Here is a 56,878-nt window from a genome sequence, read left to right as displayed (position 1 = left end):
ACATCCCGCTGACATCATTCGGAGTCAAGTCATGACGCTGCCCAACCTCAACAAGACCTTTGCTCGTGTATCGCCCAACGTGGTCGCCCAGGCCGCAAAGTTCCAGCCGGCCATCCTTGCCGATGTGGCAGGTCGTCGCGGTGCGCTGCATGGCCGTATCAAGGCACTGCGCCCCAGCATGAAGCTGGCTGGCCCGGCCTTCACCGTGGAAGTCCGCCCCGGCGACAACCTGATGATCCATGCCGCACTGGCACTGGCGCAACCCGGCGACGTGCTCGTCATCGACGGCAAGGGTGACCAGACCTCCGCGCTGATGGGAACGATCATGATGAGTGCAGCGCGCCAGCGCGGGCTTGCCGGTGTCGTCATCGACGGCGCCGTGCGCGACAGCCTCGAATTGGAAGAGATGAAGTTCCCTGTCTTCTCCGTCGGCACCAATCCGAATGGACCCACCAAGGAAGTGGCCGGCCGCATCGGCCATCCGGTCTGCGTCGGCGGCGTGACGGTCTACCCCGGCGACTACGTCTGCGGTGATGCCGATGGCGTCGTCGTGGTGGAACGCGAGAAGATCGAATCGCTGCTTGCTGCCGCCGAACACAAGGAAGCCGCCGAAGCCAAACGCATCGCACAGATCAAGGAAGGCAACACCGCTGCCCCGTGGCTGCTGGCCTCGCTGGTCACCGCTGGCGTGCTGAAGCAGGGAGAAACGCTGTGACGACGCGCCCTGCCATCATCGTGACCGGTGCGGACCTCGCGCCAGAAGCCCTCGCGGTCCTCGCTGATTTCTCCATCGTATTCGCGGGAAAGACCCCGCAAACCGCAGACCTCGTGTCGCTCGCCAGACAACACGACCCGGTCGGCATCATCGTCCGCTATGGCAGCGTAGGCGCCGAAGTCATGGATGCCGCGCCATCGCTGCGCGTCATCGCCAAGCATGGCAGTGGCACCGACACCATCGACAAGACCGCCGCGGCGGCGCGAGGCATCGAAGTACTGGCCGCAGTGGGCGCCAATGCCGCAGCCGTTGCCGAGCACGCGTTGGCACTGATGCTGGCCTGCGCAAAATCCATCGTGCCGCTCGATGCGCGCATGCACGCCGGCCACTGGGACAAGGCCACGCACAAGAGCATCGAACTGAGCGGCCGTACCGTGGGGCTGGTGGGCCTCGGCACGATTGGCCTGCGCCTCGCCCGCATGTGCCACGCCATGGACATGCGCGTGATCGGCTTCGATCCCTACGCCCGCAACCTGCCCGACTACGTGCAAGCCGTGCCGCTGGAAACGATCTGGTCCGAGGCCGATGTGATCTCGCTGCATTGCCCGCTCACCGACGACAACCGCAACATGCTCGATGCCGATGTGCTGGCACGCTGCAAACCGGGCGTCATCCTCGTCAACACGGCGCGCGGCGGCCTGATCGACGAACCCGCGCTGTTGAACGCGATCCGCTCCGGACACGTTGCCGGTGCGGGCCTCGACAGCTTTGCCGTCGAACCGATGGCTGTGCCCCATATCTTTCACGGCCAGCCCGGGATTATCCTGAGTCCGCATATTGGCGGCGTGACCAGCGCGGCCTACGTGAACATGGGCGTTGCCGCAGCGCGCAATGTACTCGGCGTCGTGAGCCGCGAACCCGCACTCACGAAAGACTGAGCGATACGAGATCAGGCAACACGGCGTCCGGAAAAAGAAAGAGCCGGACCCGACAAGAAGCAATAAGTTGGAGACAGACATGCGCGCAACAAAACACAGCGCCTCGTGGCTTCCGCGATTCGCATTGGGGGCCCTGGCCGCCCTCTCGTTCCTCTCGATCGGCGTTCACGCGGAGACCTGGCCCGCCCGTCCCGTCAAGATCGTGGTGCCCTATCCGCCGGGCGGCGCCGTCGATGCGGTCACACGCAAGATGGCGCAGCGCCTGACCGAGCAGACCGGCCAGAGTTTCTTCGTCGAGAACAAGCCCGGTGCAACGGGCACCATCGGCGCCGTACAGGTTGCCCGCTCGGCGCCAGATGGCTACACGCTGCTGGCCAACGACACCACCTACGCGTTGCTGCCGCATATCTTCCGCAAACTGCCGTTCGACTATGCGCAGGATTTGCAGCCGGTTTGCGCGTATGTGTTCGCGCCGATGGGACTGGTCGTCAAGGCCGACGGCAAGTACAAGACGCTGGCCGAACTGCTCACCGCCGCCAAGGCCGGAGACAACAAGGTCTCGTATGGCTCGGGCGGTCCGGGATCGACACCCCACTTCGCCAGCGAAGCGCTGGGGATGGCGGCCGGTGCGCACTTCATGCATGTGCCCTTCAAGGGCGCGGGCGAGGCAACCGTCGCGCTGCTCGGCGGCACCGTGGATTTCCAGATGGCGTCCATCTCGGGCGTGATCGGCCAGGTGCAAGGCAACAAGCTGCGCGTGCTGGCCGTGAGTGGCGACAAGCGCCTGCCCGCGTTGCCGGGCGTACCGACTTTTGCAGAAGCGGGCGTGCGCGGTTTCGGCGTCACGAACTTCACCGGTCTCTGGGCACCCAAGGGCACGCCGCCGGACGTGCTCGCCCGACTCCAGAAGGAAGTCGCCGCCGCCATGGCCACGCCCGATATGCGCACCTACGCGCAGGGTATCGGCGCCGATGCCGGCTACTGGGACACCAACGCATTCCGCAAGGAAATGGGCGAGCGCACGGCATTCTGGGGTAAGGTCGCCAGTGGCACTGGCTTTGAAAAGCAGTAATTCGTAGCCAACCCCTATCTGTCACGCTCCGTCAGGACACCACATGTTTCTCTTGAATCCGCCAGTCGTCCGCGAAGCCACGCTGTTCAGCAGCCTGCCGGAGCGCTATCGCCAACAGCGCCACACCGCATGGTCCGATGCCAATCAGGGCGGACGCGCCATCGACTCCTTCCTCGAAGGCCCGGCCGTGGACGATGCAGGCAACCTCTATGTGACGGATATCCCTAACGGTCGCATCTTCCGGATCGATACCCATGGGGCTTGGGAGACAATCGCCGAATGGGACGGCGAGCCCAACGGCATGAAGTTCTTCACTGCCGATGAACTGCTGGTCACGGACTATCGCAACGGACTGGTTCTCGTCGATATCAAGACAGGCAAGGTGCGTCCGCACCTGGGCCGGCGCAACACCGAGAGCTTCAAGGGCGTGAACGACCTGACGCTCGATGCGCGCGGCAATGTGTATTTCACGGATCAGGGCCAGACTGGCCTGCACGATCCGACGGGGCGCGTGTATCGACTCTCGCCGGAGGGCCGGCTCGACCTGCTGCTATCGAATGTGCCGAGTCCCAACGGCGTCGTGCTCTCGCCGGACGAACGCTTCCTGTTCGTGGCCGTCACGCGGGGCAATTGCGTATGGCGGATGCCATTGCAGGCCGATGGCAGCGTCTCCAAGACGGGGCAATTCTTCACGTCCTACGGGCCCAGCGGTCCCGATGGATTGGCGATGGATCAGACCGGCCGCCTGCTCGTCGCCAACCCCGGGCTGGCCTACGTCTGGGTGCTCAACCATCGCGCCGAACCCGTGGAGGTGATTCGCGGCACGCCGGGGCACTCGCTGACCAACCTCGCTTTCGGCGGCTCCGATCGCAAGACGCTCTACATCACCAACTCCACGACAGGTGAGATTCTGACTGTGCAGATGGATGAGCCCGGTGCCACCCCGAGCGGGAAGCACGACGCCCGCCGCTGAAAGTGCACGCCGTGCCGCACGGACGGTCCGGCGTGTACCCGCGTGTACCCAATACTTTGCTTGACCGATCCCGCACTCCCACCGAAGCTTGGAAGGCTGCACGCTGCCATCCATCGCAAGCATCGTCGAAGAAGAACAAGGGAGAGGTCATATGCCGTCGTCACGCAAGGGAATGCCGCTGCACGCGCATCTGTGGATGCTGTTCGGCGCGATCATCCTGCTCGTTGGCCTGCTGGCGAGCGGCCTCAACTACTGGGTGACCCGCGCCGCGCTGCAGGCCGCCACTGCGGATGCCAGCCAGCAAATGGCCGGCACGATGCGCGACGAGGTGGAGGACCTGCTGGCACCGGCACAGACGGCCATCACGCTGATTCGATACAGCGCCATCGCCAACGATGGCACGCCGCACCAGCGCGATGCGTGGCTATCGCTGGCGCGCGAAGCGCTGGAGAGCGCGCCAGTGCTGCAGGCGGTCTACATCGGCTACGCAGACGGAACCTTCCTCTATCTCAGGCCGCTGAGGTCCGATGCGGACCGCGCGATCTTCAAGGCGCCCGACACGGCGTACTTCGTGCTGCGCAGTGTCCTCGGCACGGCGCCCGCGCTGATCGGACAAGTCGATTTCCTCGATCGCGACCTGCGCACGGTGGCCACCCTCCGGGATCAGGAATACGCGGAACGCTTCGATCCGCGCAAACGGGTCTGGTATCAGGCCGCAATTGGCTCCGATGCGCCCGTGCGCACGGACCCCTATCTGTTTTTCTCCGACCAGGAAGTCGGCACCACGTTTGCATTCCGCACACCGCATCGCAATGCCGTGGTAGGCGGCGACTTCCGTCTCGACTGGCTGGGCACGATGCTCGCGAAGAAGAAGGCGACGCCCGGCACCATGCTGGCGCTGCTCGACAGCAACGGCAAGGTGCTTGGCATCGACAGCCGCCTGCCCGAATCGTCCGCCGCGCCAGACGCTATCCAGGCGGACTTGCTCGCCGCGCCCGCCGACTACAACATTCCGGTGCTCACGGCCATGGCCACCGCATTCCAGGGCGGCGCCCGGCAGACGGGGCGCAAGTCGATAACGGTAGACGGCATGACGTGGTACACCACCACCGACGTGATTCCTGCCACCACCGGCAAGCCGCTCTACCTGCTGATGGCCGTGCCTCAATACGAACTGTTGGCGAACGCCAAACAACAGGCATGGACGGGCATCCTGTTCACGCTCGCCATCGTGCTGCTGTCCATTCCGCTGACATGGCTGGTGGCCCATCGCCTCGCCAAGCCGCTCAGCCAGTTGGCCGATGGCATGCAAGCCATCCGCAGCTTCGATTTCGACAAGGCACTGCCCGTGCAATCGACCATCCGCGAAGTGGGCGCGCTCGGCGCCGCCGCCGAACAGATGCGCCAGACCATACGGCGTTTTCTTGCCATCGTGCAGGCGGTTGCCGCCGAAGATCGTCTGGAGCGCTTGTTGCCAGTGCTGCTGGAGAAAACACTTGCCGAAGCTGGCGGCACAGCCGGCATTTTCTTCCTGGTCGACGAGAACGACATCCGCGCCGCGGCAATCCAGGACCGTCATGGCAACGATGCCGCAGCGACGAAGCCGTCCTATGCGCTCGATGAAGCGCCATCACTGGTGCGCGACGCCGTCCGGCAACATCGTTCGCAAAGCGCTGGCCTGGACCGCACGGCTCTCGCCGCGATCACAGCGGGCGATATGACGCATGGCGGTGCCACGTGCGCGGTAGCCATCCCGGTGGTGAATCGAAAGTCGGAGGCACGTGGCGTGATCCTTGTGATCCGCGACACGCCGATGAACGCGGCACAGCTCGCCTATGTGGAAACGCTATCCGCGCTGTATGCCGGCTCCATTGAAGTCCGCGAGTTGGCCGACGCCCAGCGCAAGCTGTTCGACGCATTCATCCGTCTGCTGGCCGATGCAATCGACGCCAAGAGTCCGCACACCGGCGGCCATTGCTCTCGCGTGCCGGCGCTGGCCAAGCTGCTGGCACAAGCCGCGTGCGATGCCACCGATGGCCCCTTCCGGTCATTCCAGATGACAGGCACCGAGTGGGAAACGCTACATGTGGCCGCATGGCTGCACGACTGCGGCAAGATCACCACGCCTGAATACATCATCGACAAGGCGACCAAGCTCGAAACTCTCCACGATCGCCTGCACGAGGTTCGCATGCGATTCGAGGTCATGAAGCGCGAGGCCGAGATCGGCTGCCTCGAAGGCATCGCTGCGGGCGACGATCCTGCTGACGCGCGGACGCGGCTCCAGCAGACTTTGCGAGAACTGGACGACGATTTCGCATTCGTCGCCGCATGCAACCAGGGGACCGAAGCCATGGACGCGCACCGCAAGGCACGGCTGCTGCAGATTGCTTCGCGCACGTGGACCCGGACGCTCGACGACCGCATCGGCCTGTCCCGCGAAGCCACGGCGCATCTGTCCGCAAGCCCCGCCCCGTCATTGCCCGTGCGCGAGCCGTTGCTCGCGGACAAGCCGGAACACCGGGTGCCGCGTGGCCCGCATGACACCATCGCCTCCGACAATCCGTGGGGCTTCCGGCGCGACGCCCCGCCGTATCTCCATGATCGCGGCGAACTGCACAACCTGCTGATTGGCCGGGGCACACTGACCGCGGAAGAGCGCTACAAGATCGAAGATCACATCGTGCAGACGCAAATCATGCTCTCGCGGCTACCGTTCCCCCGTCATCTTCGGCAAGTGCCCGAAGTGGCTGGCAACCATCACGAGAAGATGGACGGCACAGGCTATCCGCGACGCCTGCGGCGCGAGGACATGAGCACACTCTCCCGGATGATGGCGGTTGCCGATATCTTCGAGGCGCTGACTGCGGCGGACCGCCCCTACAAGAACGCCAAGACCCTGTCCGAATCCATCGACATCATGTACCGGGCCGCTACGGATGGGCATATCGACCCCGAGATCTTCGAACTGTTCCTGACATCGGGCGCCTACCTGGCCTATGCCCAGCAATATATGCAGCCCGCCCAGATCGACAAGATAGACGTGGAGCGATACCGAAAGCAAATGCGCGCAGGCAGTGCCGTGGCATAGCGGCATTTGCGATTCCCGAACCCCGCCTTTGGCCCCGCCGAAGCCGTAGCAATCCGGTTTCCCCGAACGCGCAAGCCGTGTAACAATCGTCTCCACAAAACATTCCAACCAGGAGACATCGGCCCATGCAGCCCAGCCCGCACGGTCCGAACGGAACGCCGATTCCCGGCGTTTCGGAGGACATGCCGACGATCATTGCGTCCAAGCTTGTGCCGCCGGCCTGTGCCGCGTCGCATCTGGCACGGTCGCATCTGGTCGCGGCCATGCTGGCGGCGCACAGCGCACGGCTGCTGCTGATACGCGCGCCAGCCGGATTCGGCAAGACCACGCTGATGCAGCAGTACGCAGCGGCGTGTCAGGCAAAAGGCGACGCCATCGCGTGGGTGCGGCTCGATGCGGCCGATAACGACTTGCCGCGTTTCCTGGGCCACCTCGCCGCAGGATTGCAGGTATTGCACCCCTCGCGGCAAACGCTGCCCGCCTCCGCAGAGCGCATGGGCGCGGGCGTCATCGCTACCGTTGCGGCCGTCAGCCAGCCGTTCGCCATCCTGCTCGACGATTTCGAAGTCATCCAGAGCGAGGCGGTGCTGAACTTCGTGCAGTTGCTGCTGGAATCTCTCCCCCCCAACGGTACGCTCGTGGTGGCATCGCGCACCACGCCATCGCTCGGGCTGGGCCGCGTCAGGGCACGTGGTCATCTGCTGGAACTCCAGCCTGGCGCCTTGCGGTTCACGCTGCCTGAAGCCGCCGCGTTTATTCGCGAGAAGTGCGGGATAACCCTGTCCGATGTGGATGTCGCCCGGCTCCATCGCTGCACCGAAGGCTGGGCCACGGCCATCTACCTGGCCACGCTCTCACTGCGGCAGCATCCCGACCATAGCCGCTTTGTCGCATCGTTTTCGGGCACCAATACGGATCTGGCCGAGTATCTCGCGCAGGACATCCTCGGGCGGCAGTCCGAGCCCGTGCGCCGCTTCCTGCTCGAAACCAGTGTACTGAGCCATCTTTCCGCACCGCTTTGCGATGCCATCCTCGATCGCAACGACAGTCACGCGATGCTGGCCGCGCTGGAGCATGACAATCTCTTTCTCTTTCCGCTCAATGGCGAACAGGACGAGTATCGCTACCACAGCCTGTTCGCCAGTTTCCTGCAGCATCGGCTGCGCAGCCTGAATCCCGAACGGGAGACCGCGTTGCACGCTGCCGCCGCACGCTGGTATCTGCAGGCCCGGCGACCGATTCCTGCCATCGACCATCTGCTGCGCGCCGGCCTGCTTGAAGCCGCCACCGCCGAGATGGCGCTTCACGCCGACACGCTGCTCAACAACGGCCGCGTCAGGCTGCTGTCGCGCTGGTTCGATCTCGTGCGCGACCGCCTTTCCGAAGCCGATCCACGGGTGCGCATTACTGCGGCATGGGTGCTGCTGCTCAATCGCCGCTTTGCGGAAGCGTTGCAGGCCGTGCAATGCATCGTTGACGATACCCGCACTAGCGCCGCACACGAATCCGTGCAACGTCAGGCCGAGACGTTGCGCTGCGTGTTGTTCGCGATGACCGACCGCACCGAAGCCTGCCGCGAGATCGGCCTGCCGCTGCTCCAGCATGTGCCGCCGGACGATTCCTTCCAGTACTGGCTGCTTGCGAATTCCGTGGCATATGGGCTGGTTTCCGTGCGACGCCACGACGAGGCGCGGCAAGTGCTGGCCAATGCCTGCGCAGGCGGACGGCACCAGCAGATGCCGTTACTGCGCAGCGTGGCGGATTGCCTGGAGAGCATCATCGATCTGTTCCACGGCAGGCTGGGGCGTTCGATGGCGCGCCTGCGCGGTGCCCAGCAAACGTGGCATGACCGCACCGATGAAGTCACGGGAGGCCGCGCCGCAGCCGGCGTGATCCTCGCCCTGCTCTGCTATGAAGCGGACCAGATCGACGAAGCCGCGCGGCTCGTCAATGACACCCTGCCGTTCGCCAAGATGACTGGCCCGGTAGATTCGATGATCACTTGCCATATCCTGAGTGCGCGCATCGCGTTGGCGCGCGGCGACCGTGACCTGTGGCAGCGCAGGCTGCTGGAACTGGAAGAACTCGGTGGCCGCGTGCCGTCGGAGCGCGCAATCTGCTCCACGTGGCTGGAGCGCACACGCGTGGCCACACTCGACGGTGCACTCGATGCCGCCGCGCAGGCCTTGCATGCCGCGGGACAACACGGCGCGTGGGAGACACTCGATGACGCAGGGTATGCCAATGAAGTCGATGTGCCCGCCGTAGCGCGTTGGCGCCTGCAGATTGCGCGCGGGGCGGATGCGTCGCTATGCGATGCGCTGGCTCACGCCGTTGCCACGGCCGCCGCACAGCAGCGCCACTGGCGACTCCTGAAGCTCCGCCTGCTGCACGCGATGGCACTGGAAAGCGCAGGAGAACACGAACATGCGTTCGATGCGCTGACCGAAGCGCTGCGGATAGCCAGCCATGAAGGCTTGCGCCGCAGCTTTATCGATGAAGGCGCGCCACTGGTGGCATTGCTGCAGCGCTGGAACGCTGCTCATCGTATGCAAGGCACGATGCCTGGCGTAGCCGCTGGGTTCGTGCCTGATTTGCTCGCGCGCATGGGCGTATCCGATGCGGAACCTGCCGAAGCTACCGCTGCGCCAGACATCTCGACACCCACGCGCGACATGGGCCTCGATGCCCTGACCACGCGAGAACTCGATGTGCTGCACATGCTCTCGCACGGCCACCGCAATCGCGCCATCGCGGAGAAGCTGTTTGTCTCCGAGCTGACCGTGAAATCCCATCTGCGCCGCATCAGCGCCAAGCTCGGCGCGCAGAGCCGCACGGAGGTGGTGGCCATCGCAAGACAGCGGGGCCTGCTCGACTGAGAAGGCCCCGCTGTCCTCGTTCTCCTACAGCGTGCGCGCGATCAGTTCCTTCATGATCTCGTTCGATCCGCCGTAGATCTTGCCAACCCGTGCGTTGACGTACAGCCGCGCAATCGGATACTCGGCCATATAGCCGTAGCCGCCGTGCAATTGCAGGCATTCGTCGATGATCTCGCAGCTCTTCTGCGTGCACCACCATTTGGCCATCGCTGCCGTCTCGCCGTCCAGTTCGCCACGCAGCACCTTTGCCATGCAATCGTCCACAAAGGCGCGGGCGATGGTGACGTTGGTCTTGCACTCGGCCAGCTTGAAGCGCGTGTTCTGCAGTTCCAGCAGCGACGTGCCGAAGACCTGCCGGTCACGCACGTAGGCAACGGTTTCCGCCATCGCGCGCTCCATCGATCCAAGGGCGCCCACCGCAATCGTCATACGCTCCTGCGGCAACTGCTGCATCAACTGGTAGAAGCCGCGCCCTTCCTCGTCGCCCAGCAGATTGCTGCACGGCACGCGCACGTTGTCGAAGAACAGTTCGGCCGTGTCCTGCCCCTTCTGGCCGATCTTCTCCAGCACGCGGCCCCGGCGGAAGCCCTCCAGGCCCGCCGTTTCCACGACGACAATCGAGACACCCTTCACGCCCTTGTCCGGGTCCGTCTTGACCACTACGCAGATCAGATCGGCCAGCAGTCCATTCGAGATGAACGTCTTGGAGCCGTTGATCACGTAGTGGTCACCGTCACGCACCGCACGCGTCTTCACGCTCTTGAGATCGGAGCCTGCGCCCGGCTCCGACATCGCGATAGCTGCGACCATTTCGCCGGATGCCATCTTCGGCAGCCAGTGCCGCTTCTGTGCCTCGGTGCCGTAGCGCAGGATGTAGTGCGCCACGATGGCACTGTGAACGCCGGTGCCGAGGCTCGTCGCCATCGCACGCGCCTGCTCGTAGGCGATGATCGCTTCATGCGCGAAGCTGCCACCGCCGCCGCCGTACGCTTCGGGGATGCTCGCGCAGAGCATACCCATCTCGCCGGCCTTGCGCCACGTTTCGCGATCCACATGCTGCTGCTTCCACCACCGCTCCTCGTTCGGCACGAGCTCGCGCTCGATGAACTTGCGGATGGCGTCCTGGAAGATCGAAAGATCCTCGGTAATCCATGGGCTCTGGTTCGACATGGCTGTCCTGTGAAGTGGTCAATCAGGGACGGCCGCCGCCTACCACCAGCACTTGCCCGCTGATGTAGTTCGACTCTGGAATGCACATTAGGTACACCGCGCCAGCCGCTTCTGTCGGCGTACCACCACGACCCACCGGAATCATGGCTTCCACGTTCTTCATCAACTGCGCGTTGACCCCCACCTTGATCTCGCGGCCCGCGATGTCGATGGTGGCACTGTCCCCAGCTACGGCTTCGGTCAGGCGCGTCTTGATCAGCCCGAATGCCACGCTGTTGACGTTGACCTTGTAGCGACCCCACTCCTTGGCCAGCGCACGCGTCAGGCCGTTGATCGCCGCCTTGGCGGCCGAGTAGTTGGCTTGGCCCGCATTGCCCATCACACCCGATACCGACGAGATATTGACCACCTTGCGGAAAATTTCCTGTCCCGCAGCGGCATCTGCCTTGGCGGTTTCACGGAAATGATCGGCAGCGGCACGCAGGATGCGGAACGGCGCGGTCACGTGCACGTCCATGATCGTCGACCATTGTTCATCGGACATCTTCTGGATCACGTTGTCCCAGGTGTAGCCCGCGTTGTTGATGATGATGTCGAGTCCGCCGAACTCCTGCAGCGCGGTCTGCACAAAGCGCTGGCCGAAATCGGCATCGGTCACGCTACCCGTGCAGGCTACGGCACGGCCACCTGCTGCCTGGATCTCCTTCACTACGGCATTCGCCGGTTCCGCGTCGAGGTCGTTGACCACCACGGCGGCGCCCTCGCTCGCCAGCTTCAGTGCGATTTCACGGCCGATACCGCGGCCCGATCCCGATACGATCGCTACCTTGCCATTCAGCTTGCTCATTGCGTGTCTCCCTCTGTCTTGTTCGAGTGTGTGGTTCAGGCGGCGGGCGCAATCAGCGCCTCGCCAGCCAGTTTGATTTCGCCCTGCTGATTGCACGTGGACAGTGCAATGCGCACCGTCCCCGCCGCTGCATCTTTCTCCGTCACCACGCCGCTGCACGACACCACATCGCCCACATGCGTGATGGCTGCAAAGCGCACCGAGAACTCGCGAATCGCTTCCTGCGGCACCCAGTTGGTCAGCAAGCGCCCCAGGTAGGCCATCGACAACATGCCGTGCGCGAACACGTCGGGCATGCCCGCACGTTTCGCAAAGTCCAGATCGACGTGAATCGGATTGTGGTCACCCGAGGCACCCGCATAGAGCGCCAGCGTGAGCCGGCTCAACGGCTCGGCATCGAAGGCGGGCAGCTTGCTGCCAACTTCCAATTGATCGAATCGAACTGCGCTCATTTGCCCTCCCTGGCCTTGCCACGTACCACGATTACGCTGCGCAGATCGGCTACTGCACCGCCATCGCCATCGGTCACCTTGGTCTCGCGCACCACAAAGCCCAGCGCGCCGCCCTTCTTCTCGTAGATGTCCGCAATGCGCACCTCGAAATGCAGACGCTCCCCAGCGAACGCCATGCGGTGATATTGAAAGCTCTGCTCGCCGTGCAGGATGCTGCCGATATCGATGCCCAGGAGGTCGATCGTGGCGCGCGGGTTCGGCGCCTCCATCTCCAGGCAGAACAGGAAAGTCGGTGGCACGGGCAGCGCGGGATATCCCGCAGCCGTGGCGGCAGCCTTGTCGGTATAGCGCGCATCGGTCTGTCCCGTGGCCTTGGCGAAGAAGCGCAGGCGGCCTGCCTCCACTTCCGCGCTATGCCGGGACAGCACCGTGCCGATGTGTCGGGTATCGAGCATGGGCACCTCCGCTTACTGGCGCTCGTACAGCGTCACCACGCAGGCGCCGCCGAGTCCGAGGTTGTGTTGCAGCGCCATGCGCACGCCCGGCACCTGACGGTCCTGGGCCTGCCCGCGCAGTTGCCACACCAGCTCCGCACATTGCGCGAGCCCGGTGGCACCCAACGGATGGCCCTTCGACAGCAGGCCGCCAGACGGATTCGTCACCACGCGTCCGCCGTAGGTGTTGTCGCCGTCGATGATGAACTTCTCGGCAGTGCCTTCCGGCGTGAGACCCAATGCTTCGTACGTAATCAACTCGTTGGCGGTGAAGCAGTCGTGCAGCTCCACCACGCCGATATCCTCCGGTCCCACGCCAGCGGCCTCGTACACGGCCTGCGCGGCGGCATGCGTCATGTCGTAGCCCACCACCTTGCGCATATCGCCTTCATCGAAGGTGCTGTTGCGATCCGTAGTCATGGATTGCGCACGGATGGCAACGCGCGTATCGAGTCCATATTTCTTCGCGAACGCTTCGGAGCACAGTATCGCAGCCGCCGCACCGCAGGTGGGCGGGCAGCACTGCAAGCGCGTCAGCGGATCGAACACCGTGGGCGATGCCATGACTTCCTCCAGCGACACCGTATTGCGGAACACCGCAAACGGATTGCGCGCCGCGTGTTGTCGTGCCTTGACCGAGATGCGGCCAAACGTATCCGGACGGATGTCGTATTCCTTCAGATAATCGCGTGCGGCGCCGCCGAAGAATTGCGCGGCACGCGGCGCGGCTTCGTCGATGCCCTGGATGTCGCGCATCACGTCGACAAAACGCGCCATCGGTGCAGGGCGATCCGTGTACGCACCTTTCAGCGCGCCGGGCACCATCTGTTCGAAGCCCACTGCAATGGCACACTCCACCGCGCCGCTGGCTACCGCCTGCCGTGCCAGGAACAACGCCGTCGATCCCGTGGCGCAGTTGTTGTTGACGTTGATGACGGGAATGCCGGTCAGGCCCACGCCATAGATGGCCGCTTGCCCTGCCGTGGAGTCGCCGTAGACGTAACCCACATACGCCTGCTCCACCAGCGCGTAGTCCACACCGGCGTCGGCCAGTGCAGCCCGCGCGGCGTTGGCGCCCATGACCGGATAATCCTCGCTGGCTCCCGCCTTGGTGAACGGAATCATGCCGACACCGGCAACCAATACGCTTCTGCTCATGTTCGTGTCCTCGATCAATGGAAGGGAATCAGCTCACCTGGCGCGCCTGGCCCTGCCAGTGTTGGTCGCGCAGGTCGCGTTTCAGGATCTTGCCCGCCGCCGACAGCGGCATTTCCGTGCGGAATTCAAAGCTCTTGGGGCACTTGTAGTTGGCGAGTGCCGCACGGCAGTGCTCGCGCAGCGAAGTCTCGGATGGCGTCTTGCCTGCATGCGGCACCACCACGGCATGCACCGCCTCGCCCCAGTTCGTATCGGGGATACCGATGACCGCGCACGTCGCCACCTCGGGATGCAGCGACAGCACGCTCTCGACTTCGGCCGAGTAGACGTTCTCGCCTCCCGTGACAATCATGTCCTTGAGCCGGTCGACGATGAACAGATAGCCGTCGTCGTCCATGTAACCACCATCGCCGGTATGCAGCCAGCCGTTGCGCAAGGCTTCGGCGGTTTCCTTGGGCCGGTTCCAGTAGCCGCTGGTGATATTGGCGCCTAGCACCACGATCTCGCCCACAGTGTTGCGCGGCACTTCATTGCCATCCGGATCGACGATGCGCATGGTCACGCCCAGGCTCGCGCGGCCTGCCGAGCGGTACAGACCGCTGGCACGTGCCTCGTGGCTGTGATTCGCCGGCGGATTGACCGTGATGAGCGGCGAGGCTTCCGTCATGCCATACGCATGGAAGAAATCGATGTCGGGCAGCGCTGCCAGCGCGCGATCCAGCAGGCCCGCGGAAATGGGTGACGCGCCGTAGTAGATGCGCTGCAGGCTCGACAGGTCATGCTGGCCAAACGTGGGGTCCGCCAGCAGTGCCTGCAGCATCGTCGGCACCAGCAGCAGTTCTTCGATCTGCTCGCGCGCCACGGTCTTGAGCACATCGGCGGGCACGAAGCCCGGTTCGATCACCTGCGTGTCGCCTGCCACGATATGGCCGACGGCGCGCGCCATCGCAGCGGTATGGAATAGCGGCGCCACATGCAGCGATACGAACGTGCGCTGTCCTTCGCGATACTCGGCCATGCGCGAGACCGCCGATGCCCACAGGTTCAGATGCGTCTGCATCACGCCCTTGGGCTTGCCCGTGGTGCCACCCGTGTACATGATCGATGCCAGATCCTGACCGCCACGGAACATGTCCGCCACTGGCGTGGCCGCATCGATCATGGCCTCGTAATCGAGCATGCCATCGGGTGCACGCCCTTCACCCGCATAAATCACATGCGGCGACCGCTTTGCGGCCGCAAGGATGCCGGGCACCATCGGCAGGAACTGATCGTCCACGATCAGGATGCCGGTGTCGCAGTCGTCGAGCGAATAGACGATTTCGGGCACGCTCCAGCGAATGTTCACCGGATTCAGCACGCCGCCGCCCCACCAGACCCCTAGCATGTATTCGATATAGCGATCCGAATTCAGCGCCAGCATGCTGACCCGGTCGCCCGGCGCCATACCGATTGCCTGCAGCGCGCCAGCGAGTCGCGCCACGCGTCCATGCAGTTCCCGGAACGTGCGGGTCCGGCCGCGAAACACGGTGGCGCGGCTGTCCGGCGTCTGCTGCATGCAACGATGCAGCCCTTGCGTCAGATACATTCCTCGTCTCCTTCATGTGATGCAAGCGTCAGCCCTTGCATATGGGGGCCGCCATGTTGGGCCGCCTTCTGGAACCAGACTCTACGGAGCCGCGCGCGCCGTGTCGTGCGCCAAAGGAACCAATTTGCATGTTGCAGTGCGATTGGTCCGAACGGACCACGACAGTGCCCGGACGCGATGGAAGAATCGGCGGCATCCCCACTCTTTCCCCTACGAGCATGAGCGGACCGCTGGCTGGACTGAAGATCCTCGACTTTTCCACGTTGCTGCCAGGGCCCTTCGCCACCCTGGCGCTGGCCGACCTGGGCGCGGACGTAATTCGCATCGAAGCGCCGAACCGGCCAGATCCGGTCAGGCGCCTGTCACCGCAACGCCATGGGGTCTCGGCGGCGCATGCGTGGATCAACCGCAACAAGCGGTCGCTGGCGCTGGACCTCAAGCAACCCGAATCGATCGACATCGTCAGGAAGCTGATTGCGACGCACGACATCGTGGTGGAGCAGTTCCGCCCCGGTGTCATGGCACGGCTCGGCCTTGGATACGAACAACTCCGCGAGCTCAACCCCGCACTGATCTATTGCTCGATCACCGGCTATGGCCAGGACGGCCCGTATCGCGACCGTGCCGGCCACGACAACAACTATCTGTCGATCGCCGGCATCGCCAGCTACAACGGACGCGGGGCGCCGGCACCGCTCGGCATCCAGGTCGCGGATATCGCGGGTGGCAGCCTGCATGCCGCGCTGGCCATTCTTGCTGCCGTCGCACATCGCTATCGCACTGGCGCTGGCCAAGCCATCGACGTCAGCATGACCGATGCCGCGTTCAGCCTGAATGCGCTGTCCGGTGCCGCCTATCTTGCTGGTGCGCGCGCGCCACGTCCGGAATCGGAGCGGCTCAACGGTGGCAGCTTCTATGACTACTACGCGACATCCGACGGCAGGCACTTTTCGGTCGGCAGCCTGGAGCCGCAGTTCCTGCAAGCGTTCTGCAGCGCGATGGGCCATCCCGAGTGGGTAACGCTGGCCGTCACGGATATGACCGCACTGAAGCAGCAGATCAGCGCGGCCTTTGTGACGCGCACATTCGCGGAGTGGTGCGAAGTCTTCGCCAAGGTGGACTGCTGCGTGGAACCCGTGCTGACGCTGGAAGAAGCGGCCACGCATCCGCACATGCGCGCGCGCGGACTGGTGGTTGATGTGCCGGTGGCTGGCATGGCGGGCTCGTTGCCGCAGATCGCCCATCCGGTGCGCTATTCCGCCACACCGCCCCAGTACCGGCACACAGGGGAAGCACTCGGCCAGCAGAGCCGCGACATCCTCGCTTCGCTTGGCTACGACGACACGCAGGTGCAGAAACTTGCCGACGCAGGCGTCACAACGCTGACGGAAGCCTGACACCTATCACAAGGAGACAGACATGGATCATGAACGGAGACGCTGGCTCGGCCAGGCAGCAGCCATCGGCGGCGGCATGGCGTTCGCAAGTTGGCATGCAAGCGCCGACACTGCCTATCCGAACAAGCCACTGCGGCTCGTCGTGCCCTATCCGGCAGGCGGCGGCGCAGACACCATCGCGCGGTTGATCGGCCAGCAGTTGTCGCAGGCGTGGCAGCAACCGGTCGTAGTGGACAACAAGCCCGGCGCCAGTGGCATTCTCGGCAACGACATCGTGGCGAAGGCCACGCCCGATGGGTACACGATGCTGCTGGCCATCACCGCCATGATCCAGTCGCCCAGCCTCTACCGAAAGATGCCGTACAACGTGGAACGCGACTTCATGCCGGTCTCGCTGGTCGCGCGGTCGTCGGATCTTTTCGTCGTGCCGAATCGTGTGCCGGCGCGCACGCTCGCGGAATTCATCGCACTGGCCAAGGCCAGCCCCGGCAAGTTGAGCTACGGCTCGTATGGCAATGGCACCTCGTCGCACCTGCATGGCGAGCAGTTCAAGATTCGCGCGGGGATCGATCTCGTCCATGTGCCGTACAAGGGCGCCGCGCCACTGGTCAGCGATGTATTGGGCGGACAGGTCGATTCCGCATTTGTCGACGTCACCTCGGCCAATGCGTACCTCCAAAGCGGAAAGTTCCGCGTGCTCGGGATCACGGGTACGCAGCGCCATACCGCGTTGCCAGCCGTGCCGACCTTTGCGGAAGCCGGATTGACTGGTTTCGAGCCCAACGGCTGGTTCGGGTTTTTCCTGCCCGCTGGCACGCCGCGCGACGTTGCGGACCGCCTGGCCGCCGAAGTGGCACGCATTGCCAAACGTCCGGAAATCTCGCAGCGCCTGAGCGCCATGGGACTGCAGCCTGTGGCATCGACGCCAACCGAACTGGCCAGCGTGGTCAGCAACGACACGCCGAAATGGGCGGAAATCGTCCGCACGGCGCGTATTCAACTGGACTGAGCAGATGGATTGAAGGGGGGGAGGATGCAGCAGGTATTGCATCCTCGAAGCCCACCTTAAACAAATGCAAATTGCCTGACTGGCGGACGTGACGCACAGTGGTCTCCGACAAAAACCTGACAAGAACAGGAGGAGACAATCATGGTGCGAATCATGCTCGCCGGCGTGCTGCTGGCGCTGGCTCACGGTGCAGCCGTAGCCGAAACCTATCCCTCGCGGCCCATCCGGCTGCTGGTGGGCTACGCGCCGGGCGGCCCGGTGGACACCGCCGCGCGCATCTACGCCGCCGAAATGGGCCGCGTGCTGAAGCAGCCGGTGGTTGTGGACAACCGCGCGGGCGCTAGCGGTGCGATTGCCGCAGGCATGACGGTCGGCGCCAAGCCTGACGGATACACGCTCTACTTCGTGGCCAGCCCCACGATGACGATGACGCCGCTGATCCAGAAATCGGTCAGCTTCAAGCCCGAGAAGGACTTCACCTACGTCGGGCTCATCACGGACTACACCAACGTCCTGCTGATCAACAAGGATTTCCCCGCAAAGAACGTCGAGGAACTGGTGTCGTACGCGCGCAAGCATCCCGGCGACGTGAGCTTCGGCTCGGCTGGCGTGGGGGCATCGAACCATTTGTCCGCCGAACTGCTCGCGCAGATGACCGGCGTGAAGATGCTGCATGTGCCATACAAGGGCAATTCGCCGGCCATGGCCGATGTCATGAGCGGCAAGGTGACGTTCATGTTCGACATCACTGGCACGGCCATCGGCCATATCCAGGGCGGCAAGGTCCGCGCACTGGCGGTCACGTCGAAGACACGCAACCCCGCCTTGCCCAGCGTGCCCACGCTTGTGGAATCCGGCCTCAAGCAATACGACCTGACCGGCTGGTATGGCCTGGTCGGGCCGCCGGGAATGCCTGCCGATATCACCAACCAGCTCGTCAAGGCGCAGCAGACCGTGGGCGAAGACCCCGCCTTCCGCAGCCGCATGACCGAGGTGGGCTACGACCTGAACGTGACCGGCCCGGCGCCGCTACAGAACCGCATCAAGAAGGAACTGGCGCTCTGGGGCAACGTGGTCAAGACGGCCAATATCGAAGTGGAATAAGCGATAAACGAGCGGCTGGCGTTGCCTGGCAGTTCGGCGGCGGTGAAGGCGTGCTTTCCCGATGACGAATTGCCGCACCCCAGCACCGCCTCTACACTGCGGACGTGCCGGATAGTGTCCGGCCCCCTTTTCCATAGAGGAATTCAGCGACATGCCGCAGGAACCCGCCGCCGACATCAACACCCGGATCAGCGACATTCCCCGTCACTGGGCCAGCCGCGCGCCGGACGCCATTGCCGTGCAGGAGGGCGAGCGCACCGTCACGTTCGGACAGCTCTGGGAAAGCATTGGCCTGGCTCGCGAATACCTGGCTGCACAAGGCGTGGGCACGGGCGACCGCGTGATGATCATCGGCGAAAACTGCCTCGCGCTGATCACGCTGGTCTTTGCACTATCCGAACTCGGCGCCTGGCCCGTGGTCACCAATGCACGCCTGACGCCGCGCGAGATCGAGGAAATCCGCACACATTGCCGGCCCCGGCTGATGCTGTTCACACTGGCCGCATCACCTGACGCGCTGCGGCACGGCTTGCTGTACCGTGCCCGCGAGATCACGCCGCCCGGCCTGGGTCCGTTGATGGGGGCCGATGTGGACCAGCATAGTGAACCGGAGCCGGAAGCCCTCGCGCGCGACGTGGCCGCGCTGATCTATACCTCCGGCACCACCGGACAGCCCAAGGGCGTGATGGTCACGCATCGCGGCCTGCTGCACTACGCCCGTGTGACGGTCGAAAGCCGTGGCATCGGGCCCGGCGACTGCGCCTATGCCGTGATGCCGATGTCCCATATCTTCGGCCTCGCCACGCTGCTGCTCGCCACGTTGCAAGGCGGCGGCAGTCTGTATCTGGTTGCACGCTTCAACGTCAACGATGCCTGTGCCGCACTGCAGCGCGGTGCCATCTCGATCCTGCAGGGCGTGCCGGCGATGTTCAGCCGCATCCTGGCACATCTCGCCAGACAAGGGACGCCAACGCTGCGTGCGCCGCGCCTGCGTTACCTGTACACGGGGGGCGGTCCCCTGGAACCTGCGTTGAAGCGCAACGTGGAAGCCGTGTTCGGGCAACCGCTGCATCATGGCTATGGCATGACCGAATACGCGGGATCGCTGTTCATCACACGCCCCGACCGTCCGCGCGATGACTGTGCAGCAGGCGAGATTGTCGAAGGCGCCGCACTGCGCGTGGTGACATCCGACGGCAATCCCGTTCCTCCCGGCACGCCCGGCGAGCTATGGGTAAAGGGCCCCGGCGTGATGCGCGGTTACTACCGCGCGCCGGAGCAGACTGCCGAGGCATTGCGTCCCGATGGCTGGCTCAATACCGGCGATATCGGACGGCTCGGCCCCGACGGTGCGCTGTTCATCGTGGGTCGTACGCGCGACCTGATCATCCGCTCGGGTTTCAGCGTGTATCCGATCGAAGTCGAATCCGTGATCAATACCCATCCGACGGTGAGGATTTCCGCCGTGGTGGGGCATCCCGCAGAGGACGGCAACGAGGAAATCGTGGCGTTCGTGGAGATTCGCGAAGGCGAGACATTCGATGCGGACACACTGCACAGCTACCTGGCCGAGCGTCTTTCTCCCTACAAGCGGCCGGCGCGCATCGTGCGCGTGGCGGCGATACCGACTACGGCCAGCGGCAAGCTGCACAAGCACCAGTTGCGCGGGATGATGGCGGAACTGGTCTGATTCAAGTACCCGTGTTGCCGTCTTCCACAAGCAGATCTACCAGCTTGCGCGCGAAGACGGGCAACGCCTCGCGATCCGCCACGCAGATCTGCAGCTTGCGCTCGGCCCAGTCATCTTCGATCTGCACGATGTTGAGCGCCATGGTCTTGGCGTGACGCCGGGCTGTGCTCTCGGGCAGCACGCCGATCCCCACATTCGCCTCGATCATCCGCCCTGCCGTCTCGAAGTTGCTGACCTGGATACGCCAGTGCAGCGTGCGCTGCAGATCGGCGGCGGCGCGCTTCAGGAAATTGTGGATCGCGCTTTCCTCGGGCAGGCCGATGAAGTCGTAGTCGAGCGTCTCCACAAAGCGCACCCGCTTGCGCTGCGCCAGCGGATGGCTCAGAGCCGTGGCCAGCACCAGGCGGTCCAGCCGGTAGGGCATCACCTCCAGCCCATCCATGTTCACGCCGCTGGCCGCAATGCCGATATCCACCATGCCTTCCTGCACGGCCCGGACGATATCGGGACTCAACCGTTCGCGGATATCGACCGTCACATCGGGATGGTTGACAAGGTAAGTGCGCAGCACGCCGGGCAGGAACTCGCTCATCGCCGTGGTATTGGCGAACACACGCACGTGCCCCTTGATGCCTGAAGCGTATTCCTGAAGATCGCCACTCAACTGCTCGATCTGGCGAAGTACCCGGCGCGCATGCGCCAGAAGCGTTTCCCCCGCCGGCGTCACCTTGACGCCTTGGCTGCTGCGGCTCAGCAACTTCACGCCCACCTGTTCTTCCAGGTTCTTGATGCGCGTGCTGGCAGCGGGTAGCGACAGATGGCAACGTTCTGCACCGCGGGTCAGGCTGCTGGCTTCCGCGATATGCGTGAAGAGGTTCAGATCGACCAGATCGAAGCGCATTGTCGTTGTCTCCAGAATAGTCGGCGATTATCCCCCGATTGCACGCATTCTTGCCATCCTCGCAATCACCGAGGACCTTCATGGCGGGCGAATACCGGCTTTCAGACACGCGAATAGGCGAACCGCCGTGCATGCGCCAAGCTGTGCCATTCCCATAACTCCGGAGACCCGACATGGCAGAGCAGGAGACGTTGCGCGTGGACATTGCGGACGGCGTGGCAACGCTGACGCTGAACCGTCCCGAACAGAAGAACGCCTTGAACACATCGATGCGCGACGGACTGCGCGAAGCCGTGCAGAGCATCCGCGCCGACCGTTCGATTCGTGCGGTGGTACTGCGCGGCGCCGGCACCGACTTCTGCTCGGGCGGCGATATCCGCGCCATGAACGTCACCGACGCCGACGCAGGCCGCGACCGCATGGACGACCTGCACGGCTGGATCGCCATGCTTTCCGACCTGGATCGCCCCGTGGTGGCCGCTGTGGATGGCGTGGCCTATGGTGCGGGCTTCAGCCTGGCGCTGCTGGCGGATTTCATCGTGGCCTCGCCGCGTGCGCGCTTTTGCATGCCGTTCATGAAGGTGGGACTGGTGCCGGATTGCGGCGCGTTGTATACGCTGCCGCGCGTGGTGGGCATGGCGCGTGCGCGAGAGCTGGTCTTCAGCGCCCGCGAAATTCGCGCGGAAGAAGCCAAACAGATGGGCGTGGTATTCGAGATCGTGGAACAGGAGCGGTTATTTGCTCGTGCAGATCAGATGGCGCGCAGCCTGGCGAGTGCTTCGCCTGCGGCGTATGCGCTGACCAAACGCGCATTGAACCAGTCGTTCGACAGCGACCTCCGCGCGATGCTGGAGCTGGAATCACTGGGACAAGGGGTGGCGTTTACCACCGCGTATCACAAGGAAGCGGTGAGGCGGTTCAAGGAGAAGGAAGCGCCGTTGTTTCAGTGGGCGACGGAGTAATCTCTCCGATTATGTTGCTCCCCTCTCCCGCGAGCGGGAGAGGGGTTGGGGGAGAGGGCTGGAGGTTCTGCTTGCCGATAGTGGAAATTTGAACCGCCCGCCCTCTCCCCCGCCCCTCTCCCGCGAAGCGGGAGAGGGGAGAAAACAGTCAGGAGATTGTCGAGGCATCACCCCGCCGTGATCCCCGCCGTCTTGATCACCTTCCCCCACTTCTCGATCTCCGCATGGAGCCGCTTGCGCATCTGCTCCTGCGTCCCCGCATCAGCCTCAGCCCCCGCCTGCAGCAGTTTCTGCTTCACACTCGGGTCATTCATCGCCACGTTGAAATCCGCATTGATCTTGTCGAGCACGGCTTTGGGCGTCTGGGCCGGGGCGAACAACGCTGCCCACGAATACGCTTCGTAACCCGGCAATCCCGATTCGGCCACGGTCGGCACATCGGGCAGCATGCCCGAACGCTTGCGGCTGGCCACGCCCAATACCTTGATACGTCCCGTCTTGATGTGTTGCAGCGCAGTCGGCGCATCGCTGAACATCAACTGTACCTGTCCACCGAGCAGGTCATTCATCGCCGGGCCACTGCCCTTGTAGGGCACGTGCTGCAACTTCGTGCCCGCTTCCATGTTGAACAGTTCGCCCGCCAGATGCGTGCCACCACCGTTGCCCGACGAGCCATATGAGAGCGTGCGGCCGGGCTGCTTCGCGTACGCAATCAGTTCCTTGATGTTGTTGGCAGGCACGGACGGATGCGCGACCACGAACACCGGGAACATCGCCGCGAAGCTCACCGGCGCGAAGTCCTTCTCGATGTCGTACGGCAGCTTGCCCATCAGCGATGGATTCACCGCGTGGTGAATCGAGCCGAGGAACAGCGTGTAGCCATCGGGCGCCTCTTTGGATGCGATGGTGGCGCCGATCGTGCCGCCCGCGCCCGCGCGATTGTCGATGACGAGCGGCTGCTTCCAGATCTCGCCGAGCCGCTGGCTGAAGATGCGCGCGGTACTGTCCACCGGACCGCCGGGCGGAAACGGCACGATCAGCCGCACCGGCTTGGCCGGCCACGGGTCGTTGGCCAGCACCGATAGCGGATGCGTGGCGGCTGCCAGCGCGCCAGCAGCCATGAGCCGCCTGCGCATAGGGGAAATGATCATGCCTTGTCTCCTTGGGTCTGCATCGAACCGGCCTGCTCCCGCAGCACACGCTTGAGGATCTTGCCGTTGTTATTGGTAGGCAGTTCTGCCAGCGCGATGATTCGCGCGGGGCGTTTGTAAGGGGCCAGCCGGCTGCGCAGATGATCCTTGAGCGCGGCAAGTTCCAGCGGGCAGCCAGGACGCAGTTCCACGAACGCGACGATTTCCTCGTTGCCGTCGCCCTCGGGCGTGCCGACCACCGCCGAGCGCTGAATGCTTGGATGGGTGTTCAATGCCGTCTCTACTTCAGCCGGGTACACGTTGAAGCCCGAGCGGATGATCATTTCCTTGAGGCGACCCACCACGAAGACCGCGCCATCGGCGTGCATCTCGCCCAGGTCGCCGCTCGCATACCAGCCGCCTTCGCGCATCACGGCAGCGGTGGCTTCCGGATCGCGGAAATAGCCAGGCATCAGCCCCCTGCCCCGCAGCCAGAGTTCTCCGCGCTCGCCCAGCGGCAGCGGCTTGCCAGTCGTGGCGTCGGTGACCTGCACCTCGGCTTCGGCTACCGCATAGCCCGCGCTGGTATCGGCACGCCGTTCGTCGATGCGCGTGACATGGACCGATCCCGCGTACTCGGAGAGTCCATAGCCATGGTGCAGCGTCAGCCCGAACATCGCTTCCACGCGTTGCTTCAGCGCGAGGTCGAGCGGCCCTGCACCCGTGTAGATGTAGCGCAGCGACGGCGCTACAGGTTGCGTGATGCCTTGCTGTTGCAGATAGGCCAGCAGCCGCGAGAACAGCGTCGGCGGCCCCTGCAGTTGCGACACGCCGTGGTGCGCCAGCGCATCGAGCAGATCCTCGGGATCGAACTGCGGACGCATGACAAGCTGCGATCCGGCCAGCAGCGAACTCAGCAGCACCGTGCCAAGGCCAAAGATATGCGTCATCGGCACGAACGCGTAGCTGCGGTCTGCCGGACGCATCTCCCGTGCGTCGCGCGTCACGCGTGCAAAGTGGATCAGCGCGTCGTGCGTCAGCATCACGCCCTTCGGCTCACCCGTGGTGCCCGAGGTGAAGATCAGCGCGGCTACCTCGTCGCGCAACGGTTCGGGCTCCGTCACGGCGTCCGCGCGCACCGCCGAGCGCACCATGCCCGGGAGCGCGGACGGCACGGCATCGAAGCGTGCCCCGTGCGCTGCGGCGGCCTGCGATGCCGATGCGGTGAAGTACACCACGCGGGCATCGGCGCGCGCCGCAAAGGCATCGATCTCGCCCGGCGCCATGCGTGCGTTGACGCCGCAAGACCATGCGCCCACGCGGCTGCACGCCATGATCAGCGCCGCATGCTCGGGACAGTTCTCCGCCACCACCATGACGCGGTCACCGGGGCGGACATCGAGCGCCCGCAGTTCTACCTCGGCCACATAGGTCAGCGCTCCAAGCTGGGCAAACGTCACCTGAGTGCCATCCGGCAGGTGGATGAACGGTTGATCGGGTGCCTCGTTCAACCAGTAATCGAGCAGGTGATGAATTCGCGTAGTCACTGCTGGCCGTCCTTTGCAATGCGGGAAGTGGTGCGCGCAGCATGAGCGCAAAGCCGTCGGGGCGCCATTCGTAAATGGCAAGGCCCGCCTTTGCCTCGCTGAAACCGCGCTGCAGTACGCGCGGGCGCAGGCTGGCGGCGCATTCCGCATAGATAAAGACCGGATTCGGCAAACCTGAACCAGAGCGACCGACACCCCCCTAGAATCGGTGGCATTGAGGAGACAACCCATGGACCTGCGTTTTTCCAAAGAAGAAGAATCCTTCCGCCAGGAAGTCCGTGCCTTCGTGCAGGCCAGCCTGCCCGCCGACATCCGCGACAAGGTGCTTGGCCACCGCCGTGTGGAAAAAGACGACTACGTACGCTGGCACCGTATCCTGCACGCACAGGGCTGGGGCGCGCCCACCTGGCCGAAGGAATGGGGCGGCACCGGCTGGAACGCGCTGCAACGCCTGATCTTCGAGATCGAGACACTGCAAGCGGGCGCGCCGCGCATGCTGCCGTTCGGCCTGACCATGATCGGTCCGGTCCTGATGAAGTACGCCAGCCAGGCGCACAAGGAACGATTCCTGCCGCGCATCCCCATGGTCGATGAGTTCTGGTGTCAGGGTTATTCCGAACCCGGCGCGGGTTCGGACCTGGCGTCGCTGCGAACCAGCGCGGTGCGGCGCGGCGACAAGTACATCGTCAATGGCCAGAAAACCTGGACCACGATGGCGCACTTTGCCGACTGGATCTTCTGCCTCGTGCGCACCGATCCGGAAGCCAAGGCGCAAGAAGGCATCTCGATGCTGCTGATCGACATGAAGTCGCCCGGCGTGACGGTGCGGCCCATCAAGACGCTCGACGGCGGCCACGATGTCAACGAGACGTGGTTCGAAGAGGTGGAAGTGCCCGTGGAGAACCTGCTGGGCGAGGAAAACCGCGGCTGGACCTATGCCAAGTACCTGCTCGGCCATGAACGCACCGGCATCGCAGGCATCGGCCATTGCTACCGCGAATTGCGCCAGTTGAAGCACTACGCGTCCGAAGCCACCGATGGCCGTGGCCGTCCGCTGATCGAAGAGCCGCGCATGCGCGATCGCATTGCGCGTGTGGAGATGGACCTGCTGGCGCTGGAGATGCTGCTGTTGCGCGTGGCCACACAGGCCGCCGGCACGCCGGGACCGGAAGCATCGCTGGTGAAGATTCGCGGCTCGGAACTGCAGCAGGATATCGCCATGCTGCAGATGGAAGTGGCCGGCCCGAACGGCTGGCCCTACTCGCCCGATTGGCTGGAACCGGGCGCACCGAATCCATCGAGCGGCCCGGACTGGGCACCGCCTGCTGCATCCACCTACTTCGACATGCGCAAGACCACGATCTACGGCGGTTCCACCGAAGTACAGAAAAACATCATCTCCAAGATGATCATCGGTTTCTAAGCGCGCATCTCAGCAAGGACGACGACATGGATTTCACCTACAGCGAAGAACAGCAGATGCTGACCGACAGCCTGCGCCGCTTTGTCGCCTCGGCATATACCTTCGAGGCACGGCGCCGCAATGCGCGCGAGAACGGCAGCTTCGACACACATATCTGGTCCGCACTGGCCGAGATGGGCGTACTCGGCCTCTGCGTCCCCACCGAATACGGCGGCTTTGGCGAAGGCCCGGCCACGCAAGCCGTGGTACAGCGCGAGCTGGGCCGCGCGCTGGTGCAGGAACCCGTGATTCCCGGCGGCGTGATTGCTGCCGCGATCCTCAAGCAGTTCGCGCCCGCCGCAATGCAGGCCGCGTATTTTCCTCCACTCGCCAGTGGCGAGAACGTGTTCGCCGTAGCCTATCTCGAACCCACCACACGCTATCGCACCGACACCGCTCAAGCACAAGCCCGCAAGCAAGGCACGGAAGGCTACGTGCTGAACGGTGCAAAATCCGGCGTGTGGCACGGTGCTGCAGCAAACATCTACATCGTGTCTGCAATGCTCGATGGCGTGCTCGCATTGTTCCTCGTGCAGCGCGATGCACCGGGCCTGAACATCACCAGCTATCCGACGATGGACCGCCTTGCCGGCGCCGACCTGACGCTCGCGGACGTGCCCGCCACGCTGCTGACGACGCAGGGTCTCGACGCCCTCGAAGTGGGCCTCGACCACGGCATTGCCGCGCAATGCGCTGCGGCTGCCGGTGCGATGGAGCGCCTGATCGAGATCACCGCCGAATACCTCGGCGCGCGCAAGCAGTTCGGCAAGCCGCTGGCTTCGTTCCAGTCCCTGCAGCATCGCGTGGCCGAGATGGTCATGCAGAAGGAACTGGCGCTGTCGATGGCCTACGTGGCCGCGCAGGGACTCGATGCTACCGACATTGCGGAACGGCGCCGCAAGGTCTCGGCTGCAAAGGTCATCACCGCGCGCGCCGCGCGCTATGTGGGCCAGCAGGCGGTGCAACTGCATGGCGGCATGGGCATGACCGACGAGTTGGAGGTCGGCGACTACTTCAAGGCGCTCGCCATGGTGGACGTGCTGCTCGGCGACACGGACCTGCACATGGAACGCTACACCGAGGCGATGGCCGCCTGATATCGAACACGCAAACGGATGAAACACGATGACCATCAATAGCAAGGCATACATCGTCGGCGCCTACGAGCACCCGACCCGCAAGGCACCGGACAAGACCGTGGCGCAACTGCACGCCGAAAGCGCACGCGGCGCGCTGGAAGACGCTGGCCTGACGCTGGCCGATGTCGACGGCTACTTCTGCGCGGGCGACGCGCCCGGACTCGGCATGGTCAACATGGTCGACTATCTCGGCCTGAACGCCCGCCATGTGGATTCGAGCGAGATGGGTGGCTCGTCGTATATCGCGCACGTCTCGCACGCCGCGCAGGCCATCGCCGCCGGCAAGTGCAACGTGGCGCTGATCACGCTCGCTGGCCGGCCCCGTTCGGAAGGATCGAGCGGCACGCAGGCGCGCAACTGGGGCGCCAACCTGCCCGACCAGCCGTTCGAAGCCCCGTTCAACCCCGTGACCGTCAACCTGTACGCGATGGTTGCGCAGCGGCACATGTACGAGTTCGGCACCACGCCCGAGCAACTCGCGTGGATCAAGGTGGCCGCATCGCATCATGCGCAGCACAATCCCAATGCAATGCTGCGCGAGCTGGTGACTGTCGAGGATGTGGTCAACTCGCCGATGATCTCCGATCCGCTGCATCGACTCGACTGCTGTGTGGTGTCCGACGGCGGCGGCGCGTTGATCGTCGCGCGCCCGGAAATCGCGGCCACGCTGAAGCGCCCGAAGATCAAGGTGCTGGGGGCCGGCGAACACGTCAAGGGCCTGCTCGGCGGCCAGGTGGACTTGTCGTGGTCTGCTGCAAAAATCTCCGGCGCAGCAGCGTTTGCCGAAGCTGGCGTGACGCCTTCTGACATCCAGTACGCGTCGATCTACGACAGCTTTACGATCACCGTGCTGATGCAGCTTGAAGACCTGGGCTTCTGCAAGAAGGGCGAAGGCGGCAAGTTCGTGATGGACGGCAACCTGATCTCGGGCGTGGGCAAGCTGCCCATCAACACCGATGGCGGCGGCCTGTGCAACAACCATCCGGCCAATCGCGGCGGCATCACAAAGGTGATCGAAGCCGTGCGCCAGTTGCGCGGCGAGGCGCATCCGGCAGTACAGGTCAAGAACTGCGGATTGGCATTGGCGCAGGGCACGGGCGGCTATATGGGCTCGCGCCATGGCTCCGCCACCCTGATCCTCGAACGCGAATAAAAGGAAAGCAAGCCATGACCACGCCTTATGTTTCCACGCCATACAAGGCCCCGGACGAGCTGCCGGACAACACTGCCTTCTGGCAGGCCGCGCGCGAGGGCAAGTTGCTGGTGCGCCATTGCACCGGCTGTGGCAAGCCGCACTGGTATCCGCGCACGCTGTGTCCGTTCTGCATGGGCGACACCGAATGGAAGACCGCCTCCGGCCTCGGCGAGATCTACTCGTTCAGCATCACACGCCGCGCGGGTCCGAACCCGTTCTGCATCGCCTATGTCCGTCTGGACGAAGGCGTGACGATGATGACGCATATCGTCGATACCGACCTGGATAGCGTGCGGATCGGGCAACGCGTGAAGGTGCGCTTTGCCGAAACCGACGGAGAAGGCAGCGCACCAGTTCCTGTCTTCGCGCCGGTGGCTTAGGCATGGCACCGACGAACCTTCCCTCGCCGTCGCGGCAGACCGGCGCGCTCAGTCACCTGCGCGTGCTCGACCTGTCTCGCGTGCTGGCCGGCCCATGGTGCACGCAGAACCTGGCCGACATGGGCGCCGACGTCATCAAGATCGAGAAGCCCGGTACGGGTGACGACACGCGCCACTGGGGGCCTCCCTACCTCGATGGCGCGGATGGCCCCACCAATCAGGCGAGCTACTTTGCTGCGTGCAACCGCAACAAGCGCTCGGTGACGGTGGACATCGCCACGCCGGAAGGCCAGAAGCTGGTGCGCGACCTGGCGGCGCAGAGCGATGTGGTCATCGAGAACTACAAGACGGGTAGCCTCAAGCGGTATGGACTCGACTATGAAACGCTCTCGGCGCTGAATCCGCGCCTGATCTACTGTTCGGTCACCGGCTTTGGCCAGACTGGCCCGTACGCGACGCGCCCGGGCTACGACTTGCTCGTGCAGGCGATGAGCGGCCTGATGAGTATCACGGGGCAACCCGATGGCACGCCCGGCGCGGGGCCGATGCGCGTGGGCGTGGCCGTCATCGACGTGTTCACGGGCATGTATGCGACCACGGCCATCCTTGGCGCGATCGAGGCTCGGCACCACACCGGGCGCGGGCAAAGCATCGACATCGCGCTGCTCGACGTAGCGATGGCGGTACTGGCCAACCAGGGTGCCGGATTCCTCAATGCGGGAGTCGTCCCCACGCGCCAGGGCAACGTGCATCCAAGCGTGGTGCCCTATCAGGATTTCCCCACACGTGATGGCGACATGCTGCTGGCCATCGGCAACGACGGCCAGTTCGCGCGTTTCTGCGAAGTGGCCGATGTCGACTGGGCCCGCGACGCGCGCTACACGACGAACAGCGCCCGCGTGGCGAATCGCGACACGTTGATTCCGATGATGTGCGACATCACGCGGACGAAGCCCACGAGCGAATGGATTCACCTGCTCGAAGCAGCGACCGTGCCGTGCGGACCAATCAACGACATCGGCCAGGCGTTTGCCGATGAGCATGTGCAGTCTCGTGAGCTGCGTGTCGAACAGTTTCGCTACGCTGAGGGGTCTGGTGTTTCTGATCCGGTCAACCGGGTGTGCAGCACGGCCAGTCCGCTACGGTTGAGCGACACACCGCCAACGCTGCGGCATGCACCGCCTGCGCTGGGGCAGCATACGGATGAGGTGCTGCGCGAGTGCTTGGGGTTGGATGGGGATGCGGTGGCGGGGTTGAGGGCCAGGGGGGTGTTGTAGACAAACCGCAAGCATGACAACTGCCGCTTGTTTGCTCCCCTCTCCCGCCATGCGGGAGAGGGGTTGGGGGTGAGGGCCGGCCGTCGCTATGCGAAAAGCGTGATCAGTTACGACACGCTTGCCCTCACCCCCAGCCCCTCTCCCATTTCATGGGAGAGGGGAGCAAAGACACGCTACTATCCACCCAGCCAATCTCCCACTGCAGAGGTAACCCGTGTCCCTTCCCGCCAGCATTTTCGAAGTCTCCGGCGATGCCGTCGAGTCCACGGTGTTGTCACGCGGCCCCTGGAACCCCGGTGCGCAACACGGTGGTGCGCCCGGTGCCTTGCTGGCCACGATGGCAGATCGGGCCATGGCGCATGAGCCGGGCTGGTCGATGTCGCGTCTCACCTTGGAATTCGTGCGGCCAGTGCCCGTGGCGCCGCTGCGCGCCATCATCGAGCCGCAACCTGGTGGCGCCGTGCGCCGTGTGCGCGTCGAGTTACAGCACGAAGGCGTGACCGTCGTGCATGGCACGGCGGTCTACATGCGCGAACGCGAACTCGACCTACACGCCACACCCGCATCGCCAGTGCTGCCACCGCCCGACGCTTGCCACACGCCGCTCCAGATTCCCGGCATGGCGCCGCAGACATCGTTCCACTACACCGCCATGGAAACCCGCGTGGCAACGGGCACCGTCTCCGAGCCGGGTCCGGCAGCGGTTTGGTTTCGCTTTGCTGTACCCGTAGTCGCCGACTGGCCCATCTCGCCCGCATCCCGCGCGATTGCCGCCGCAGACTTCGGCAATGGCATCAGTTGGGCGGTGCCGCTTAGTCGCTTCGCGTTTGCCAATGCCGATCTCACTGTCTATCTGCACCGTCAGCCGCAAGGGGAATGGGTGGCTGCGGAATCGGAGACCTTCGTGCAGCCCAACGGCATCGGGCTGGCACGCACCACCTTGCATGACGAACGCGGCCCGATCGGCGTGGCGCAGCAGGGCCTGATTTTCAAGCCCCGCTAGCGCAGATCAAGCCGCCTTGGCCGGCAAGGTCGGATAGTCGGTCAGGCCGCGCGCGTCACCGCCAAACAGCGTATCGCGATCCGTGGGGTTGAGCATTGCGCCCGTGCGCAGACGCTCCGGCAAATCCGGGTTCGCGATGAATGGACGACCAAAGGCGATCAGGTCGGCCCAGCCCTCTTCCAGCGCGGCCACGGCGCGCGCGCTCGTGTACTTCCCTGCGTAGATCAGCGTACCCGGATACACCGCGCGCAGGCGTTGCTTGAACGCCATCGGCATATGCGGGGCATCTTCCCAATCTGCTTCCGCGATGTGGATGTAGCCCACGCCCACCTCGGCGAGCAACTTCGCGGCGGCGGTATAGGTGGTCTCCGGATCGGCATCGACACAACCGTTCAGCGTGGTCAGCGGGGCAAGCCGGATGCCGACGCGATCCTTGCTACCCGTGCCGTCCACCAGCGCCTCGGCCACCTCGCGCAGGAATCGCAGGCGATTGTCGAGCGAGCCACCGTACTCATCGGTTCGTGCATTCGCGCCAGAGTCGATGAACTGGTTCACCAGGTAACCATTGGCCGCATGCAACTCCACACCATCGAAACCGGCGGCCATGGCATTGCGGGCCGCCTGTCGGAACTGCTCGACGATGTCGTGGATCTCGGGAATGCTCAGGGCGCGCGGCTCGGATGCCTGGACGAAGCCCGGCTTGCCATCGTTGTCAGCCACAAACACATTGACGCCCTTCGCCTGGATGGCCGAAGACGACACCGGCTGTTCGCCGCCCAGCAAGCTGACGTGGCTCAGGCGTCCCACATGCCAGAGCTGCGCAAAGATGCGGCCGCCTGCCGCATGCACGGTATCGGTGACCTTGCGCCAGCCGGCGATCTGCTCCGGCGTGTACACACCGGGCGTCCAGGCATAGCCCTTGCCCATCGGCGAAATCCACGTCCCTTCGCTGACAATCAGGCCGGCGCCAGCGCGCTGGGCGTAGTACTCGGCCATCAACGCATTCGGTACATCGCCGGGCTGGCTGGCACGCGAGCGCGTCATCGGCGGCATGACGAGGCGGTTCGGCAGCTTCAGGCTGCCAAGCGAGTACGGTTGGAACAACGGGTTGCGGGTATCGGGCATTGCAGCGCTCCAGGAAGGAAAGTCACGATGGAGGCCAGTCTGCCGGCTTTACTCTTGCGGATTAAGGGGCTTTCGCAGGAAATATTGTTGATTTCTTGTCAACAATGGGAGTGGCTTATCAACCGCTCCCATGCGGCCTGCTTGTCAAAGCGCTGCCCCCGCCCTTGCCGTAGTCGCAATGCTCGTATACGCTTCGAACTACGATTTATCGAGTCCTAGTTTTCCTATGTCCCACATCAGTACAGGTGTTGAATACGGGCTGCATTGCCTGTTGTATCTGTCGCGTTCGCCACTCGCGGTGGAAGAAGCCAGCGTGCGCGACCTCGCCGAGCTACAAGGTATTCCCGCCGAGTTTCTCGCCAAGCTGTTCACCAAGCTGGCAAAAGCCGATCTGGTCGTGGCTACCGAGGGAATCAAGGGTGGCTTCCGCCTGGCCCGCCCCCCGTCGCGCATCACGGTGTACGACGTGGTCATGGCCATCGATGGCGACAAGTCGCTGTTCGAGTGCCGCGAGATTCGCGATCGCAATGCCGTGTTCGAGGGATGCCCGCCCGCATGGGCCACGCGCGGCGTCTGCGGCATTCACGCCATCATGCAGCAGGCCGAGAAGGCGATGCAGGCGGAACTCAAGAAACATACCCTTGCTGATATCGCCGAGCGCACGCTCAAGGTTGTGCCAGCTTCGCACGGCGGCCAGATCGTGGAGTGGCTGACCGATCGCGCGGCCAATCGGCGCAGCGCACGATAAAGAAGGCGATCCCGTCGGGACCGCCTTGCTTCACCCGGAGCAGGACTCTGCACCACGCACTGCCACGTGCGGTCGGCGCATCGAATCCTGCCGATCAGTGCAGCGCCATGCGGCGGCGCTTTTCCACCAGTCCGACCAGCGCTACGACCAGCAGGTTGACCGGCGTCGGAATGCCAAGTGATGCGCCCCGACGCACGATCTCGCCATTGAGCGACGCAATCTCGCTGGCACGGCCTTGTGCGAAATCCTGGGCCATCGACGAATATTGCCCGAGCGGAATCGTGCGACGGATCAGTTCGACCTGGCTCTCGGCACCGCCTTCGATCGTCACGCCGGAGGCGCGTGCCACGGCCAGGCATTCCGCCACGATGGCGGTCATCGCGGCATCGGCAGAGGGAACGTCGCGAATCTCGCCGTACGGCAGTTGGACGATGGCCGACAGCGCGTTGTAGGCGCAGTTGAGGATCAGTTTCCCCCACAGTGCGCTCATGACATCGGACGATACAACCGTGGGCACGCCGGCGTGGTTGAACAACTCGGCCACCTGCGCACTCCCCTCGCCCGTCCCGATAATCAGGTCGCCACGCCCGTGATGGCGGAGATGGCCGGCGTCGGCCATCTCGCTCGCGACGTAGACCGCTGCGGGAATGACGGGCCGCGCCAACGCGGCTTCGAGCCGGCAGGCATTATCGATACCGTTCTGCAGCGAGACGATCACCGCTGCGGGTTTCAGATATGGACGCATCTGCTCGGCCGCGTGCTCGGTATCGACGGATTTCACACAGACCAGCACGAGATCGGCATCGGCCACTGCAGCGGGGTCCGTACTCGCACCGATGTGCACGCGCGTATCGAATGACTTCGATTCAAAGCGCAACCCCTGCGCGTGAATGGCATCGACATGACGCTGCCTGCCGATCAGGACCACGCCCTCGCCGGCCTTCGCCAGCATGCCACCAAAGAAACAGCCCACAGCGCCTGCGCCCATTACCGCGATTTTCATGATTCGCTCCTGCCAGTCCTGCCGTCCTGCTGTCGCGAGGGAAGGCGAACGCGCCGCCCCCGCGTCCTGCCTTGCTTACTGACGCTGCACGGTCTGCACGGCGTCCAGAATCACCTTGGCCACATCGGCCGGACGCGATTGCTGCGGCACGTGGCTGGTCGGCAGCTGCGTGACCTTCGCCCCGATCTTTTTAGCCATCTCGCGCTCCAGGGCGGGCGGGATCATGCGGTCGTTTTCGCTGACGATGAACCACGACGGCCGCGTGGTCCAGGCCGCGACGGTGGTCTTCTCGCCAAATGCCTTGGCCTGGATCGGGCCCTGGGTGGCAGCCATGACGCGCGCCTGTGCGGCAGGCACGTCCTGCGCAAAGTTGGCGGCCAGCGCCTCGGGCGGCAGCGTCAGGTATCCATCCTTGTCGGCCACCAACTTGGCGATGCCCGGTGCGGGCGGATACCCCTTGCCCACTTCTTCCGTGGACTGGCCGGCATCCGGCGCGAAGGCGGCCACATAGACCAGCGCCTTGACCTTGTCGTTGGCACCGGCTTCGGTAATCACCGTACCGCCCCACGAATGGCCCACCAGCACAACCTTGCCCGGCTGGTTGTCGATGGCACGGCGCGTGGTGGCCACGTCGTCCGCCAGCGAGTTCAGCCCGTTCTGCACGGCCTGCACCTTCACGCCCTTGGCCTGCAGGAACGGAATGACCTTGGCCCAGTCCGAGCCATCGGCAAATGCGCCATGCACGATCACGACGGTAGTCGGCACCTTGTCGGCGGCGGAAGCCCCGGTGGCGGCCGTGAAACCCAGGGCCGCGATGGCCAGCGATGCAAGCGTTCGATTCAGCATGTCGATCCTTTCAAGATCCGTTGGGATGGCAATGGATGTATTGGAAGGCGGCGACGTATCGCTTCCATGTGGCGAAAGCGGGAATCCGTATGCGCACGTATCTGCGGCTCGCGCAGATACATGACGGTACAAATGTCGAAGGCCGGCGCGCTCGCCACGCCGTGATACAGTCCGGCCACTATCCGCCGAGCCACCGCACATGTCCGAGCGTCAAGACTCTACGCCCAAGCCCGCTTCCATGAACGTCAAGACCGCCTTGCGCGTGATCGAGATCATCGAGACGTTTGCGCGGGAGCGGCGGGCCTTGTCGTTGTCGGAATTGGCGCGCCTGCTGGCGGTGCCAGCGTCGAGCTGCCATGCGCTCATCCGGACGCTGACGTCGCTGGGCTATCTCTACGAAACCGCGCGCCGGCAAGGCTACTACCCGACGGGACGCCTGCTGGCCATGGCGCAGCAGATCGCCCGTCATGATCCCGTGCTGGACCGCGTGCACGACACGATGGCCGAGTTGCGCGATGCCACGGGCGAAACCGTGGTCATCGGCAAGCTGCACGAGGGCGCGGCGGTGGTGTACCTGGACGTGCTCGAATCCCCGCACGCCATCCGCTATATCGCCACCGCAGGCGAACGGCGCGAACTGTACGCAAACTCGATTGGCAAAGCGCTGCTGGGCGCCATGGAGGATGCCGAGCGCGGCGCCGTACTGGCGCAGGTGGCATTCCAGCCGTTCACCGCGCGTACGCTGACCACGCCCGCCATGGTCGAAGCCGACCTGCAGGCTGCGCGCACGCGTGGTGCGTATGTCAATCTCAGTGAATCGATGCCCGATGTAGGCGCGCTGGCGTGGCCGGTGCGGTTATCGGGGGAAAGTTATGCGATCTCGATCGCCGGTCCGGTGTACCGGATCGAGCCGCATCTGGAGCGCTACGCGGCCATCCTGCGCGCGGCCTGTGCATCGCTGGAGAAGACCTGAGCGGTCACGCTCAGTCCACGCTCAGTCGACAGTCTCGCGCGACACCAGCCGCCAGCTCATCGCGTCGGGCAGATCGATGTCACCGACCGGCAGCGCTGCCGCCAGCGCCAGCACGGCGTCCTTGCGGCGCCACGTCAGCCCATTGGCAGCCTCCAGCGGCGCCGGAACCGCTTCCACGACATGGCCGATCATCGTCTGGAACAGGCTGCCGCCATGGCACTTGATCCACGCTTCCTTGAGTGTCCAGAGTTGGAAGAAGGCCACCATGCGGGCTTCGTCGTCACCCCCGGCGATCAATTCCGGCAGCGCCGCGCGCTCGGCTTCGGTCGTGGTGGCTTCGATCAGCGTCCCGAGGTGCTTGCGCGGCTGAAGGGCCTCGATGTCGACGCCCACCGGCATGTCAGATACCGCGCACGCCAGGTGATCACCCGAATGTGCGATCGATACGAAGATCGGCATGCCCACCGCCCCGCCCGAGTGCGTGGCAACGGGCGGTGCATCCTCGGCGGCCGACAACATCCATTCCGATGCATCGCCGCCCAGCGTCACCGCCAGCAGCCGCCGCGCCAGCCAGCGCCCCGCGGCAAACTGCTCGGCGCGCTGCTCCGCACGCATTTCGGCCAGACGTGACAGCTCTTCCGCAGACATCCAGCGGCTGACTGGTGGCGCCATGGCAGCAAAGGCCATGACCGATCCGGTACGCAGGGCGAGCGGCATGGTAATGGTGTGTGGATAGCGCCGGTATCAATCCGCCCAGCGGCGGAATACCAGCGAGGTATTGATGCCGCCGAAAGCGAAATTGTTGCTCATCACATGGTCGGTATCGATCCTGCGCCCTTCACCCATGATGTAGTCCAGCGGTGCGCAACGTGGATCGAGATCGGTGAGATTGATCGTTGGTGCAAACCAGCCATCCCGCATCATCTCGATCGTCATCCACGCTTCCAGCGCGCCGCAGGCACCAAGCGTATGTCCCATATAGCTCTTGAGCGAACTGACCGGCATCCGTCCGCCCAGCACATCGTGCGTGGCCTGCGATTCCGCCACGTCGCCGTGGTCGGTCGCCGTACCGTGCGCATTGACATAGCCGATGGCATCCGGCGACAGGTCGGCGTCTTCCAGCGCCAGCCGCATCGCTTGGGCCATGGTCCCGGCCTGCGGCTGCGTCACGTGCGCGCCGTCGCTGTTGGTGCCATAGCCGACGATCTCGGCCAGGATGGTGGCACCGCGCGCCTGCGCATGCTCCAGTTCCTCCAGGACAAGCGTGCCGGCGCCCTCGCCCAGCACCAGCCCGTCGCGATTCGCGTCGAACGGGCGCGGCGTGCGCTCCGGCGCATCGTTGCGTGTACTCGTGGCGAACAGCGTATCGAAGACAGCGGCCTCGGTGGCATCCAGCTCCTCGGCACCCCCTGCCAGCATCGCCAACTGGCGGCCCGCGCGAATGGTCTCGAACGCATAACCAATGCCGTGGCTGCCCGAAGTACAGGCGCTCGATGTGGTCAGGATGCGCCCTGTAATGCCAAAGAACACGCCGATATTGACCGCCGTGGTGTGCGGCATCATGCGGATATACGTGGTGGCGCTGATGTCCTCGGTCGTGCGCTCGGACATCATCCGGCCGAAATCCTGGACGGCCGAAGGCGTGCCGGTGGACGAACCGTAGGCGATGCCCAGCCGGCCGCCCGTTACCAGCGGACTGCCGGCCAGCCCTGCATTGGCCAATGCAGCTTCGCTGGCCATCACGGCCATCAGCGAGACACGTCCCATCGATCGCGTCAGCTTGCGCGTGTAATGCGGCGGCGGCGAGAACGGCGGCACCGGTGCGCCCAACCGGGTATTGAGCCCCCGGATATCGTCCCATTCCGGCATATGGACCACTGCATTGCGTCCGCTGGCCAGGCGCTCGCGCACTGTGGCCCAGTCATTACCCAGGGCGCTTACCGCCCCGGCGCCGGTTACGACAACCCGCTTCATCCGAACATCCCTCCGTTCACCGAAATCACCTGCCGCGTAATGTAACCGGCATCTGGCGACAAGAGGAAGGCCACCGTTGCAGCCACCTCGTCCGGCGTGCCCAAGCGGCGCGCCGGAATGATCTTGAGCGCCTCGTCGCGCACGTGGTCTTCCACCATTTCCGTGTCGATCAGCCCCGGCGCCACGCAATTGACCGTGATCTGCCGCTTGGCCAGTTCGATGGCCAGCGCCTTGGTGGCGCCGATGATGCCTGCCTTGGCGGCGCTGTAATTGGCCTGCCCACGGTTGCCCACCAGCCCCGACACCGACGACAACGTAACGATGCGGCCCGGCTGGCGTCGCTGCACCATGGGCATGACCACGGGATTCAGCACGTTGTAGAACGCGTCGAGGTTGGTATGCACCACCTCGTCCCATTCCTCGCCGGTCATGGCCGGAAACGCCGCATCGCGCGTCATGCCGGCATTGCAGACCACGCCGTAATAGCAGCCGTGCTTCTCGATATCGGCCAGCAGGATTTCCGCCGTGGCCTCGCGGCGCGCCATGTCGAACGCCAGCACCCGGGCATTGCGTCCGAACGCGCGAACGGCATCCGCCACAGATTCCGCCTCGTCCCGGCGTGTCCGGCAGTGAACCACGACGTCAAAGCCGTCGCGCGCCAGGCGCAAGGCAATGGCCCGCCCGATGCCGCGCGAGGACCCCGTGACCAGCACCGTCTTGTTTGTCATACCTGCTGCCCCTGGAGAAAAGCCTCCGCGTCGGCAGGCTGGAATACGGAAACATTGGCGCGGGCCACTTCGCGGCCATCCATCGCCAGCGTGCAGGCGAACATGCCCAGGCCATTCTCGCCTTCCAGTTCCACCTGCACGGAAATTGTCAGTACGCTGCCCACCGGGAAAGCCGCTACGTCGCACGCGTAACGGCGAGAACCGAGCAGGAAGCCCACGCCCGGCCCCCGACCGGCAGCGCGGTCGCGCACGCCGGCCCAGGCCGCGATGGTCTGCGCCATATATTCGATGCCCACCCAGCCAGGCATGCCGTCATCGCCAACAAACAACTGCGTGGCACGCACCGTCGCGCGCGCCGTGCAGTGTCCGGCATCGGCGTGGATCAATTCGTCGATCAGGCGCATCGCTCCCGCATGCGGGATCACCTCGGCCACTGGGGGCATCGGTACATTCGATATCGGTTCCATCGTCGTCATCTTTACCCCTCGCCCAGTACCAGCACGCAGTTGCTGCCGCCGAATGCAAACGAATTGCTCATCACATGGCGCACCGGCCGCCCCAGCGACTCGTCCGCACCCACCACGTGGAGCGCCGGCAGCGCCGCGTCCGGCGCGCCGTCCCACCAGTGCGCCGGCAGACGGCCCCGAGGGTTGCCGGTCAACGTCAGGACCATCAGCGCAGCCTCCACGGCGCCCGCCGCGCCCAGCGCGTGCCCGGTCTGCGGTTTGGTCGAACTCACAGGCACGTCCGGCCCGAGCAAGTCCATGACCGCGCGAGACTCCATGGCGTCGTTCTGCTCGGTGGCCGTACCATGCAAATTCAGGTAGTCGATATCGGCGGCTTGCAGGCCGGCGCGATCCAGCGCCTGCGCCATGGCCGTGCGCGCGCCGATGCCCTTCGGGTCCGGCGCCGACATATGATGTGCGTCGGATGTCTCGCCCCAACCGGCCAGACGCACCGGGCCAGCCTCGCGGGACATCAGGAACAGCGCCGCACCTTCGCCCAGATTGATGCCGTTGCGATGCGCTGACATCGGATTGCAGCGCGCGGCGCTGACCGATTCCAGCGAGCGGAAGCCGGCGATTGTAAACGCGCAGAGCGTGTCCACGCCGCCCGCGATGACCACATCGGCCATACCCTGTTCCAGAAGCCGGCCAGCCGCGCCAAGCGCCTTGGCACTGGACGAACACGCCGTGGAAATCGTATAGGCGGGCCCCGCCACGCCCAGCGCCAGCGCCAGATACTGGGCGGGCGACCCTAGTTCCTGCTGGCCGTAATGGAACGCCTTCGGCCACTGGCCGGTGCGCTGGCGCTGGCGCTCGCGCACGGCCACCTCGCCATCGCCGATGCCCGACGTGCTGGTGCCAAGGACGATGGCCACCCGCGTGGGGCCCACGCGCGCGATGGCTGCTTCCACCGCTGGACGAATTGCAGCCAACGTATGGTGCAACAGCGCGTTGTTGCGGCTGCGCCGGGCTGGCGCCACATCTGCGGGCAGGTCCGCTGCCGTCACCACTTCCCGCACCGTGCCAAGATGCAACGGGGTGCCGGGCGTGTACCGATCGGTGGTTTCGCCGCCGCTGGGGCCATCGGTGCGCCACAAGGCGGTGCGCACGGCATCGTTGCCACTGCCGAGCGCGCAGATCACGTTCATCGCGTTCAGGTAGATCGTCATCGCGCTCCCCCTTGCTCCTGCAGCGTCCGTATCGTCAGGCGGTAGCCATCGCGGTGTTGCGCGAATAGCGTGGTCCGCGCGTCGGGATAGCGAATCTCCGCCACGACTTCATCGCCGGCACGTAGCTGGCGCAGGCCAGCAGACGCCTCCATGCGCCAACCGGCCGGCAGTGCCGCCTGGATCGCGGCAACGGGCCATAACGACAACTGCAGATCATTGAGGATACGCTCGGGCAGCAGTTCCGGGGGGGCCCACGGTGCGCGCGTCACGCGCAGGTCGCGGCCATCCCAATCCAGCCGCGCCAGCACCTGCCCACCCGCCACGGCGGCCAGCCTTGTGTGTGCGGCGTCGGCCTCCAGCAGGGCCAGCAAGTCGCGGGTCTGTTCGCCCTGCGGCGACGGGTATTGCACCGTGATCTGCTGCTGCAGTTGCAGCGTCCGCCCGAGCGATGCCGGTGGCAGGCGCAGCATTGGCACCTCGCCAGCCTGCGTACCCGACGGCGCGTCCGGACCATGCGACGCAAACGGCGCGCAGCCGCCCAGCGCCAGCATCGCTGCCAACGCCGCGCCCGCCAGCCATCGAGCGGCAGGACTCACGCCGAGCAAAGCTGCTCCAGCACGTTGAGACGGCGCTTCGATTCCGCCACGAAGGGATTCCCGCGATCCCATGCATAACCCGCAAGGATCGACGAGATCATCTTGCGGATCTCCGGCTCACCCTCGGCATGGAAAATCACCTTCTGGAAGCTGCCGTCGTACCACCCTTCCACGTAGGTACGGAAGCAGTCCACGCCTGCCTTGAGCGGCTTCGCAAAGTCCGCATCCCAATCCACGGGTTCGCCCGCCAGTTGCCGGGCCACGCACCCGGCCGCAAGGCTGGCGGACTTGAAGGCGATGGTCACGCCCGACGAGAACACGGGATCGAGGAATTCGCCTGCGTTGCCGAGCAGCGCATAGCCTTTGCCCCACAGCGAACTGACATTGGCCGAGTAGCCAACGATCTGCCGCGCGGGTGTGTCCCATCCGGCATCGCCCAGCAACCTGGCTAGCCCGGGCTCCTCGAACACTACCGTCTTGAGCTTGGCCATCTCGTCGCCCGGATAGCGGTCGAGGAACGATTTCTCCGCCACCACGCCTTGCGAGCAGCGGCCGTTCGAGAACGGAATGATCCAGTACCACACGTCGGTGTGCGCGGGATGCACGCTGATCAGGATCTTGTTGCGATCGAAGCCCCCCACGGGAATGCGGTCTTCCACATGCGTGAAGATGGCGGCACGCACCGGGAAATTCGAAGGCGATTCCAGTTGCAGCAGGCGCGGGAGGATGCGGCCAAAGCCGGACGCGTCGAGCAGGAAGCGCGGTTCCACCACGTATGCCTGTCCGTCCGGATCGCGCACTGTCACCAGCGGCTGCGCACCGCTCACGTCCACGGCTTCCACTACGTGGCGGAAGCGAACCTCGGCGCCCTGCTTCACGGCTTCGTGGATCAGCACGTTGTCGAAGTCTGCGCGCTGCACCTGGTACGTAGTGCCCCAGCCCGGCGAGAACTTCTCGCGGAAATCAAAGGTCGTATGGCGCCCCGCACGAGAAAACGCCGCACCGTTCTTGTACTGGAATCCTGCCTCGACCACGGCCTGCAACATGCCGGCCTCCTCGATGTACGCCATGCTCTGCGGCAGCAGGCTCTCACCGATGGAGAAGCGCGGAAACTGCTCCTTTTCGATCACCAGCACGCGGATGCCGCGACGGCGCAGCAACCCCGCCGCCACCGATCCCGCAGGACCGGCACCGACGATCAGCACCTCGACCTGTTCCTTCTTCATGTGGATCTACCCTGTTCAACGTTGTCATGGGATGGTCCGGCCGCCGGCCTGAACCATGGCGACAGGAACCATACGGCACCCACGCCGGAGAGCATGGTCATGCCGAAGGCATGCAGTGCCGGCGTCGAGGACAATGCCAGCAGCCCGAAGGCAAGCAGCGTACTGGCCGCGCCGAGGACGATAGCGGTCCACGACACGCCATCGCCGGGATGTTCAAGCAGGAAAATGCCATAGTCGACGCCCACGCCCAGCAGCAACGCCAGCGCGAGCACGGAGAACAATTGCAGTGGCACGTCCAGCCATCCAAGCACAGCCACGCTGATTGCCGCAGCCAGCAGCGTGGGAGCCAGCGCGCGCCAGCCGCTCCGGCCATAGCGCCACGCCAGCAGCAACGCCACGCCCGCCGCGCCGGCCAGCAATAGCCAGCTCATCAGCACGCGATAGTGATGCAGCAGGCCGGACAGATCCGCCACGCGATCTACCCATTCGGCCCCTTGCACTTCACTTACCGAACGCGCAATGGCCGGCATCGCTGCCGGATTGTCGAGTCCACGCAGCAGCATCACGCTTGCGTAGCCCTCGCCTTCCCGGCCGAGCCAGAGGTGGCGCAGCGTATCGGACACCGGATTCGCCAGCCATGCCTGAAGCGTCAGCACGGCATCGCCGCGCCTGACGGGCGGTGCGGCAATGGTGCCGCCGAGCGTCTTCGCCACGCTTTGGCGCACCGCAAGTTCCTGCCGGTCCGCCAGCGCCGCATCGGCACGCTGCCGCGCGGCGGACGGCACCCAATCGGATACCGACAGGAGGCCGGCCAGCTCGCCCCGGCCAATCGCTCCGGCCAGTTTTGCCTTGACCGCTTCTTCGCGAGCCAGCACTTCGTCAGGCGTGGCGCCACGTACCAGCACGAATTGCGCGGGACTCGGCGTCCCGAGCAACCGCCCTGTCGTGCGCTGCGCTTCCACGAGTGCTGGCGGCGAGCTTTGCAGTTGCCGCAGATCGTCGACGACACGCACCTGCCACACGCCCGGCACGACAAACAGGGCCAGCATGGCGAGCGCCATCCATGTGCGGCGATCGTTGCGCACGCGCGGCCAACGGGCCAGGCTGCCCGCCAGCCATGCAGTCAGCCGGGTCTGGCGCAGCGTGCCGCGATCCAGCAGCGGAAACCAGAGCGCCACAGTCAGGAATGCGCAGACCAGACCCACCGCCGAGAACAGCGCCATCTGCCGCAACCCGGGGAATGGCGCCACCCCGAGCGCCAGGTACGCCACCACGCTCGTCAGCAAGGCCAGCACCAGACCGGGCAGCAAGAATCGCATCACTGCCGGTGGCGCGGCGCGCGGCATCGACTGCCGCGTCACGAAGTAATGAATACCGAAATCCTCGGCCACACCGACCAGACTGGCCCCGAACACGAGCGTCACCAGATGCACGCGATCGAACACGACCGCCGTGGCCGAAATTGCAGCCGCCGTGCCGATCAGCAACGACAGACCCACCAGCACAATGGGCCGCAGTGAGCGGAACGCGAGCCACACCAGCAGCAACACGGCGGCCAGCGATCCTCCGCCGATCACGTTCATTTCCCAGTTGGCCTGTGCGGCGGCGGCTTCCGCATGGAGCGGAATACCGGCGGCGATCACGCGCACCCCTTCGTCGCCGTGCCGCGCCGCGACCTCTGCCGTGTGCAGGAGGTCGCCATAGTCAGTATTGCCATCGACCGCGAAGGCCGGCCGGGTGATGCGATACGACAGCAACGCCCACTCCTTGCTGTCACCCGACAATGCGGCCAGGCCATCGCGTTCATGCACCCGCGTGATCGCCGCGCGCGATAGCCACCAGTCCTGCCAGAGTCCGAGCGGGTCGGCGGCCCAGTCCGTCAGTCGAGGGCCAGTGGAAAACTGATAAAGCCTGGTCAGCGCCTGCTGCGCCAGCGCATCCACATTGGCATCACGCAACTGCGTGCGCTGCGCATCGGTCAGCAGGTGGTCGCGCCACGGCCGGTAGAACGCCAGCGCGGCGTCGAAATCGAAGGCGGCTATCTTGTCGACCGGTTTGAGCAGCGCCCCCTGCTTCGCCGTGACCGCGCTGAAACGCTCGGCGGCGGCGCGCGTACGTGCCCAGTCCGGACTACCGACCAGCACCACCACCTCCTGCGCCACGCCATCGGCGAGCCGGCGCAGCACACGATCCGCCGTGCCTGTGCGTTCGCTCGTTGGCAGCAGCGCCATGACATCGGTATCGAGCCGCGATGCACGCCAGAACTGCAACTGATGCGCGATCAGCGCCAGCACAAGCAGCAGCCAGCCGACGGCCAGCCAGCGCTCCAGCCGCGTCAGTCCGCCACGCATCGCCACGCCGGCCGCGTCACTCAAAACGCTGCTCCTCGGCGGGCGTCAATCTTGTGGCCGCAGCAGTATCGATCATCCGAACCACGGTGCTGTCGCCCCCCGCCTCCTCCAGCCGGACATTGCGCACGAACTTGTCACCCGCCAGTTCGATACGGACAAAAACCCGGCGCATCCCGGCATCGGTCGGCGTCAGCGTCAGCGTCCAGCCGGCCTTGCCGACCAGTTTGCCCGTCACATCGAAGCGCGCCTGCAGGCTGCGCAGGTCGCCACGCAGCATCGCGATCATGGATTCGCCCACGACGCGCATCGCGGGCTGGGTATCGGATTGCATCTGCTGCTGCACCTTGCCATCGGCGCCACGCATCACCAGCCGCTCGGGCGTGACCAGCAAGCTCGATGCAATCGGTTCGCGCGTGGACCATATCACGCCTCGTCCGCGTGCCAGTACGAAATCGCCGCGCGAGACCAGCGGGTTGCCGAAACCGGCCAGCTTGCGAGTCTGCTCGAACTGGCCACGAATCACTGGCGCATCGGCCAGTCGCGCGGCCACGCCGCCGAGCAGGTCTTCGGCCTGGGCGGGAACACCCACACATAACGCCGCGCCTAGCGCAAGGCAGCAAACGAAGTGGCGACGCTTCATGGCTCCACTCCAAGTTTTTCCAGCAACACCGGCGGGCTCACATAAAGCATTTCCTGCGTCTTCATGTCGACAGCCACCTGAATCGAATACCCCTTGGTCACGCGCTGCCCCGACGCTACGTCGCGGATCTCGTAGTCGATCTTGAGCCGGTTCTCCCACTCGACAATCGATGCATGGACTTCGACGACCTGCCCGTAGACCAGCGGGCGAACATACTTGACCCGCAGGTCAACCACGGGCCACGCGTAGCCGGACTCCCGCATCTGCGGATAGTCGTAGTCGAAGGTCTGCAGCAACGCGCAGCGCGCCACTTCGAAGTAACGCAGGTAGTTGCCGTGCCAGACCACGTCCATGGGATCGAGGTCATGGAATGACGGCGTCAGCGTGATGGCGTGATGGAGCGCTTTGGACATGGGAAAATGGACCTGCCTGTCTCAAGAAGCCGCCGCCACCTGGCGACCGGCGGTTACGGGATCGTCCGCCCAGAAATCGTAGAAGTTGAACCAGTCGTACGGCGACTCCAGGACGATGGCCTGCAGCCACGCGGCATAGGCCGTGGCCAATTCGACCAACGCCTCTTCTCTACGCGCGCGGCGCAGCTTGACCTCGCGTGCAAGTTCGGTGAAGCGCAGCAGATACCCGTCGCGCTGCCGGATGCAGCCCAGTGCATACAACGGACAGCGCATCAGCGATGCCAGTACGTAAGGGCCTATCGGGAACCGGGCTGGCGCCCCCATGAACGGCACCCGCACGGCGCGGCCGCCGTGGGCGGGTGCGCGGTCTCCCGCAATCGCCACGAATTCGCCGGCCTGCACCCTGGCCGATAGTTCCAGCGCCGTGGCAGGCGAGATATCGACGATCTGGTAGAGCTGTACACCCGACTCCGGATCCAGGCGCGACAGGATCTGATTGAACTGTTCCGCGTGCTGGGTGTGAACGAGTACCGTCAGCCGCATGCCGTCGCGCCGGTCGGCCACCGCGCGGCATAGCTCCAGGCAGCCCAGATGTGCGGTCATGATGACGCCACCCTGCCCCCGTGCGATCTGTTCGCGCAGCACCTCGACACCTTCGTAGCAGACATTGTCGAAGCGATACCGGCCGCCAATGGCCAGCAGCTTGTCCAGCAACGTGTCGCCAAAGCAGAACAGGTGCCGCAGCGAATGCCGCCAGGTCGGCCTGCCGCCAAACGTGCCGGCGGTCTGCTCGACCCGGGTCAGGAACGCCATCGAGGATCGGCGGGCCAGCGGGCGGGTCAGCCAGAAGTACGTCACCACCGGATAGATCACGATTCGGAAAAGGGTCCGACCGAAGATCCGATGGAGAAAATACAGGAACCAGACACCCCAGGCACACGTGACTTCGCCAATCGTGCTCCAGTGGCGCGAACGGGCCGCACCGGATGCGGCGCCAGGGCCAGTATCGGCCGGATTCACGTCACCACCTTGCGCCACAGCAGGCGCGGCATCCGCAGCAACATGCCGACGAACAGCCGTGCGTGCATGCGCGCGATGCGTACGTTGTCATGCAACAGATCGAAGTGCGATACGCCATCGGCCGGATACGTGACGCGCGTCGGGACATTGACAACCCGCACGCCGCGCCACACCAGGTGCACAGCCACCTCGGTATCGAACTCCATGCGGTGGCCCAGATTCACTTCCCGCATCAGACGCGTCACGGCAGGCAGCGGATAGACCCGCATCCCGCACATCGAATCCCGAATCTCAAAGGAGAGCGTATTGATCCACACCGAGACATGGGTCAGATAACGCCCGTACAACCTGTGCTTCGGCACGGATTCGTCATAGACGGGATGACCGCAAATCAAGGCTTCCGGAGCCGCCTCGGCCAGCGCCAGAAACTGCGGGATGCAGGCGGCATCATGCTGGCCGTCGGCGTCGATCTGTAGCGCATGTGTGTAGCCCAACTCTGCGGCAGCCCGGAAGCCCGCCATGAGCGCGGCACCCTTGCCCTGGTTCTGCGGCAGGCGCACAAGGCGCACGCGGCCCGGGTGGGCAGCGGCGAGCTCGCGAAGCACCTGCTCGCACGCCGGACCACTGCCGTCGTCCACGAGCAGACACGGTGTCGGGTGCTGAAGAATAGCGTCCACCATGGCGCCAATCGCCCCTTCGTGATCGAAGACGGGGACGAGCACCACCGGGTGAAACGCCGGACGGACCCATGCGCCTGTCGAACTCATGGCGCCCCGCGATGAAAGACGATCTTGCCGCTGGCGTGGTGCCCCGCATCGGAGCTCAGGCGGAAACCCAGCGCATGGAGATCGGCGTGCCAGATCAGTTCCACCCGCACGCGGGTGTTCGGACGAATCACGGCATGGAACTTGAGAATATCCATTCCCGCGAAGTGCTGGCGCGGCGGGACCGGCAGCTTCTGAGGGGCGAGTGCCATGACCCAGTCCACCTGGGCCACGCCTGGCACCACGGGCGCGCTGGGGAAATGACCGTCGAACACGGCAAGGTCCTCGGTCACGTGCAGCTCGGCCATGGCGGACACCGCGTCGTGCGCCAGCCAGCGCACGTCGGGCATTGTGCGGCGAAACACCTCGCGCAGCATCACTTCGGTCGTCTTGCCCTGCGCATTGCACGGCAGCGCCCCCAGAAATCCCCAACGACGTGGCAACGCCACGGGATCGATAGCGGCAGCCAGATGCCGGCGTAGCGCACTGCCCAGGACACTTCGTCCGTACGCATCCAGCTGCGCCTGCCCATCGTCCGAGAGCACTACGGCGGCGGCCACACGCACGCCGACATCCAGTTCCATCGTTACCACACGCGCCTCTCGCACCCATGGCGATGCCATCAGACACTGCTCGATCTGCGTGAGCGAGATCCGTTTTTCCTCGATCTTCACAATGCGGTCGGCCCGTCCCGCCAGCACGAAGCTGTCGTCGCCGGCAGGCAACGCCCGGTCCGTGCAGACATACCAGTTGTCGTCAGCCAGATGGGGCGACCGCACGGCCAGAAAGCCGTCCTGGAGCCGCCATGCCACGCCCGGCAGCGCGGTCCAGCGATCGCCTTCTACCGGGCGCTGGCGCCAGGCGACGCCGCCGGTTTCCGAACTGCCGAACACCTCGATCGGAGACTGGCCCATCAGGCGCAGCGTGGCGGCCGCCGCCTCGGGGGGCAATGGGCCGCCAGACGAAAAGACGGCGCGTACGACATGGCGTATTACCGGCCAGTCCAATGCATCGGGCAGCCGCTTCAGGAATGCAGGACTACTGACGAGCACGGCCGGTGTGCCACCGCTCTGGCAGGCAGCCACCAATTCCTCGTGGAAAGCGAGTCGCGAGAGCGGCATCGGCCGCCCGGCCGCCATCGGCCAGAGCACCGTAAACAGCAGTCCATAGATATGCTGATGCGAAACCGTGCAAAGTACACGCGTGGTGTCGGAGCAGGTGTGGCGGAATGCCTGCTGCAGCGCGTGGACTTCGGCATCGAGTTGGCCCAGGCGCTTGTCGATCGCCTCTGGCGCGCCGGTCGAGCCGGACGTAAATAGCGTGATCCCGGTGTCCTGCGTCGCCAGATTCGGCCAGTCGCCCCCGGTATCCGTGCCCTGTGCCGGGTCGGGCAACGCTCCACCCGGCAGGTTGCCGGCCCAGCCATCGCTCTGCGCACGCAATGCCACCAGTGTTTCGGGGCGGGTATCGCCGGGCAGCACCACGTGCTTGCCCGCATGCCAGGCGCCGAAGAGTGCAGCGGCAAACTCGGCGGTGTCGTCGAGATGGATCGCCCAGCGCCGCCCCGGCGCGAGAGCCAGCATGCGCCGCCATGCCGCGGCGCGCGCCAGGAACTGCACGGCATCCACGGTGCGCGCCCCGTCACACGCCACGGGATGCGCGCCATCGGCCGCGGCCAGCGCCGCCATGACGCCCCCCAATCCGGTCCACACCGGATGCCGCTCAACCATGACGATTCTCCGCGCCCCTAGCCATCACCCGTTGGCGGACGAGCCACTCACCGGCAAACATCGCGCCGATCAACCCGTAGGAGATGGCGCCGTTATAGAGCGCCCAGACGCGGTCGCTGGCCGCAAACGCCGTGATTGCCGCCATCGTGCCGTTGCACGCAAAGAACACGCACCACACCTGGGTGACGCGGCGTGTGTAGGCCACCCCTCTCGGCGGCAGGTCCGGTTCCCGCATACGAGCCAGACGCTCGACAAGCGTGGGCGGATGCCACAGCGTCCAGCCGAACACGCACAGCATCGCCACATTGACGACTACCGGGTATAGCTTCAGCGGCAACGCATGATCCGACGCCATGACCACCATGGCGAGCCCGGCCGCCAGTAGTGCCACGACGCGCCAGCCGGCTTGACGGCTCGTGCCGGCGCGCAACAATGCCAGCGCCAACAGCGCCAGCGCCATCACCCGCGGCGAAAAATGCTGCAGACCGAGGTAGATCACTGGCGGATAGGACAGCGTGAGCAGCCCGAATCCCCACTTGCGCCAGAGCATGCCGGGGTCACGCGGTAGCCGGCGTGTCGATCAGTTGCGACAGCGCCAGCACAACGTCCTGCACCGTGCGCACGGACTTGAAATGCTCGGGCTTGAGCGGCTTGCTCAACAATGGCTTGAGCTTGACCAGCAAGTCCACTGCATCGATGCTGTCGATATCCAGATCGTCGTACAGGCGCGCCTCGGGCGTAATGCACGCCGGGTCGATCTCGAAGCTCTCCTCGAGGACCGCGGCCACGCGCGCGAAGATTTGGTCATGGGTCATGTCGGACTCCGTAGCTGGGCGGAAAGATCGGTGGCGGTACGTCAGGCAGGCGCCTGCCCGCGCTGCTCGGCCACGAAGGCGGCAAGTGCCGAGACGCTGGCAAAACGCGCGCGGACCTCTTCCTTGCTGCCGTTCATCGTGATGCCAAAGCGTTTCTGCAGCGCGAGGCCAAGCTCCAGCGCGTCGATCGAGTCGAGGCCAAGACCCTCGACGAACAGCGGTGCCGCCGGGTCGATGTCATCTGCGCTCACGTCCTCAAGGGACAGCGATGAGATGATCAGTTCTTTGATTTCTGTTTCAAGCGCCGTCACGGCGGATCTCCCTGGAGAAAAATTCGGATAGCGATTGCGTGAGCCGGCGCACGGCCAGACTGTCGTCAGTGCCCGGCGGCACCCAGTCAGACACCGGCACATCGGGATGCACCTCGATAACAAAGTGTGGCCGGTGCACTGGCACGTGGTACCACTTCTCGCCCTTGGTCAGCGTAGGTGGCTGGCAACGGATCACCACCGGGGTCAGCGCGAATCCACCACGCACCGCCACGTTGGCGGCGCCACGCCGCAAGGTCAGCGGACCATCGGGGCGCGTGCGCGTGCCTTCCGGAAAGATGATGAGGTTGTTGCCCGAGCGCAGCGATGCGATGCAGTCATCCACCATCGCCGCCCCGACGTCGTTACGGACCCAGCCCGTCGCCAGCACCGGCCCGCGCGTGAACGGATTGCGCACCAGCGCGGACTTGACCACGCAGTCAGGACGAGGGATCAGCGACATCAGGAACACCACGTCGATCAGTGACGGGTGGTTGGCCACGACCAGCAGCCCATTGCGGCGCAACCGCTCGCCGTGGAGCACATCGCAGCGGATCACGCCCACGGTGTGCATCAGCCAGACAAACAGCCGGAACGCATGGTGGATCACCTGCCGGCATGCACGTTGACGACTGGCATCGGACCATGGCAGCAACGACAAGACCGGAAATACGAACACCCGCAGCATCAGGCCGCCCATGCCGAAGCTCGAGAAGCAGAAGCCCGTGGCGCAAACGCGCCACATGCGGTCCAGGCGCTCAACCATGGCGTTGCCACCTCCAGATCGCGCGCTCGCCACGGTGCATCAGTTCTGGTTCGCCGGCCAGGAAGAAGCGCAATACGTCCAGGCCGTGCGGCAACACAGGATGCGCAGTGTCCGTATCCTCCGCTTCCCTCGTCCCGCGCTGCGCCACAATTTCCAGCCTCATGGCAGGGTCTCCGGCACGTGGACGGCCCATTCGCCACGCCCAACCGAAGAGGCAGCCCGGTTCATCCGCGAACTCGGAATAAGCGGCAGGCAACGGCGCGTCATAGCAGACCAGCAGCACCTCGTCGGCGCCATCGGCCAAGAGTGCAGCCGCTTCGACGACGGCCGCCTCGACGGTGTCGCACCCCGCAGCAACGGCCTGCTGGACCGAGGTCTCGCCACGATCGATCGAGAACAGGGCGCCAATTGCGTTGTGCACGGACAGCCCGAAGGCCGTCGGCGAAATTGGCGAGCTTGCGGCCAGTTCGCTCAACATCTCGAACGCGCGCTCGCTATCGCCATGGCGCGAGGCAAAAATGGAAGGAATCTGTGGGAGGCGGGAGCCGCCTTCGGACGCGGGCACCGGGGTGGCGGCTACGTGATAGGCCGGAAGTAATGCAGCCTTGCCGATCGCATTGACACGTCGGCGCAACATCGGCGCCATGGAGGAGAGTGCGGGCAAGCCCGTGCCGTCTGGTAGCCATGGCGACCGGCACCATGCCTGCCAGGCGTCAGGCGTATGCAATGCCGGCGCAGTTGCCGCCCATGCGCGAACTCCAAATTCCAATGTCATGCCGTGCGCGTCGGGTGAGTAGTAGACCCGGAACCCGCCACAGGCACGCCGCACACGGAGTGCCTGTTGACGCACGCGAAGTGCCGGCACCCGCAAGACCCGGGGATAGTTCCGTATTATTTTCCAAGCGTAGTCTCTAACTGCCACGAAAGCTGTGGCGTAACCGTAACGATCTTGCCCAAATGTAACGGGGCGGGCGCAACCTCTTGGTTGCCCCGCCCCGCGACCGTGTAGTCCGAGAATTCAGTCGGTCAAATTATGCATGCGCCGGCAGGATCTTCCCCATCACTTCTCCGAATCCCACGCGGTAACCGTCGCCCTGGCACCAGCCTGTCATGACCACGGTATCGCCGTCCTCCAGGAAACCGCGCCGGACCCCGCCAGCCAGTTCCACGGGTTCGTTGCCGTTGCGCGTGGTTTCCAGCAGGCTGCCGCACGAATCGGCCGTGGTACCGCTAATGGTGCCCGAGCCCATCAGGTCCCCGACGCGTACATTGCAGCCGGATACGGTATGGTGAGCCAGTTGCTGCGCCATCGTCCAGTACATCGCCTTGAAGTTGGTACGACATACCGTGGTGGGATCGCCGCCCTCGGGTTGCAGCGCCACTTCAAGCGCGATGTCGTAGGCGTTCCTCGCCTGCTGCCGCAGATACGGCAGCGGCTCGGGAGACTGGGCCGGATTGTCGCGACGGAACGGTTCGAGCGCATCCATCGTGACGACCCACGGCGAGATCGACGTGCCAAAGCCCTTGCTGTTGAACGGCCCAAGCGGCACATATTCCCATTGCTGGATATCGCGCGCACTCCAGTCGTTGAGAATCACCATGCCGAACATATGCGCAGGCGCGGCCTCGGTACTCACCGGGTCTCCAAGGGTCGACGGTTTTCCAACGATGAAGCCCATCTCCAGTTCATAGTCCAGCTTGCGACACGCCGTAAAAATCGGGCGCGGCTGATCTGGCAGCTTGATCTGGCCATTCGGCCGACGCAGCGCGGTGCCGCTGACCACGACCGAACTGGCACGACCGTTGTAACCAATCGGAATCTCCAGCCAGTTGGGCAGCAGCGCATTCTCGGGATCGCGGAACATGCGGCCGACATTGGTCGCGTGCTCACGAGACGAGTAGAAATCGGTATAGCCCGGAATCTCGACGGGCAGGTGCAGGGTCGCTGCAGACATCGGCACCAGCGCCTTGCCACACAGTGCCGCATTGCCCCGGAGGCTCTGGTCACCCGCTACTGACAGCAGCGCGGCCAGCCGCGCACGCGTCTCGCTCCACACCGGCTTGCCAAGGGCGATGAAGCGGTTCAGCGTCGGCGCCGCAAACGTGCCGCGCGCCGCGGCGGGCAGCAGTCCGGCATCGTCCAGTGCAGCGAGGTCAAGCACCTGGTCGCCAATCGCCACGCCTACGCGCGGTGTCTCGCCAACTTTGGAAAAAATGCCGTACGGCAGGTTCTGCAGCGGGAAATGAGTCTGGCCATCGTTGGCCGATTCGACCCAGCTGGTCATGGGGGCGGTCATATCGAAATACTCCGAGTTTCAGCGGACGTCAGGGTTGAAATGCTTCTTCAGGCCCTGCCAACACGTGTAGTAGTTGTGTTGCAGCATGGCCGACTCTGCCGCATAGCGAGTGGGACGGATAACGCCGGGGGTTTCGAACATGAACGCCATCGTGTCCGTGATGTGGTGCGGCGCACTGGTGTCCGAGACACTGGCCCGCTCGAAGGTCTCGGCATCGGGACCATGCCCGCTCATGCAGTTGTGCAGGCTGGCACCACCCGGTGCAAATCCATCGGCCTTGGCGTCGTACACACCCGTGATCAGGCCCATGAATTCGCTGGCGATATTGCGATGGAACCAAGGCGGACGGAACGTGTTTTCCGCAGCCAGCCAGCGCGGCCCGAAGATCACGAAGTCGACCGTATCGACACCCGGTGTGTCCGACGGCGACTGCAGCACCAGGAAGATGGACGGATCCGGATGGTCATGACTGATGGATCCGATCGTATTGAAATGGCGCAGATCGTATTTGTAAGGCGCGTAGTTGCCATGCCATGCCACGACATCAAGCGGCGAATGATCGATCTCGGCGCGCCAAAGATTGCCCTGGAAGCGCGCCACTAGTTCGAACTTGCCTTCGCGGTCTTCGTAGTGGGCAACCGGTGTGAGGAAGTCACGCGGATTCGCCAGACCGTTGGAGCCGATGACGCCAAGATCCGGCAGCCGGAACAACGCCCCGTAGTTTTCGCAGATGTAGCCGCGCGCCTCGCCATCGGGCAGCGCCACGCTGAAGCGCACACCGCGTGGAATCACCACGATTTCCTGCGGCTCCACGGTCAGGCGTCCCATCTCTGTGTCCACCTGCAAGCGGCCTTGCTGCGGCACGATCAGCATCTCGCCATCGGCGTTATAGAAGAAGCGGTCCTGCATCGACCGGTTCGCCATATAGAGATGGATGCCACACCCCGTTTGCGCCTCGGGTCCGCCATTGCCTGCCATCGTGACGATGCCGTCCACGAAATCCGTTGGGGCAGACGGCATCGCCGGCGGACTCCACCGCATCTGGTTCGGTGACGCCGGCACCTCGTCGAAGCGGCTTAGCCAGCGGCCTTGCGCCATCTCGACAAACGGCTTGTGCATGGCCGCCGGGCGAATGCGGTACAGCCACGAACGACGGTTGTGCGCGCGCGGCGCGGTAAAGGCGGTACCTGAAATCTGTTCGGCATAGAGACCATATGCCACGCGTTGCGGCGAGTTGCGGCCAACAGGCAGCGCGCCAGGCAGCGCCTCGGTAGCAAATTCGTTGGCGAACCCGGACATATACGCCGCTGCCTGCTGCCCGATGCCTTCAGCCCGATGAAGTTGTGCTTGTGTCATGAAGTCTCCTTCTCACCTCGCCATCGAACTCAAGCGTCGTCGAGAAAATTACGTATTGTTAAATCACTTTACCGAATCGTAATCACGCGCCTGCGCAAAGTCAAACACAACTGACACCAACACAATAGACGCACGCAGGCATCACCAGCTGACAGGCGACGGCAACGAAACAAACGGGGAAATGTGAACGACAGGAGCGCCGCGCGAAGACGAGGACGGGCGGCCAAGAATGAATCAGGAAAACGAGATGCGCGGCGCACGGCCACGCAATATGCGCCAGCAGGGGCTGGCGGCGAAGCATATATCCGCCGAGGGCGAGCGATGACTCGCCCGCCCTCGGCGTTCAGCGCACTGTTTCGGTCAAACGGGCTTGTGGCCCTCGCCCGGCGCCGAGCCGGTTCCAAAACCACCCTGCGACGGCGCGGGCGCCGACGGGGCCTGCGCTGCAGCGGGTTGTCCCGCCATTGAGGCGGTTGTGACACCACCATTGCGGCTGGCTATGAATGCGTTGACGTCTGCAGCCAGGTGTTGCGGCGCAAGTACGACTTCAAGGCCCAACGCCTCGCATGCCGCCAGAAAGGTGGACATGCGCGGATCGGCTTGGCCCGATTCGGCCCTGAGATAGGCCTCCCGGGAAATCCCGGCCTTACGGGCGACGTCCTCCTGCTTGAGCTTGCGGGCTCGACGCAACGCACGCAGTTGCCGGAACGGTTCGCTAGCGCCTCTTGGCACGGCTGTACTGTTCATGTCGGTCTCCAGTCACCAGTGAAAAAAAAGTGCGCGGACGTGCATTCGAGTATAGAGCACGTTAAGCGTTCCGTAAGGTCTGTTGTGGAACACTTTTACAGTTTTTTAATGATGGCTTGATCTGGCCATTCGGACTCTCATCCGTACGGCTGACAAAGCACACCATCCTCCTCCGCCTTCACATAACGGAAGCGCCCGCTTTGCGTTGACGTCACATCAGTATCGTCCATGTGTGGCACAAGGCAAGTTGACAAACCGACCGGTCGTGCTATTCTCCAGCGCATGCAAAAAGGACAACTGACGCGGAGCGCAATCATCGAGCAGGCACTGCAGTCGGCCACAAAGGTCGGCTTCGAGCAGTTGTCGCTCGCAACACTTGCTGCCGACACCAACATGTCGAAGAGCGGGCTTTACGCGCACTTCAGATCCAAGGAAGCGTTGCAGGAAGCCGTTCTGGTCAGAGCCATGGAACGCTTCTCGGAAATCGTCATTCAGCCAGCCATGCGCGAGCCTCGCGGCACCGGCCGGCTGGAGAAGTTGTTCGACGGCTACATGGCCTGGTTGTCCGGCACGGTGATCGAAGGCGGATGCGTGTTCATGGCGTTGTCCCAGGAATACCGGGATCGTCCCGGCGTCATACGGGACAACGTTGTACAGGCATTCAAGGATTGGCACAGCACCATCGTACGGGTGGTTCTGGATGCAGTCGATGAAGGGGATCTGCGCCAGGATACGGATCCGCGCCAGTTCGCATTCGAGATGGCTGGCATCGGGATGTCGTTCCAGTCATCGCTCAGGCTGATGGGCCGGGGCGATGCGGCGGGGATGGCCCGAAAGGCCTTTGGGCGGCTCGTCAATGACGTCCGTGAGAATTGCCCTGGGTCGCCGGCCCGCGCAGAGTAGTACTACAGGAAACCGGCTAACGGGATTGACAACGCTGCAGCGAGGGCATTCGCGCAGTGTATCCAACGGCATTCTTGCCGGTTTTTCTTGCCCAAAAAATAGCACGACTGGTCGTTCCCTTACGCGAAAAAAGTCGGACCGGCTGCAGTCATATTCTCGTCAGCCATCACAAAGAAGCTGTTGGAGGTGCTCACCGTGCCGCAAGTGTTGTCATCTGCATCCGTCGACCCTGCATCAGAACCCGGGCAGGTACCGTTTCGCCTCCGTCATCGACTCACCAACACCTTGACGTCCGGTTTGT

Annotated in this window: 54 protein-coding genes (1 of these 54 running past the window's edge); 21 read left to right on the top strand and 33 right to left on the bottom strand. The window is 64.5% G+C overall.

From position 1 onward, the window contains the following. The first annotated feature begins 31 nt into the window (after positions 1–31). From ABDB81_RS07155 to ABDB81_RS07130, 6 genes are all read left to right on the top strand, one after another. Positions 32–715, top strand: a complete 684-nt coding sequence (locus tag ABDB81_RS07155; protein WP_346810496.1) for an RraA family protein — start codon at positions 32–34, stop codon at positions 713–715. Beyond that, positions 712–1,653: an NAD(P)-dependent oxidoreductase gene (locus tag ABDB81_RS07150; RefSeq protein ID WP_346810495.1), complete on the top strand. Its 942-nt coding sequence runs from the start codon at positions 712–714 to the stop codon at positions 1,651–1,653. The genes ABDB81_RS07155 and ABDB81_RS07150 overlap by 4 nt, the downstream gene beginning before the upstream one ends. Before the next feature lie 79 nt (positions 1,654–1,732). Then, complete coding sequence (locus tag ABDB81_RS07145; RefSeq protein WP_346810494.1) at positions 1,733–2,725, top strand: tripartite tricarboxylate transporter substrate binding protein; 993 nt, start codon at positions 1,733–1,735, stop codon at positions 2,723–2,725. Between the two features lie 43 nt (positions 2,726–2,768). Further along, entirely contained in the window at positions 2,769–3,698 is a 930-nt protein-coding gene (locus ABDB81_RS07140) for an SMP-30/gluconolactonase/LRE family protein (protein ID WP_346810493.1), read from the top strand. Between the two features lie 151 nt (positions 3,699–3,849). Beyond that, positions 3,850–6,789, top strand: coding sequence for an HD domain-containing phosphohydrolase (locus ABDB81_RS07135; RefSeq protein WP_346810491.1), 2,940 nt, complete (start codon positions 3,850–3,852; stop codon positions 6,787–6,789). A 125-nt stretch (positions 6,790–6,914) separates the two neighbouring features. Next, positions 6,915–9,668 (top strand): LuxR C-terminal-related transcriptional regulator, encoded by a 2,754-nt coding sequence (locus ABDB81_RS07130; protein WP_137927078.1) that lies wholly within the window; start codon positions 6,915–6,917, stop codon positions 9,666–9,668. 24 nt (positions 9,669–9,692) lie between these two features. On the opposite strand, the gene ABDB81_RS07125 is transcribed toward ABDB81_RS07130, so the two are convergent. From ABDB81_RS07125 to ABDB81_RS07100, 6 genes are read right to left on the bottom strand one after another with little or no spacing between them, the layout of a single operon-like run. Continuing rightward, positions 9,693–10,838, bottom strand: a complete 1,146-nt coding sequence (locus ABDB81_RS07125) for an acyl-CoA dehydrogenase family protein (RefSeq protein WP_137927077.1) — start codon at positions 10,836–10,838, stop codon at positions 9,693–9,695. 22 nt (positions 10,839–10,860) lie between these two features. Beyond that, positions 10,861–11,685 (bottom strand): SDR family NAD(P)-dependent oxidoreductase, encoded by an 825-nt coding sequence (locus tag ABDB81_RS07120; RefSeq protein WP_160473671.1) that lies wholly within the window; start codon positions 11,683–11,685, stop codon positions 10,861–10,863. 35 nt (positions 11,686–11,720) lie between these two features. Beyond that, positions 11,721–12,137, bottom strand: coding sequence for a MaoC family dehydratase (locus ABDB81_RS07115; RefSeq protein WP_137927075.1), 417 nt, complete (start codon positions 12,135–12,137; stop codon positions 11,721–11,723). Next, on the bottom strand, positions 12,134–12,592 hold the full coding sequence (locus tag ABDB81_RS07110) for a MaoC family dehydratase N-terminal domain-containing protein (protein WP_346810490.1): 459 nt from the start codon (positions 12,590–12,592) through the stop codon (positions 12,134–12,136). The genes ABDB81_RS07115 and ABDB81_RS07110 overlap by 4 nt, the downstream gene beginning before the upstream one ends. A gap of 12 nt (positions 12,593–12,604) precedes the next feature. After that, positions 12,605–13,789, bottom strand: coding sequence for a lipid-transfer protein (locus tag ABDB81_RS07105; RefSeq protein WP_346810489.1), 1,185 nt, complete (start codon positions 13,787–13,789; stop codon positions 12,605–12,607). A gap of 28 nt (positions 13,790–13,817) precedes the next feature. Beyond that, on the bottom strand, positions 13,818–15,377 hold the full coding sequence (locus tag ABDB81_RS07100) for a long-chain-fatty-acid--CoA ligase (RefSeq protein ID WP_346810488.1): 1,560 nt from the start codon (positions 15,375–15,377) through the stop codon (positions 13,818–13,820). Between the two features lie 218 nt (positions 15,378–15,595). Between ABDB81_RS07100 and ABDB81_RS07095 the strand changes: the two genes are divergently transcribed. The 4 genes from ABDB81_RS07095 to ABDB81_RS07080 all read left to right on the top strand — a co-directional run bounded on the left by ABDB81_RS07095 (position 15,596) and on the right by ABDB81_RS07080 (position 20,577). After that, positions 15,596–16,774 (top strand): CaiB/BaiF CoA-transferase family protein, encoded by a 1,179-nt coding sequence (locus ABDB81_RS07095; protein WP_346810487.1) that lies wholly within the window; start codon positions 15,596–15,598, stop codon positions 16,772–16,774. Between the two features lie 22 nt (positions 16,775–16,796). Continuing rightward, the gene (locus ABDB81_RS07090) at positions 16,797–17,783 is read left to right on the top strand and encodes a tripartite tricarboxylate transporter substrate binding protein (RefSeq protein WP_346810486.1); all 987 of its coding nucleotides are present in this window, start codon (positions 16,797–16,799) and stop codon (positions 17,781–17,783) included. Between the two features lie 141 nt (positions 17,784–17,924). Beyond that, a complete protein-coding gene (locus ABDB81_RS07085; protein WP_137927069.1) occupies positions 17,925–18,887 on the top strand; it encodes a tripartite tricarboxylate transporter substrate binding protein in 963 nt (320 codons plus the stop codon). A gap of 151 nt (positions 18,888–19,038) precedes the next feature. Continuing rightward, a complete protein-coding gene (locus ABDB81_RS07080) occupies positions 19,039–20,577 on the top strand; it encodes a class I adenylate-forming enzyme family protein (protein ID WP_346810485.1) in 1,539 nt (512 codons plus the stop codon). A gap of 1 nt (position 20,578) precedes the next feature. Here the strand turns inward: ABDB81_RS07080 and ABDB81_RS07075 are convergent, their stop codons facing one another. Continuing rightward, the gene (locus ABDB81_RS07075; protein WP_137927067.1) at positions 20,579–21,478 is read right to left on the bottom strand and encodes a LysR substrate-binding domain-containing protein; all 900 of its coding nucleotides are present in this window, start codon (positions 21,476–21,478) and stop codon (positions 20,579–20,581) included. A gap of 173 nt (positions 21,479–21,651) precedes the next feature. Here ABDB81_RS07075 and ABDB81_RS07070 point away from each other — a divergent pair, with 173 nt between their 5' ends. Further along, on the top strand, positions 21,652–22,440 hold the full coding sequence (locus ABDB81_RS07070) for an enoyl-CoA hydratase/isomerase family protein (RefSeq protein ID WP_346810484.1): 789 nt from the start codon (positions 21,652–21,654) through the stop codon (positions 22,438–22,440). Between the two features lie 167 nt (positions 22,441–22,607). Here the strand turns inward: ABDB81_RS07070 and ABDB81_RS07065 are convergent, their stop codons facing one another. Together ABDB81_RS07065 and ABDB81_RS07060 are read right to left on the bottom strand one after the other, a co-directional pair. Further along, positions 22,608–23,591, bottom strand: a complete 984-nt coding sequence (locus ABDB81_RS07065) for a tripartite tricarboxylate transporter substrate binding protein (RefSeq protein WP_160473665.1) — start codon at positions 23,589–23,591, stop codon at positions 22,608–22,610. Continuing rightward, complete coding sequence (locus tag ABDB81_RS07060; protein WP_137923399.1) at positions 23,588–25,117, bottom strand: class I adenylate-forming enzyme family protein; 1,530 nt, start codon at positions 25,115–25,117, stop codon at positions 23,588–23,590. Before ABDB81_RS07060 ends, ABDB81_RS07065 begins: the two co-directional genes overlap by 4 nt. A 229-nt stretch (positions 25,118–25,346) precedes the next feature. On the opposite strand from ABDB81_RS07060, the gene ABDB81_RS07055 reads away from it, so the two are divergent. From ABDB81_RS07055 to ABDB81_RS07030, 6 genes are all read left to right on the top strand, one after another. Then, complete coding sequence (locus ABDB81_RS07055) at positions 25,347–26,540, top strand: acyl-CoA dehydrogenase family protein (RefSeq protein ID WP_137923400.1); 1,194 nt, start codon at positions 25,347–25,349, stop codon at positions 26,538–26,540. 26 nt (positions 26,541–26,566) lie between these two features. Next, positions 26,567–27,676 carry an acyl-CoA dehydrogenase gene (locus ABDB81_RS07050; protein WP_346810483.1) on the top strand — a complete coding sequence of 370 codons (1,110 nt, stop codon included), beginning with the start codon at positions 26,567–26,569 and terminating at the stop codon, positions 27,674–27,676. 28 nt (positions 27,677–27,704) lie between these two features. Continuing rightward, complete coding sequence (locus tag ABDB81_RS07045) at positions 27,705–28,871, top strand: thiolase domain-containing protein (RefSeq protein WP_137923402.1); 1,167 nt, start codon at positions 27,705–27,707, stop codon at positions 28,869–28,871. A gap of 14 nt (positions 28,872–28,885) precedes the next feature. Further along, entirely contained in the window at positions 28,886–29,293 is a 408-nt protein-coding gene (locus ABDB81_RS07040; protein WP_137923403.1) for an OB-fold domain-containing protein, read from the top strand. Between the two features lie 2 nt (positions 29,294–29,295). Then, the gene (locus ABDB81_RS07035) at positions 29,296–30,570 is read left to right on the top strand and encodes a CaiB/BaiF CoA-transferase family protein (RefSeq protein WP_346810482.1); all 1,275 of its coding nucleotides are present in this window, start codon (positions 29,296–29,298) and stop codon (positions 30,568–30,570) included. A gap of 214 nt (positions 30,571–30,784) precedes the next feature. Continuing rightward, positions 30,785–31,573 (top strand): thioesterase family protein, encoded by a 789-nt coding sequence (locus ABDB81_RS07030; RefSeq protein WP_137923405.1) that lies wholly within the window; start codon positions 30,785–30,787, stop codon positions 31,571–31,573. A gap of 6 nt (positions 31,574–31,579) precedes the next feature. Here ABDB81_RS07030 and ABDB81_RS07025 read toward each other — a convergent pair whose 3' ends face one another. Continuing rightward, positions 31,580–32,698, bottom strand: a complete 1,119-nt coding sequence (locus ABDB81_RS07025) for an alkene reductase (RefSeq protein WP_137923406.1) — start codon at positions 32,696–32,698, stop codon at positions 31,580–31,582. Positions 32,699–32,924: 226 nt separating this feature from the next. Here ABDB81_RS07025 and ABDB81_RS07020 point away from each other — a divergent pair, with 226 nt between their 5' ends. Further along, on the top strand, positions 32,925–33,446 hold the full coding sequence (locus ABDB81_RS07020) for an Rrf2 family transcriptional regulator (protein ID WP_160473661.1): 522 nt from the start codon (positions 32,925–32,927) through the stop codon (positions 33,444–33,446). 94 nt (positions 33,447–33,540) lie between these two features. On the opposite strand, the gene ABDB81_RS07015 is transcribed toward ABDB81_RS07020, so the two are convergent. Both ABDB81_RS07015 and ABDB81_RS07010 read right to left on the bottom strand, forming a co-directional pair. Then, positions 33,541–34,449, bottom strand: a complete 909-nt coding sequence (locus ABDB81_RS07015) for a ketopantoate reductase family protein (RefSeq protein ID WP_346810481.1) — start codon at positions 34,447–34,449, stop codon at positions 33,541–33,543. A 75-nt stretch (positions 34,450–34,524) separates the two neighbouring features. Continuing rightward, the gene (locus ABDB81_RS07010; protein ID WP_160473659.1) at positions 34,525–35,295 is read right to left on the bottom strand and encodes an alpha/beta hydrolase; all 771 of its coding nucleotides are present in this window, start codon (positions 35,293–35,295) and stop codon (positions 34,525–34,527) included. A gap of 238 nt (positions 35,296–35,533) precedes the next feature. On the opposite strand from ABDB81_RS07010, the gene ABDB81_RS07005 reads away from it, so the two are divergent. Then, the gene (locus ABDB81_RS07005; protein ID WP_137923520.1) at positions 35,534–36,268 is read left to right on the top strand and encodes an IclR family transcriptional regulator; all 735 of its coding nucleotides are present in this window, start codon (positions 35,534–35,536) and stop codon (positions 36,266–36,268) included. Positions 36,269–36,289: 21 nt separating this feature from the next. On the opposite strand, the gene ABDB81_RS07000 is transcribed toward ABDB81_RS07005, so the two are convergent. The 21 genes from ABDB81_RS07000 to ABDB81_RS06900 form a co-directional block, all read right to left on the bottom strand. After that, complete coding sequence (locus ABDB81_RS07000) at positions 36,290–36,985, bottom strand: 4'-phosphopantetheinyl transferase superfamily protein (RefSeq protein ID WP_137923410.1); 696 nt, start codon at positions 36,983–36,985, stop codon at positions 36,290–36,292. 27 nt (positions 36,986–37,012) lie between these two features. Then, positions 37,013–38,242: a beta-ketoacyl-ACP synthase gene (locus ABDB81_RS06995; protein WP_346810480.1), complete on the bottom strand. Its 1,230-nt coding sequence runs from the start codon at positions 38,240–38,242 to the stop codon at positions 37,013–37,015. Then, positions 38,239–38,970 carry a 3-oxoacyl-ACP reductase FabG gene (fabG, locus tag ABDB81_RS06990; protein ID WP_137923412.1) on the bottom strand — a complete coding sequence of 244 codons (732 nt, stop codon included), beginning with the start codon at positions 38,968–38,970 and terminating at the stop codon, positions 38,239–38,241. The genes ABDB81_RS06995 and fabG overlap by 4 nt, the downstream gene beginning before the upstream one ends. Further along, positions 38,967–39,446 (bottom strand): hotdog family protein, encoded by a 480-nt coding sequence (locus tag ABDB81_RS06985; protein ID WP_237380476.1) that lies wholly within the window; start codon positions 39,444–39,446, stop codon positions 38,967–38,969. Before ABDB81_RS06985 ends, fabG begins: the two co-directional genes overlap by 4 nt. 2 nt (positions 39,447–39,448) lie before the next feature. Then, positions 39,449–40,645 carry a beta-ketoacyl-ACP synthase gene (locus tag ABDB81_RS06980; RefSeq protein ID WP_346810479.1) on the bottom strand — a complete coding sequence of 399 codons (1,197 nt, stop codon included), beginning with the start codon at positions 40,643–40,645 and terminating at the stop codon, positions 39,449–39,451. Continuing rightward, positions 40,642–41,241 (bottom strand): DUF3261 domain-containing protein, encoded by a 600-nt coding sequence (locus ABDB81_RS06975; protein ID WP_346810478.1) that lies wholly within the window; start codon positions 41,239–41,241, stop codon positions 40,642–40,644. The genes ABDB81_RS06980 and ABDB81_RS06975 overlap by 4 nt, the downstream gene beginning before the upstream one ends. After that, positions 41,238–42,467 carry an NAD(P)/FAD-dependent oxidoreductase gene (locus tag ABDB81_RS06970; RefSeq protein ID WP_346810477.1) on the bottom strand — a complete coding sequence of 410 codons (1,230 nt, stop codon included), beginning with the start codon at positions 42,465–42,467 and terminating at the stop codon, positions 41,238–41,240. The genes ABDB81_RS06975 and ABDB81_RS06970 overlap by 4 nt, the downstream gene beginning before the upstream one ends. Next, on the bottom strand, positions 42,464–44,842 hold the full coding sequence (locus tag ABDB81_RS06965) for a hypothetical protein (protein WP_346810476.1): 2,379 nt from the start codon (positions 44,840–44,842) through the stop codon (positions 42,464–42,466). The genes ABDB81_RS06970 and ABDB81_RS06965 overlap by 4 nt, the downstream gene beginning before the upstream one ends. Next, on the bottom strand, positions 44,835–45,458 hold the full coding sequence (locus tag ABDB81_RS06960; protein WP_346810475.1) for an outer membrane lipoprotein carrier protein LolA: 624 nt from the start codon (positions 45,456–45,458) through the stop codon (positions 44,835–44,837). The genes ABDB81_RS06965 and ABDB81_RS06960 overlap by 8 nt, the downstream gene beginning before the upstream one ends. After that, on the bottom strand, positions 45,455–45,871 hold the full coding sequence (locus ABDB81_RS06955; RefSeq protein WP_346810474.1) for an acyl-CoA thioesterase: 417 nt from the start codon (positions 45,869–45,871) through the stop codon (positions 45,455–45,457). Before ABDB81_RS06955 ends, ABDB81_RS06960 begins: the two co-directional genes overlap by 4 nt. A gap of 21 nt (positions 45,872–45,892) precedes the next feature. After that, complete coding sequence (locus tag ABDB81_RS06950) at positions 45,893–46,891, bottom strand: acyltransferase (RefSeq protein WP_346810473.1); 999 nt, start codon at positions 46,889–46,891, stop codon at positions 45,893–45,895. Beyond that, entirely contained in the window at positions 46,888–47,658 is a 771-nt protein-coding gene (locus ABDB81_RS06945; RefSeq protein WP_137923418.1) for a glycosyltransferase family 2 protein, read from the bottom strand. The genes ABDB81_RS06950 and ABDB81_RS06945 overlap by 4 nt, the downstream gene beginning before the upstream one ends. Next, positions 47,655–49,385 (bottom strand): AMP-binding protein, encoded by a 1,731-nt coding sequence (locus tag ABDB81_RS06940; RefSeq protein WP_346810472.1) that lies wholly within the window; start codon positions 49,383–49,385, stop codon positions 47,655–47,657. The genes ABDB81_RS06945 and ABDB81_RS06940 overlap by 4 nt, the downstream gene beginning before the upstream one ends. Next, positions 49,378–49,935 (bottom strand): hypothetical protein, encoded by a 558-nt coding sequence (locus tag ABDB81_RS06935; RefSeq protein ID WP_346810471.1) that lies wholly within the window; start codon positions 49,933–49,935, stop codon positions 49,378–49,380. Before ABDB81_RS06935 ends, ABDB81_RS06940 begins: the two co-directional genes overlap by 8 nt. Positions 49,936–49,942: 7 nt before the next feature. Further along, entirely contained in the window at positions 49,943–50,200 is a 258-nt protein-coding gene (locus tag ABDB81_RS06930; RefSeq protein WP_137923420.1) for an acyl carrier protein, read from the bottom strand. 41 nt (positions 50,201–50,241) lie between these two features. Beyond that, a complete protein-coding gene (locus tag ABDB81_RS06925; RefSeq protein WP_137923421.1) occupies positions 50,242–50,511 on the bottom strand; it encodes a phosphopantetheine-binding protein in 270 nt (89 codons plus the stop codon). After that, positions 50,498–51,274, bottom strand: coding sequence for a lysophospholipid acyltransferase family protein (locus ABDB81_RS06920; RefSeq protein ID WP_137923422.1), 777 nt, complete (start codon positions 51,272–51,274; stop codon positions 50,498–50,500). The genes ABDB81_RS06925 and ABDB81_RS06920 overlap by 14 nt, the downstream gene beginning before the upstream one ends. Continuing rightward, a complete protein-coding gene (locus tag ABDB81_RS06915) occupies positions 51,267–52,049 on the bottom strand; it encodes a beta-ketoacyl synthase chain length factor (RefSeq protein ID WP_346810470.1) in 783 nt (260 codons plus the stop codon). Before ABDB81_RS06915 ends, ABDB81_RS06920 begins: the two co-directional genes overlap by 8 nt. A 256-nt stretch (positions 52,050–52,305) precedes the next feature. Then, positions 52,306–53,571, bottom strand: a complete 1,266-nt coding sequence (gene fahA, locus ABDB81_RS06910; protein ID WP_346810469.1) for a fumarylacetoacetase — start codon at positions 53,569–53,571, stop codon at positions 52,306–52,308. Between the two features lie 18 nt (positions 53,572–53,589). After that, complete coding sequence (hmgA, locus tag ABDB81_RS06905; RefSeq protein WP_346810468.1) at positions 53,590–54,927, bottom strand: homogentisate 1,2-dioxygenase; 1,338 nt, start codon at positions 54,925–54,927, stop codon at positions 53,590–53,592. A 360-nt stretch (positions 54,928–55,287) separates the two neighbouring features. Continuing rightward, entirely contained in the window at positions 55,288–55,674 is a 387-nt protein-coding gene (locus tag ABDB81_RS06900) for a helix-turn-helix transcriptional regulator (RefSeq protein ID WP_137923426.1), read from the bottom strand. Between the two features lie 282 nt (positions 55,675–55,956). Between ABDB81_RS06900 and ABDB81_RS06895 the strand changes: the two genes are divergently transcribed. Beyond that, positions 55,957–56,577, top strand: coding sequence for a TetR/AcrR family transcriptional regulator (locus ABDB81_RS06895; protein WP_137923427.1), 621 nt, complete (start codon positions 55,957–55,959; stop codon positions 56,575–56,577). 300 nt (positions 56,578–56,877) lie between these two features. Next, on the top strand, position 56,878 holds a 1-nt sliver of the coding sequence (locus ABDB81_RS06890; RefSeq protein WP_237380754.1) for an alpha/beta fold hydrolase. 878 nt of this gene lie beyond the right edge of the window; only 1 of the gene's 879 nt is visible here; the start codon is cut by the window's right edge — 1 of its three bases falls inside, at position 56,878; its stop codon lies off the right edge, out of view.

Origin of the sequence: Cupriavidus sp. DL-D2, from assembly GCF_039710735.1 — a bacterium.
In the GTDB taxonomy this organism is placed as follows: domain Bacteria; phylum Pseudomonadota; class Gammaproteobacteria; order Burkholderiales; family Burkholderiaceae; genus Cupriavidus.
This window is presented reverse-complemented; position numbering and strand designations above follow the sequence as displayed.

Excerpts from the sequence above, each read along its gene's own strand:
- ABDB81_RS06920 (WP_137923422.1), bottom strand. The coding sequence starts at position 51,274 with ATGGTTGAGCGCCTGGACCGCATGTGGCGCGTTTGCGCCACGGGCTTC.
- ABDB81_RS07005 (WP_137923520.1), top strand. The coding sequence starts at position 35,534 with ATGAACGTCAAGACCGCCTTGCGCGTGATCGAGATCATCGAGACGTTT.
- ABDB81_RS06945 (WP_137923418.1), bottom strand. The coding sequence starts at position 47,658 with ATGAGTTCGACAGGCGCATGGGTCCGTCCGGCGTTTCACCCGGTGGTG.
- ABDB81_RS06960 (WP_346810475.1), bottom strand. The coding sequence starts at position 45,458 with ATGAAGCGTCGCCACTTCGTTTGCTGCCTTGCGCTAGGCGCGGCGTTA.
- ABDB81_RS07085 (WP_137927069.1), top strand. The coding sequence starts at position 17,925 with ATGGTGCGAATCATGCTCGCCGGCGTGCTGCTGGCGCTGGCTCACGGT.
- ABDB81_RS07010 (WP_160473659.1), bottom strand. The coding sequence starts at position 35,295 with ATGCTGAATCGAACGCTTGCATCGCTGGCCATCGCGGCCCTGGGTTTC.
- ABDB81_RS07095 (WP_346810487.1), top strand. The coding sequence starts at position 15,596 with ATGAGCGGACCGCTGGCTGGACTGAAGATCCTCGACTTTTCCACGTTG.
- ABDB81_RS06985 (WP_237380476.1), bottom strand. The coding sequence starts at position 39,446 with ATGACGACGATGGAACCGATATCGAATGTACCGATGCCCCCAGTGGCC.
- ABDB81_RS06980 (WP_346810479.1), bottom strand. The coding sequence starts at position 40,645 with ATGACGATCTACCTGAACGCGATGAACGTGATCTGCGCGCTCGGCAGT.
- fabG (WP_137923412.1), bottom strand. The coding sequence starts at position 38,970 with ATGACAAACAAGACGGTGCTGGTCACGGGGTCCTCGCGCGGCATCGGG.
- ABDB81_RS07080 (WP_346810485.1), top strand. The coding sequence starts at position 19,039 with ATGCCGCAGGAACCCGCCGCCGACATCAACACCCGGATCAGCGACATT.
- ABDB81_RS07130 (WP_137927078.1), top strand. The coding sequence starts at position 6,915 with ATGCAGCCCAGCCCGCACGGTCCGAACGGAACGCCGATTCCCGGCGTT.
- ABDB81_RS07115 (WP_137927075.1), bottom strand. The coding sequence starts at position 12,137 with ATGAGCGCAGTTCGATTCGATCAATTGGAAGTTGGCAGCAAGCTGCCC.
- ABDB81_RS07100 (WP_346810488.1), bottom strand. The coding sequence starts at position 15,377 with ATGTATCTGACGCAAGGGCTGCATCGTTGCATGCAGCAGACGCCGGAC.
- ABDB81_RS07070 (WP_346810484.1), top strand. The coding sequence starts at position 21,652 with ATGGCAGAGCAGGAGACGTTGCGCGTGGACATTGCGGACGGCGTGGCA.
- ABDB81_RS07045 (WP_137923402.1), top strand. The coding sequence starts at position 27,705 with ATGACCATCAATAGCAAGGCATACATCGTCGGCGCCTACGAGCACCCG.
- ABDB81_RS07140 (WP_346810493.1), top strand. The coding sequence starts at position 2,769 with ATGTTTCTCTTGAATCCGCCAGTCGTCCGCGAAGCCACGCTGTTCAGC.
- ABDB81_RS06895 (WP_137923427.1), top strand. The coding sequence starts at position 55,957 with ATGCAAAAAGGACAACTGACGCGGAGCGCAATCATCGAGCAGGCACTG.
- ABDB81_RS07035 (WP_346810482.1), top strand. The coding sequence starts at position 29,296 with ATGGCACCGACGAACCTTCCCTCGCCGTCGCGGCAGACCGGCGCGCTC.
- ABDB81_RS07135 (WP_346810491.1), top strand. The coding sequence starts at position 3,850 with ATGCCGTCGTCACGCAAGGGAATGCCGCTGCACGCGCATCTGTGGATG.
- ABDB81_RS06930 (WP_137923420.1), bottom strand. The coding sequence starts at position 50,200 with ATGACCCATGACCAAATCTTCGCGCGCGTGGCCGCGGTCCTCGAGGAG.
- ABDB81_RS07145 (WP_346810494.1), top strand. The coding sequence starts at position 1,733 with ATGCGCGCAACAAAACACAGCGCCTCGTGGCTTCCGCGATTCGCATTG.
- ABDB81_RS07105 (WP_346810489.1), bottom strand. The coding sequence starts at position 13,789 with ATGAGCAGAAGCGTATTGGTTGCCGGTGTCGGCATGATTCCGTTCACC.
- ABDB81_RS06940 (WP_346810472.1), bottom strand. The coding sequence starts at position 49,385 with ATGGTTGAGCGGCATCCGGTGTGGACCGGATTGGGGGGCGTCATGGCG.
- ABDB81_RS07040 (WP_137923403.1), top strand. The coding sequence starts at position 28,886 with ATGACCACGCCTTATGTTTCCACGCCATACAAGGCCCCGGACGAGCTG.
- ABDB81_RS07015 (WP_346810481.1), bottom strand. The coding sequence starts at position 34,449 with ATGAAAATCGCGGTAATGGGCGCAGGCGCTGTGGGCTGTTTCTTTGGT.
- ABDB81_RS07120 (WP_160473671.1), bottom strand. The coding sequence starts at position 11,685 with ATGAGCAAGCTGAATGGCAAGGTAGCGATCGTATCGGGATCGGGCCGC.
- ABDB81_RS07065 (WP_160473665.1), bottom strand. The coding sequence starts at position 23,591 with ATGATCATTTCCCCTATGCGCAGGCGGCTCATGGCTGCTGGCGCGCTG.
- ABDB81_RS07075 (WP_137927067.1), bottom strand. The coding sequence starts at position 21,478 with ATGCGCTTCGATCTGGTCGATCTGAACCTCTTCACGCATATCGCGGAA.
- ABDB81_RS07090 (WP_346810486.1), top strand. The coding sequence starts at position 16,797 with ATGGATCATGAACGGAGACGCTGGCTCGGCCAGGCAGCAGCCATCGGC.
- ABDB81_RS06915 (WP_346810470.1), bottom strand. The coding sequence starts at position 52,049 with ATGACATTGGAATTTGGAGTTCGCGCATGGGCGGCAACTGCGCCGGCA.
- ABDB81_RS06970 (WP_346810477.1), bottom strand. The coding sequence starts at position 42,467 with ATGAAGAAGGAACAGGTCGAGGTGCTGATCGTCGGTGCCGGTCCTGCG.
- ABDB81_RS07125 (WP_137927077.1), bottom strand. The coding sequence starts at position 10,838 with ATGTCGAACCAGAGCCCATGGATTACCGAGGATCTTTCGATCTTCCAG.
- ABDB81_RS06900 (WP_137923426.1), bottom strand. The coding sequence starts at position 55,674 with ATGAACAGTACAGCCGTGCCAAGAGGCGCTAGCGAACCGTTCCGGCAA.
- ABDB81_RS07055 (WP_137923400.1), top strand. The coding sequence starts at position 25,347 with ATGGACCTGCGTTTTTCCAAAGAAGAAGAATCCTTCCGCCAGGAAGTC.
- ABDB81_RS06935 (WP_346810471.1), bottom strand. The coding sequence starts at position 49,935 with ATGCTCTGGCGCAAGTGGGGATTCGGGCTGCTCACGCTGTCCTATCCG.
- ABDB81_RS07000 (WP_137923410.1), bottom strand. The coding sequence starts at position 36,985 with ATGCCGCTCGCCCTGCGTACCGGATCGGTCATGGCCTTTGCTGCCATG.
- ABDB81_RS06995 (WP_346810480.1), bottom strand. The coding sequence starts at position 38,242 with ATGAAGCGGGTTGTCGTAACCGGCGCCGGGGCGGTAAGCGCCCTGGGT.
- ABDB81_RS07050 (WP_346810483.1), top strand. The coding sequence starts at position 26,567 with ATGGATTTCACCTACAGCGAAGAACAGCAGATGCTGACCGACAGCCTG.
- ABDB81_RS07155 (WP_346810496.1), top strand. The coding sequence starts at position 32 with ATGACGCTGCCCAACCTCAACAAGACCTTTGCTCGTGTATCGCCCAAC.
- ABDB81_RS07025 (WP_137923406.1), bottom strand. The coding sequence starts at position 32,698 with ATGCCCGATACCCGCAACCCGTTGTTCCAACCGTACTCGCTTGGCAGC.
- ABDB81_RS06955 (WP_346810474.1), bottom strand. The coding sequence starts at position 45,871 with ATGTCCAAAGCGCTCCATCACGCCATCACGCTGACGCCGTCATTCCAT.
- ABDB81_RS07110 (WP_346810490.1), bottom strand. The coding sequence starts at position 12,592 with ATGCTCGATACCCGACACATCGGCACGGTGCTGTCCCGGCATAGCGCG.
- hmgA (WP_346810468.1), bottom strand. The coding sequence starts at position 54,927 with ATGACACAAGCACAACTTCATCGGGCTGAAGGCATCGGGCAGCAGGCA.
- ABDB81_RS07020 (WP_160473661.1), top strand. The coding sequence starts at position 32,925 with ATGTCCCACATCAGTACAGGTGTTGAATACGGGCTGCATTGCCTGTTG.
- fahA (WP_346810469.1), bottom strand. The coding sequence starts at position 53,571 with ATGACCGCCCCCATGACCAGCTGGGTCGAATCGGCCAACGATGGCCAG.